The 57062-nt window shown below is 60.0% G+C and carries 53 protein-coding genes and 2 pseudogenes (2 of these 55 only partly in view); 39 read left to right on the forward strand and 16 right to left on the reverse strand.

The features are described 5' to 3' along the window. Together CFU_RS02460 and uvrA are read right to left on the reverse strand one after the other, a co-directional pair. Window positions 1–655: the 5' portion of a phytanoyl-CoA dioxygenase family protein gene (locus CFU_RS02460; RefSeq protein WP_041741113.1), read on the reverse strand. Its footprint begins 125 nt before the window's first position; only the first 655 of its 780 coding nucleotides appear in the window; the start codon lies at window positions 653–655; its stop codon lies beyond the left edge, outside the window. Between the two features lie 51 nt (window positions 656–706). Further along, window positions 707–3568, reverse strand: a complete 2862-nt coding sequence (uvrA, locus tag CFU_RS02465; RefSeq protein WP_014004464.1) for an excinuclease ABC subunit UvrA — start codon at window positions 3566–3568, stop codon at window positions 707–709. Between the two features lie 199 nt (window positions 3569–3767). Between uvrA and CFU_RS02470 the strand changes: the two genes are divergently transcribed. From CFU_RS02470 to CFU_RS25085, 3 genes and pseudogenes are all read left to right on the forward strand, one after another. After that, complete coding sequence (locus tag CFU_RS02470) at window positions 3768–5021, forward strand: MFS transporter (RefSeq protein ID WP_425304683.1); 1254 nt, start codon at window positions 3768–3770, stop codon at window positions 5019–5021. Between the two features lie 46 nt (window positions 5022–5067). Continuing rightward, on the forward strand, window positions 5068–5562 hold the full coding sequence (gene ssb, locus CFU_RS02475) for a single-stranded DNA-binding protein (protein WP_041741114.1): 495 nt from the start codon (window positions 5068–5070) through the stop codon (window positions 5560–5562). Between the two features lie 194 nt (window positions 5563–5756). Further along, window positions 5757–6006 (forward strand): annotated as a pseudogene (locus CFU_RS25085) (tyrosine-type recombinase/integrase); the annotation flags it as partial. Here CFU_RS25085 and CFU_RS02480 read toward each other — a convergent pair. Together CFU_RS02480 and CFU_RS23615 are read right to left on the reverse strand one after the other, a co-directional pair. Continuing rightward, on the reverse strand, window positions 5999–7036 hold the full coding sequence (locus CFU_RS02480) for a hypothetical protein (RefSeq protein ID WP_041742941.1): 1038 nt from the start codon (window positions 7034–7036) through the stop codon (window positions 5999–6001). The pseudogene CFU_RS25085 and the gene CFU_RS02480 overlap by 8 nt on opposite strands. 439 nt (window positions 7037–7475) lie before the next feature. Then, window positions 7476–7616: pseudogene (locus CFU_RS23615) on the reverse strand (helix-turn-helix domain-containing protein); the annotation flags it as partial. 458 nt (window positions 7617–8074) lie between these two features. On the opposite strand from CFU_RS23615, the gene CFU_RS25480 reads away from it, so the two are divergent. From CFU_RS25480 to CFU_RS25020, 3 genes are all read left to right on the forward strand, one after another. Continuing rightward, window positions 8075–8563 (forward strand): YopT-type cysteine protease domain-containing protein, encoded by a 489-nt coding sequence (locus CFU_RS25480; RefSeq protein ID WP_238531389.1) that lies wholly within the window; start codon window positions 8075–8077, stop codon window positions 8561–8563. 401 nt (window positions 8564–8964) lie between these two features. Then, on the forward strand, window positions 8965–11979 hold the full coding sequence (locus CFU_RS02485; protein ID WP_238531390.1) for a sensor histidine kinase: 3015 nt from the start codon (window positions 8965–8967) through the stop codon (window positions 11977–11979). Between the two features lie 165 nt (window positions 11980–12144). After that, complete coding sequence (locus CFU_RS25020; protein WP_014004472.1) at window positions 12145–12303, forward strand: glycosyl hydrolase; 159 nt, start codon at window positions 12145–12147, stop codon at window positions 12301–12303. Window positions 12304–12338: 35 nt separating this feature from the next. Here CFU_RS25020 and CFU_RS02490 read toward each other — a convergent pair whose 3' ends face one another. From CFU_RS02490 to CFU_RS02515, 7 genes are all read right to left on the reverse strand, one after another. Further along, a complete protein-coding gene (locus CFU_RS02490) occupies window positions 12339–12878 on the reverse strand; it encodes a VTT domain-containing protein (RefSeq protein WP_238531391.1) in 540 nt (179 codons plus the stop codon). A 52-nt stretch (window positions 12879–12930) separates the two neighbouring features. Then, window positions 12931–13383, reverse strand: a complete 453-nt coding sequence (locus tag CFU_RS02495) for a lysozyme inhibitor LprI family protein (protein WP_148264741.1) — start codon at window positions 13381–13383, stop codon at window positions 12931–12933. A gap of 63 nt (window positions 13384–13446) precedes the next feature. Beyond that, window positions 13447–14307 carry a hypothetical protein gene (locus CFU_RS02500; protein ID WP_148264742.1) on the reverse strand — a complete coding sequence of 287 codons (861 nt, stop codon included), beginning with the start codon at window positions 14305–14307 and terminating at the stop codon, window positions 13447–13449. 264 nt (window positions 14308–14571) lie between these two features. Next, window positions 14572–14712, reverse strand: a complete 141-nt coding sequence (locus CFU_RS24780; RefSeq protein ID WP_190275219.1) for a hypothetical protein — start codon at window positions 14710–14712, stop codon at window positions 14572–14574. A 203-nt stretch (window positions 14713–14915) separates the two neighbouring features. Next, complete coding sequence (locus CFU_RS02505; RefSeq protein ID WP_050808455.1) at window positions 14916–15965, reverse strand: porin; 1050 nt, start codon at window positions 15963–15965, stop codon at window positions 14916–14918. A 144-nt stretch (window positions 15966–16109) separates the two neighbouring features. Then, on the reverse strand, window positions 16110–17453 hold the full coding sequence (locus tag CFU_RS02510; RefSeq protein WP_041741118.1) for an MFS transporter: 1344 nt from the start codon (window positions 17451–17453) through the stop codon (window positions 16110–16112). A gap of 324 nt (window positions 17454–17777) precedes the next feature. Beyond that, window positions 17778–18947 (reverse strand): 4-hydroxybenzoate 3-monooxygenase, encoded by a 1170-nt coding sequence (locus CFU_RS02515; RefSeq protein WP_014004479.1) that lies wholly within the window; start codon window positions 18945–18947, stop codon window positions 17778–17780. A gap of 141 nt (window positions 18948–19088) precedes the next feature. On the opposite strand from CFU_RS02515, the gene CFU_RS02520 reads away from it, so the two are divergent. Both CFU_RS02520 and CFU_RS02525 read left to right on the forward strand, forming a co-directional pair. Then, a complete protein-coding gene (locus tag CFU_RS02520; protein WP_041741119.1) occupies window positions 19089–20018 on the forward strand; it encodes a helix-turn-helix domain-containing protein in 930 nt (309 codons plus the stop codon). Between the two features lie 93 nt (window positions 20019–20111). After that, window positions 20112–21302 carry an acetyl-CoA C-acyltransferase family protein gene (locus CFU_RS02525; protein ID WP_041741120.1) on the forward strand — a complete coding sequence of 397 codons (1191 nt, stop codon included), beginning with the start codon at window positions 20112–20114 and terminating at the stop codon, window positions 21300–21302. 46 nt (window positions 21303–21348) lie between these two features. Here CFU_RS02525 and CFU_RS02530 read toward each other — a convergent pair whose 3' ends face one another. The 3 genes from CFU_RS02530 to CFU_RS02540 all read right to left on the reverse strand — a co-directional run bounded on the left by CFU_RS02530 (window position 21349) and on the right by CFU_RS02540 (window position 23552). After that, entirely contained in the window at window positions 21349–22002 is a 654-nt protein-coding gene (locus tag CFU_RS02530; RefSeq protein WP_014004482.1) for a YcbK family protein, read from the reverse strand. Window positions 22003–22099: 97 nt separating this feature from the next. Then, window positions 22100–22804 (reverse strand): glutathione S-transferase N-terminal domain-containing protein, encoded by a 705-nt coding sequence (locus CFU_RS02535; protein ID WP_014004483.1) that lies wholly within the window; start codon window positions 22802–22804, stop codon window positions 22100–22102. A gap of 124 nt (window positions 22805–22928) precedes the next feature. Further along, entirely contained in the window at window positions 22929–23552 is a 624-nt protein-coding gene (locus CFU_RS02540) for a trimeric intracellular cation channel family protein (RefSeq protein ID WP_014004484.1), read from the reverse strand. A 208-nt stretch (window positions 23553–23760) separates the two neighbouring features. Between CFU_RS02540 and CFU_RS02545 the strand changes: the two genes are divergently transcribed. From CFU_RS02545 to CFU_RS02565, 5 genes are all read left to right on the forward strand, one after another. Beyond that, the gene (locus tag CFU_RS02545) at window positions 23761–26484 is read left to right on the forward strand and encodes a TonB-dependent receptor plug domain-containing protein (RefSeq protein ID WP_041741121.1); all 2724 of its coding nucleotides are present in this window, start codon (window positions 23761–23763) and stop codon (window positions 26482–26484) included. 79 nt (window positions 26485–26563) lie between these two features. Then, window positions 26564–28138: a thioredoxin family protein gene (locus tag CFU_RS02550; protein WP_014004486.1), complete on the forward strand. Its 1575-nt coding sequence runs from the start codon at window positions 26564–26566 to the stop codon at window positions 28136–28138. 91 nt (window positions 28139–28229) lie between these two features. Beyond that, a complete protein-coding gene (locus CFU_RS02555) occupies window positions 28230–28901 on the forward strand; it encodes a glutathione S-transferase (protein ID WP_041741122.1) in 672 nt (223 codons plus the stop codon). 82 nt (window positions 28902–28983) lie between these two features. Then, window positions 28984–30522, forward strand: coding sequence for an AMP nucleosidase (locus CFU_RS02560; RefSeq protein WP_014004488.1), 1539 nt, complete (start codon window positions 28984–28986; stop codon window positions 30520–30522). Between the two features lie 17 nt (window positions 30523–30539). Further along, complete coding sequence (locus CFU_RS02565; RefSeq protein ID WP_014004489.1) at window positions 30540–30770, forward strand: hypothetical protein; 231 nt, start codon at window positions 30540–30542, stop codon at window positions 30768–30770. A 3-nt stretch (window positions 30771–30773) separates the two neighbouring features. Here the strand turns inward: CFU_RS02565 and CFU_RS02570 are convergent, their stop codons facing one another. Both CFU_RS02570 and CFU_RS02575 read right to left on the reverse strand, forming a co-directional pair. After that, complete coding sequence (locus tag CFU_RS02570) at window positions 30774–31982, reverse strand: YbfB/YjiJ family MFS transporter (RefSeq protein WP_014004490.1); 1209 nt, start codon at window positions 31980–31982, stop codon at window positions 30774–30776. Further along, window positions 31979–33073, reverse strand: coding sequence for an NAD(P)H-dependent flavin oxidoreductase (locus CFU_RS02575; RefSeq protein ID WP_050808456.1), 1095 nt, complete (start codon window positions 33071–33073; stop codon window positions 31979–31981). Before CFU_RS02575 ends, CFU_RS02570 begins: the two co-directional genes overlap by 4 nt. A 118-nt stretch (window positions 33074–33191) precedes the next feature. Between CFU_RS02575 and CFU_RS02580 the strand changes: the two genes are divergently transcribed. The 26 genes from CFU_RS02580 to tatB all read left to right on the forward strand — a co-directional run. Beyond that, window positions 33192–34067: a LysR substrate-binding domain-containing protein gene (locus CFU_RS02580; RefSeq protein WP_014004492.1), complete on the forward strand. Its 876-nt coding sequence runs from the start codon at window positions 33192–33194 to the stop codon at window positions 34065–34067. Window positions 34068–34159: 92 nt separating this feature from the next. After that, window positions 34160–34873, forward strand: coding sequence for a transposase (locus CFU_RS02585; RefSeq protein WP_014004493.1), 714 nt, complete (start codon window positions 34160–34162; stop codon window positions 34871–34873). 179 nt (window positions 34874–35052) lie between these two features. Beyond that, on the forward strand, window positions 35053–39741 hold the full coding sequence (locus CFU_RS02590; protein ID WP_014004494.1) for a glutamate synthase-related protein: 4689 nt from the start codon (window positions 35053–35055) through the stop codon (window positions 39739–39741). Window positions 39742–39841: 100 nt separating this feature from the next. Further along, window positions 39842–41305, forward strand: a complete 1464-nt coding sequence (locus CFU_RS02595; protein ID WP_014004495.1) for a glutamate synthase subunit beta — start codon at window positions 39842–39844, stop codon at window positions 41303–41305. Between the two features lie 216 nt (window positions 41306–41521). Further along, complete coding sequence (locus tag CFU_RS02600; RefSeq protein ID WP_081466544.1) at window positions 41522–42337, forward strand: ABC transporter ATP-binding protein; 816 nt, start codon at window positions 41522–41524, stop codon at window positions 42335–42337. Further along, window positions 42337–43137 carry a lipid asymmetry maintenance ABC transporter permease subunit MlaE gene (gene mlaE / locus CFU_RS02605; RefSeq protein ID WP_014004497.1) on the forward strand — a complete coding sequence of 267 codons (801 nt, stop codon included), beginning with the start codon at window positions 42337–42339 and terminating at the stop codon, window positions 43135–43137. The genes CFU_RS02600 and mlaE overlap by 1 nt, the downstream gene beginning before the upstream one ends. 130 nt (window positions 43138–43267) lie before the next feature. Further along, on the forward strand, window positions 43268–43741 hold the full coding sequence (gene mlaD, locus CFU_RS02610; protein WP_014004498.1) for an outer membrane lipid asymmetry maintenance protein MlaD: 474 nt from the start codon (window positions 43268–43270) through the stop codon (window positions 43739–43741). Continuing rightward, window positions 43738–44466: an MlaA family lipoprotein gene (locus CFU_RS02615; RefSeq protein WP_014004499.1), complete on the forward strand. Its 729-nt coding sequence runs from the start codon at window positions 43738–43740 to the stop codon at window positions 44464–44466. The genes mlaD and CFU_RS02615 overlap by 4 nt, the downstream gene beginning before the upstream one ends. 105 nt (window positions 44467–44571) lie before the next feature. Beyond that, window positions 44572–45204, forward strand: a complete 633-nt coding sequence (locus CFU_RS02620) for an MlaC/ttg2D family ABC transporter substrate-binding protein (protein ID WP_041741125.1) — start codon at window positions 44572–44574, stop codon at window positions 45202–45204. Between the two features lie 21 nt (window positions 45205–45225). Further along, complete coding sequence (locus CFU_RS02625) at window positions 45226–45519, forward strand: STAS domain-containing protein (RefSeq protein ID WP_014004501.1); 294 nt, start codon at window positions 45226–45228, stop codon at window positions 45517–45519. A gap of 168 nt (window positions 45520–45687) precedes the next feature. Continuing rightward, window positions 45688–46641, forward strand: coding sequence for an ABC transporter ATP-binding protein (locus CFU_RS02630; RefSeq protein ID WP_014004502.1), 954 nt, complete (start codon window positions 45688–45690; stop codon window positions 46639–46641). Further along, window positions 46641–47396, forward strand: coding sequence for an ABC transporter permease (locus CFU_RS02635; RefSeq protein ID WP_041742945.1), 756 nt, complete (start codon window positions 46641–46643; stop codon window positions 47394–47396). Before CFU_RS02630 ends, CFU_RS02635 begins: the two co-directional genes overlap by 1 nt. Before the next feature lie 47 nt (window positions 47397–47443). Next, window positions 47444–47686, forward strand: coding sequence for a BolA family protein (locus CFU_RS02640; RefSeq protein WP_014004504.1), 243 nt, complete (start codon window positions 47444–47446; stop codon window positions 47684–47686). 68 nt (window positions 47687–47754) lie between these two features. Then, window positions 47755–49005, forward strand: a complete 1251-nt coding sequence (gene murA / locus CFU_RS02645; protein WP_041741126.1) for a UDP-N-acetylglucosamine 1-carboxyvinyltransferase — start codon at window positions 47755–47757, stop codon at window positions 49003–49005. Then, window positions 49002–49649 carry an ATP phosphoribosyltransferase gene (hisG, locus tag CFU_RS02650; protein WP_014004506.1) on the forward strand — a complete coding sequence of 216 codons (648 nt, stop codon included), beginning with the start codon at window positions 49002–49004 and terminating at the stop codon, window positions 49647–49649. The genes murA and hisG overlap by 4 nt, the downstream gene beginning before the upstream one ends. Before the next feature lie 22 nt (window positions 49650–49671). Continuing rightward, window positions 49672–50994: a histidinol dehydrogenase gene (gene hisD / locus CFU_RS02655; RefSeq protein WP_041741127.1), complete on the forward strand. Its 1323-nt coding sequence runs from the start codon at window positions 49672–49674 to the stop codon at window positions 50992–50994. Between the two features lie 40 nt (window positions 50995–51034). Continuing rightward, window positions 51035–51835 carry a DNA-methyltransferase gene (locus tag CFU_RS02660; RefSeq protein ID WP_041741128.1) on the forward strand — a complete coding sequence of 267 codons (801 nt, stop codon included), beginning with the start codon at window positions 51035–51037 and terminating at the stop codon, window positions 51833–51835. A gap of 242 nt (window positions 51836–52077) precedes the next feature. Further along, entirely contained in the window at window positions 52078–52674 is a 597-nt protein-coding gene (hisB, locus tag CFU_RS02665; protein WP_014004509.1) for an imidazoleglycerol-phosphate dehydratase HisB, read from the forward strand. Window positions 52675–52731: 57 nt separating this feature from the next. Beyond that, window positions 52732–53370, forward strand: coding sequence for an imidazole glycerol phosphate synthase subunit HisH (gene hisH, locus CFU_RS02670; protein ID WP_014004510.1), 639 nt, complete (start codon window positions 52732–52734; stop codon window positions 53368–53370). Window positions 53371–53449: 79 nt separating this feature from the next. Further along, window positions 53450–54265, forward strand: a complete 816-nt coding sequence (gene hisA, locus CFU_RS02675) for a 1-(5-phosphoribosyl)-5-[(5-phosphoribosylamino)methylideneamino]imidazole-4-carboxamide isomerase (protein WP_014004511.1) — start codon at window positions 53450–53452, stop codon at window positions 54263–54265. Next, a complete protein-coding gene (gene hisF, locus CFU_RS02680) occupies window positions 54262–55026 on the forward strand; it encodes an imidazole glycerol phosphate synthase subunit HisF (RefSeq protein WP_014004512.1) in 765 nt (254 codons plus the stop codon). The genes hisA and hisF overlap by 4 nt, the downstream gene beginning before the upstream one ends. Next, entirely contained in the window at window positions 55023–55418 is a 396-nt protein-coding gene (gene hisI / locus CFU_RS02685) for a phosphoribosyl-AMP cyclohydrolase (RefSeq protein ID WP_014004513.1), read from the forward strand. The genes hisF and hisI overlap by 4 nt, the downstream gene beginning before the upstream one ends. 17 nt (window positions 55419–55435) lie before the next feature. Continuing rightward, complete coding sequence (locus tag CFU_RS02690) at window positions 55436–55813, forward strand: phosphoribosyl-ATP diphosphatase (RefSeq protein WP_014004514.1); 378 nt, start codon at window positions 55436–55438, stop codon at window positions 55811–55813. A gap of 23 nt (window positions 55814–55836) precedes the next feature. Continuing rightward, window positions 55837–56208, forward strand: a complete 372-nt coding sequence (locus CFU_RS02695; protein WP_041741129.1) for a histidine triad nucleotide-binding protein — start codon at window positions 55837–55839, stop codon at window positions 56206–56208. A gap of 95 nt (window positions 56209–56303) precedes the next feature. After that, a complete protein-coding gene (tatA, locus tag CFU_RS02700) occupies window positions 56304–56513 on the forward strand; it encodes a Sec-independent protein translocase subunit TatA (RefSeq protein WP_041741130.1) in 210 nt (69 codons plus the stop codon). 61 nt (window positions 56514–56574) lie between these two features. After that, on the forward strand, window positions 56575–57062 hold the 5' portion of the coding sequence (gene tatB, locus CFU_RS02705) for a Sec-independent protein translocase protein TatB (protein ID WP_041741131.1). 13 nt of this gene lie beyond the right edge of the window; 488 of the gene's 501 nt are visible here — the first part of the coding sequence; the start codon lies at window positions 56575–56577; its stop codon lies beyond the right edge, outside the window.

Below are 57062 nucleotides of genomic sequence, written 5' to 3' on the forward strand. Positions count from 1 at the left end.
CATGGAACAGGCCGCTATGGAAAAACACCACGTCGCCCTGTTGCAGTTCGACCGATTTCCCTTGCGCAAACAGGGCCTGGTTGGCCGCCACTTCCGGGCGCAGGAAATCCAGCTCGTCCATCTGCTCGGGTTTGATGTCGAAGCGGTGCGAGCCTGGAATGAAGCGCAGGCCGCCGTTGTTGGCGTTTTCGCTGTCCAGCGCCAGCCAGACCGAAATCAGTTCGTTGCGCGGGAACGACCAGTAGCGGATATCGCGATGCCAGCCGGTCGCGGTGCCGAAGTGCGGATGCTTGGTCATTACGCAGTTATGGTGCGACAAGGTCAGGCAGACCGCTTCGCCCAGCAGCAGTTCCAGCATCGCCACCAGCTGCGGATTTGTGGCCCAGGCGCGATAACTGCCGTCGCGCTGGTAGGCATTGCGCAGCCGCCGTGCGGTGCGGCCGCCGGCGCTGTCGAGCGACTTCGGCGCGCCGGCATAACCGACTTCGGATTCGTATTCCAGCGGCGCCACTGCCTGCGCCAGGTGGGCGTTGGCGGTGGCCGCCATCAGCTCGCAGTCGGCGGCCGGCACCAGGTGCGGCAAGACCAGATAACCATCTTTTTCGAAAGCGTCAATCTGCGCTGCAGACAGCGCCGGGGAGGTGTTGGTAGACATCGTTATCTCGCTATTGCATGTCCCGGCCGCGCTGGCCGGGGGCATGCCTGTTTATTTTTTCTTCGGTTTTTCCAGCAAGGGTCCCAGGTACTTGCCGGTAACGCTGGCCGGGTTCGCCGCCACCTGCTCCGGCGTGCCGGTAGCGATGATGCGGCCGCCGCCGGCGCCGCCTTCCGGACCGAGATCGATCAGCCAGTCGGCGGTCTTGATGACATCCAGGTTGTGCTCGATGATGACCACGGTATTACCCTGGTTGCGCAGGCGGTGGATCACTTTCAATAGTAGGTCGATGTCGTGGAAGTGCAAGCCGGTAGTCGGCTCATCCAGGATATACAGGGTGCGGCCGGTATCGCGCTTGGACAGTTCCAGCGACAGCTTGACGCGCTGCGCCTCGCCGCCGGACAGCGTGGTGGCGCTCTGGCCGAGGCGGATATAACCGAGGCCGACATCCAGCAGCGTATGCAGCTTGCGCGCGATCACCGGCACCGGCTTGAAGAACTCATAGGCTTCTTCCACCGTCATGCCCAGCACTTCGGTGATGCTCTTGCCCTTGTAGTGCACTTCAAGCGTTTCGCGGTTGTAGCGCTTGCCGTGGCAGACGTCGCACGGCACGTAGACATCCGGCAGGAAGTGCATTTCGACCTTGATCACGCCGTCGCCCTGGCAGGCTTCGCAGCGGCCGCCCTTGACATTGAACGAGAAACGGCCGGCGTTGTAGCCGCGTTCCTTGGCCATCGGCACGGTCGAAAACAGGTCGCGGATCGGCGTGAACAAGCCGGTATAGGTGGCCGGATTGGAGCGCGGCGTACGGCCGATAGGGGCCTGGTCGACCGAGATCACTTTGTCGAAATGCTCCAGTCCGCCTATCGATTCATGCGCCGCCGGTTCCGCCTGCGAACCATACAGATGGCGCGCCGCGGCATGGTACAAGGTGTCGTTGACCAGCGTCGACTTGCCCGAACCGGAAACCCCGGTGACGCAGGTCAGCAAGCCGACCGGCAGGTTCATGGTGACGTTCTTCAGGTTGTTGCCGGTGGCGCCGGTAATGATGAACTGGCGGTCCGGATCGGCCGGTATGCGTTTCTCCGGCACGGCGATTTTCAAGGTGCCGTTGAGGTACTTCGCGGTCAGCGATTTCTTGCTTTTGAGGATCTGTTCCAGGGTGCCTTCGGCGATCACTTCGCCGCCATGCACGCCGGCGCCCAGGCCCATGTCGACCACATAGTCGGCGGTGCGGATCGCATCTTCGTCATGCTCCACCACCAGCACGCTGTTGCCGATGTCGCGCAGATGGCGCAGGGTTTCGATCAGGCGGTCGTTATCGCGCTGGTGCAAGCCGATCGACGGCTCGTCCAGCACATACATGACGCCGGTCAGGCCGGAACCGATTTGCGACGCCAGGCGGATGCGCTGTGCTTCGCCGCCGGACAAGGTGTCGGCGCTGCGTTCCAGCGACAGGTAATCGAGGCCGACATTGTTGAGAAAGGTCAGGCGCGAGACGATTTCCTTGATGATGCGGTCGGCGATTTCCTTCTTGGCGCCGGTCAGCTTCAGTTTTTCAAAGAAGGTCAGCGTTTCGCGCAAGGGCGTCGCCGCGACTTCGTAAATGGCGCGTTCCTGTTTGCCGTTGCCGACCTTGACGAAGCGCGCTTCCACGCGCAGCCGCGCGCCATGGCAGGACGGGCATTCTTTTTCATTGATGAACTTGGCCAGCTCTTCCTTGACCGCCATCGAATCGGTTTCGCGATAACGGCGCTGCAGGTTGTTGACCACGCCTTCAAATGTGTGTTCCTTGATCACAGTGCGGCCGCGTTCGTTGACATAGCTGAACGGTATGGTTTCCTTGCCGGAGCCATACAGGACTGCCTGCTGTGCTTTCTCCGGAAGTTTTTCAAACGGCACGTCGATATCGAAAGCGTAGTGCGCCGCGATGCTGGTCAGCATCTGGAAATAGAACTGGTTGCGCCGGTCCCAGCCCTTGACCGCGCCGCTGGCCAGCGACAGGTTAGGGAAGGCGACGATGCGCTTGGGATCGAAAAACTCGATATGGCCCAGGCCGTCGCATTCCGGGCAGGCGCCCATCGGATTGTTGAACGAAAACAGGCGCGGCTCCAGCTCCTGCAGCGAATAACCGCAGATCGGGCAGGCGAACTTGTTGGAATACATGTGTTCGGTGCCGCTATCCATCTCCAGCGCAATCGCACGGCCCTCGGCCAGGCGCAATGCGGTTTCGAAACTCTCCGCCAGGCGCTGCTTGGTGTCGGCCTTGACTTTCAGGCGATCGATCACGACGTCGATGGTGTGCTTCTCGGTCTTCTTCAGCTTGGGCAGGTCGTCGACTTCATAGATCTTGGCGGCGCCGGTGCCGCTCTGGATGCGGAAGCGCACAAACCCCTGGGCCTGCATCTGTTCGAACAGGTCGACATGCTCGCCCTTGCGGTTGGCCACCACCGGCGCCAGGATCATCAGCTTGGTATCGTCCGGCATCGCCAGCACCGCATCGACCATCTGCGACACCGACTGCGCCGCCAGCGGCTTCTCCGGATGATCCGGGCAGTAAGGCGTGCCGACCCGCGCATATAGCAGGCGCAGGTAATCGTGGATCTCGGTCACCGTGCCGACGGTGGAGCGCGGATTGTGCGAGGTGGCTTTCTGTTCGATCGAAATCGCCGGCGACAGGCCTTCGATCAGGTCGACATCCGGCTTTTCCATCAGCTGCAGGAATTGCCTGGCGTAGGACGACAGCGATTCGACATAACGCCGCTGGCCTTCCGCATACAGCGTGTCAAACGCCAGCGACGACTTGCCGGAGCCGGACAAACCGGTGATCACGATCAGTTTGTTGCGGGGTAAATCCAGATTGATGTTCTTGAGGTTATGCGTGCGCGCACCCCGGATGCGGATCTCTTCCATTTACAGCTTTCAGCGTAAGTTTAAGGCCGTGTTGGCTTGTTGGAATTGCAATTCACGTCTGCAAGGCTTGCCGCAGCCCCTGGCGGGAATCGCTGCCGGGCGCGGCCATGCCATATCAAACGGATCAACCTGATACTATAACGGGTTTCGATCTTCGTCGTTGTGCAGCCGTGACAGGCGCCATTCGCCAATACCCAATATGAATAATTCGTCTTCCTCTTTCGACAGCGAAATGAGCAGTGAAATCAGCAGCGGCATGAGCCGCGCCGAAGTCAAGGCGAGCGCCTCCCTGGCGTCGATATTTGCGTTGCGCATGCTGGGCCTGTTCCTGATCTTGCCGGTGTTTGCGGTGCACGCCAAAACCTTGCCCGGCGGCGACAGCGCGGCCCTGGTCGGCCTTGCCATGGGAATCTACGGCCTGGCGCAATCGTTCGGGCAAATCCCGTTCGGCGTCGCCTCCGACAAATACGGCCGCAAGAAGATCATCGTGATCGGCCTGATCCTGTTTGCGCTGGGCTCCTTCATCGCCGCCGCTGCCGGCAATATCTACTGGGTCATCATCGGCCGTGCGATCCAGGGCGCCGGCGCGATTTCGGCGGCGGTGACCGCTTTCATCGCCGATTCCACCCGGGAAGAACATCGTACCAAGGCCATGGCCATGGTTGGCGGCTCCATCGGGCTGACCTTTGCCTTGTCGCTGATCGTTTCGCCGCTGCTGTACCAATGGGTAGGCATGGGCGGCATCTTCGCCCTGACCGGCATCCTGTCGCTGGCCGCGATCGTGGTGGTGGTGTGGCTGGTGCCGTCGGCGCCGCTGGTCAAGGCCAGGCGCGTGGCGTGGTCGGAGATCTTGCGCAACGGTGAGCTGATGCGGCTCAACTACGGGGTGTTTGCCCTGCACATGACGCAGATGGCGATGTTCGTGGTGATGCCGGCGGCGCTGGTCAAATACGCTGGCCTGCCGCTGGAGTCGCACTGGAAAATCTACCTGCCGGTGGTGCTGGCGTCTTTTGTGCTGATGCTGCCGCCGGTGTTTGTCGGCGAGAAGCAGGGCAAGATGAAGCAAGTGATGCTGGCGGCCGTGGCCTTGTTGTTTGTCGTGCAACTCGGCCTGTTGGCGACATTCTCGATGGCAACTATCCACTGGCAGTGGCTGGTCGTGCTGCTGCTGGGGTTTTTCATCGCCTTCAACGTGCTGGAAGCGAGCCAGCCGTCGCTGGTGTCGCGCATCGCGCCGCCGGCCGCCAAGGGCGCTGCGCTGGGCGTGTACAACACCATGCAGGCCCTGGGTTTGTTCTGCGGCGGCGCCCTAGGCGGATTGCTTAAACAGCATGCCGGAGCCCCCTCAGTATTCATTTTAGGAGGGGCGGCGACCCTGTGCTGGCTTATAATCGCATCCAGCATGAAAAATTTGCCGCGCCGTGGCCGCACAGCCACCACCGCGGCAGCATGATTTCCAAGGCATTTTTTCAAGATATTCGTATTTAGGAGAGCATCACATGGCATCGGTCAATAAAGTCATCATCGTCGGCAATCTCGGCCGCGACCCGGAAACACGCTACATGCCGAACGGCGAAGCCGTCACCAACATTGCCGTCGCCACCACGGAGAGCTGGAAAGACAAGAACAGCGGTGAGAAAAAAGAATTAACCGAGTGGCACCGCATCACCTTCTATCGCAAGCTGGCGGAGATCGCCGGCCAGTACCTGAAAAAAGGTTCGCAGATCTACATCGAAGGCCGCCTGCAGACGCGCAAGTGGCAAGACAAGGATGGCGCCGAGCGCTACACCACCGAAATCATCGCCGACACCATGCAGATGCTGGGCAGCCGCCAGGGTGCGGGCGGCAGTGCGCCTATGGATGGTGGCGACTACAACAGCGCGCCGCCGGCACGCCAGCAAAACACCAGCGCCCCGGCTGCTCCGGCCCGCCAGGCGCCAGCTTCCCGGCCAGCACCGAATTTCTCGGATATGGATGACGATATTCCGTTCTAGGATATACGTTTTTATATTTGTAAATAAAATGAGCGCAGCCCCTGAAAAGGCTGCGTTTTTTCTTGTCTAGACTTTTTTGAGGTCGTTTTTTCTTGTCTAGACTTTTTTGAGGTCGTTATTTCATCCATTAAGGTATGCCTAAAAAAATGTAAACAATGACTTCACGTTACACCGTGCGCACCATGCGCTCGACGGCAAAACGGTTGCGGACCCGGGGGCTGAGTTTGAGGCGGCAGCGGCGCATATTGAGCAGGCATCTACGCATTGGTTGCGGCATACGGCGGGCTCGCATTTGAGCGAGCCCGCCGACCTGAAATTGTGCGCGACAACCTTGGGCATGCAAACTTGAGCACAACCAGCATTGATCTTCATACCGAAGACGACGCCCGGCACGACGCCACGGACCCCAGACTATGCGACAGCACGCAGGGACAGGCTATTTGAGCGGCGTGCCCCCTGCATTGCGATAGGCGGCCGTCTTCGCGAACAGGTTGCCGCCGTCGGTTTCAGCCGTGGTCGACAGGTCCGATCCTTGGCCGAACATCAGAGCCGCGACATGGGCGCTCGCAACCTGGTCCATGTGCGAGAACAGCCAGTCCACCTTGTCGTCCTGGTAGTGGTAGTCGGTGTTGTTCTGTGCCATGTTGCCGATCGGGATCTGCCAGACGACGATCGGGTGGCCGACCGCCTCGGCCATCTGTTTCCAATAGGCGAGTTGCGCGGCCCACTTCTGGTCGCTCCAGAATGAGTTGCCATTCCCCAGCTTGGCGTTGAGTCCGGCGTCCGTGGATTCAACCTCCCCGACGAGGAAGTCTGCACCCTTTCCTCCGAGGGTCACATAATCTTTGGCACATTTATCCACGTTGCCCGGCCAGTCCCAGCAGGTGAGGTGCAGGCCGACGGCCGTGTTGGGAGCGTACTTCCGGGCCATTGCGATCAGGCAGTGAGCCAGACCCGCCACAGTGTTCGCCTGGTCTGCGCAGTCGGTCGGATTCGCAGCCGTCACCTGCGCCGGGACTTGGTCCAGAGGGCCGTACCCTCGCGCGAAACCAAAAAAATCGGGTTCGAGATCGATCATGTCGTGCGAGGCGCCGATCTTCTGGAGGAAGAAACGGTAGTCGTTCAGGTATCTGGTGAGGAGGTCGACCTGGTTGACCGCCGTCACCTCGTCCTGCCACTTGTTCACGGGCGCCAGGAGGCCGAGTTCAAACCATGTCCACATCACTGTCTGCGGATACGATTTACCCAAGTAGGTGGCCTGCGCAGCGCGGGCTTGGACGCCGGGGATGAGCCCCCCGATGCTACCGCCCGCGCATCCCCACCAGTTTGTCCCATTCGGGCAGGACGTCGCCGTGTACAGGGCGCTCGACGGTGCCGGCGGACTGACGACGTATTGGTACTGAGCGTCGAATGGTGCGGCAACCGAAAGAGCATCAATCGACGTTCTTCCGATCAACACCGTGCTCTTGCCCATGAAAGTGACATTTGGCGTAGAGCCCGTGCCGGTTGGCGTAGACCCGGTGCCGGTTGGCGTGGATCCTGTGCCGGTTGGCGTAGACCCCGTGCCGGTTGACGTGGACCCTGTGCCGGCTGGAGTGGCTCCCGTGCCGGTTGAGGAAGAGCCTGTTCCGGCATCACTCATGCCGCCACCACACGCGCTGAGTATCACGCAGGCAGAGATCGTTATAAAGAATTGTTTTTTAAAAAGAAATGTCATATTTTTTGTATGCGATAGTTGTCATATGGAAACTTCATAGCACTATCCGTGCCACATCGAATATCGAACACGCAGTAGGAATTCAGGCAAAAAGGCCGAAGGTGATTCGACCTTGTGCCACCAGGATATGGACAGAAAATTGACCGAAAAACAAAAAAACTAACAAATTTTGTTAGCGCTAACACCGACTGGGTAGCGATGGCGATTGGCGCTCAGCATAGGCAGGCTCAGTCGTTTCCGAGCGCAGGTAGCGTCGGACCGTGTTGCGCGAGATGCCCAACCGCTTGGCAATCTCCCTCAGTGGTACCTGGTCCCGAAGGTTGCCGGCAGATGTTATGGTCTTGAATACGTTTTACGGTCAAAAATTTCGCACGAGGGCGAGGTGGATTTTTGTCCATGAGATGATGCTGATTAGATAACTCAATTCGGTAAAATATGGAAAACTTTCGCATTACGGGCCAATATCATCCATCGATCGAGCCAACCTCGTCACAGAGGAATCCCGAGAATATTGAAGCATTAGAGAAAAAGGGCCCGTCGACTTATCAAAAATCAATATTGGATAGCCTGCCAAAGCGGACATCTACCAATCGTCCCGACTCTATTTCGTCCTTTAGAAAAATAGCAGTTTTAAATGGCATATGTTCGTCGCAGCCACGAGTTAACGAACACTCGTATTTGGAAGGTTCGTCAAGCTGGGCTGTACATAGAACCGCGCCGTTTGTTCAAGGTGATATATTGGAACATGAGGCGCCCGGACATGCAGGGGCGTGTGTCATATACAGCTTTCTTTGGATGAATAAAATTGCCAAGCAGTCTGGCAATGCCTCTTCCAGAATGAATTCTCTAAGTCAATCAACTACTGAAGTACTTCAGTTGCACCGGGAATACGAAAACAGGGTTTTCCAATGCAACAATGATCCTGATAATCAAGAGGATCCACTTATTCAGACGGCACGAGCTTTAGGGGTTAGTCCAGCTGGAAATACGATTGCTATCGATATTCTTACAGATGAAGAAGCCGCAATGACCTCACTTTCGGAAATTCTGAATAGGCCGGGCACCTCCAACATAATATGGTTGGGAAATGTAGACCCCAACTCAGCCAGCAATCACGTAATTGCTTCCCACGCAACTGGCGGCCGCGTTGTTTTGTTTGATCCCAATATAGGCGAGTTTCGCCTAAAATTATCAGAAGTACCTGTCGTCATGCGTGAAATTGTTGCCAGAAGCTCAATGCACTTTGCTGTTCCTGAGCTTTGCATTCTGCCAATGAGAGCTTAATAATCCATTTTCATTGATTTCTCTGGCTGGCACCGGCTGTTAGCTTACGGTGTTTCTACGGTTGGACCCAGCGGCTGGACAGGCAGCTCAGAATCATTTGCTGCCCGTCACGGCACGCGTCGGTCAGTCATGAGCTGTGAGTCCAGCGCTATCAGGATCGGTTAGCGAAACGTTCCCTTAAAGGAGGAGCAACCTGGCCACCACAGCTTTGGCCTGATCCAGATCACTGATGTTGCCCGCATTTATTTGCAGCGCGGTTAATACTTGTTCTGAAACGTGCAGGCGATATCGATTGCCATCGCCGATATCGATGTAAATTACGCCGGAACGATACTAGGGAATCGTATATGCGAGGGCTTGGGAGACTGGTCAGTTTTGCGATAACGGAGCCCGTCTTTTTTATGGCGATAAAATCTGGAATGGTAGCTGCATTGCGTCCGTATCGCCAATTGATCGTATCGCTCTGGCTGATATGGATGTCGTCGTGGGTACTTTGCCAGGAATTGCCGTTGCGTTACTACAATCAACGCGATGGCTTAGGAAATATGGCCGTCACCGCCATGGCGCAAGAGCCGGGTGGCTATCTCTGGATAGGCACACAAAGCGGTTTGTTTCGATACGACGGCGCACGCTTTCAGCATTTCGGACAAAGTGATGGATTCATCGATTCGTATATCCGAGCCTTGCATGCGGATGTCGATGGTAATCTTTGGGTAGGCACTAGCGATGGTTTATACCGGTGGCAGGGTCAGCGCTTTGTACCGATAAAATTTCAAAATGCCAAACTGGTGTTCGGTTATGGTCAGAATTTGACAAGCCTTGGATCGCATCGTCTGCTAGCGATCAGCCATGATCGTTTGTGGCTGGTGACGTCGGTAGATCAAGGGTCAACGTGGCAGGCGCGGGAATTTTTCGGCGCAGAGCAATTGTTGCGTAATCCGGAGATACGCAAGCTTCACAGCGTTCACATTGGTCCGCAGGGAGACTTGTGGATGGGGTGCGAGCAAGCACTGTGTCATTACGATAAAGGAAAACTGGTCGTCATAGGAAAAGAGAGCGGTCTGCCCACGGAAAGTTGGGTTGCCATTTTCCACGACCGGCAGGCAACGCTGTGGATACGTAGCCAGCGTCATGTGTTTGCATTGCCGGCCGGCGGTCATGTTTTCCTGGATCGGTCTCCTCCCCAGAATAAGCAAAAAAAAGCAGGGGGAAATCCATTCCTGGCGGAAGATGCCGCCGGCCGGGTTTTTAGCAGGCAGGACGAAGGCATTATTCGATGGAACGGCACGCGCTGGGAATCCTTTGACGAATCGAACGGACTGACGATTGGCGGAGGAGTCAATTCCTTCCTGGTTGACCGGGACGGCGGTATCTGGATTGGATCGCTGGGACATGGCCTGATCCATTGGCTGGGTTATCCGAATTGGGAAAACTGGACATCCAGGCAAGGCTTGCCCAGCAATGTCGTACTATCGTTCTTGCGTGACCGGGAAAACGTGTTTCATGTCGGCACGCGTTCTGGATCGGCGATATTGCAGAAGACAGGGCAATTCTCCGTTTCTCCGGGAACCTATGGCGGCACATCCTACCAGTGGAGCAATATGGTTGAGGATGTCAAAGGCAATATCTGGGCAAGCTCGTATTCGGGATTTCTGGTGCGCCGCGACCAGAGTACAAAACTGGAGAGAATGATCGCCAGACTTCCAGCGATCAGCGGTTTGTTTTTCGATAGGTCAGGGCAAGCGTGGCTCAGCACACAGCGCGGCATCTACAATGCCAGGTATCCCGAATCCAATCCGATCCCGTTAGAGGTGACAGAGTATTCGTCGCTCAAAGATATCAAAGTCATTCAAGGATGCCAAGGTCGTTCCGGCGCAATCTGGTTTATCACAGGAAAAGAAGTATTGCGATTTGACGGTGAACGTTGGAGCAAACCCCGGCTCCAGCCGACGCCGCCGTCCGTCCGATTGGATACCCTCGCTTGTGCGAGCGACGGCGGACTATGGCTGGGAGATGAGGCCGGGAGAATTTGGCGCGCTATGGAGCAAGACGACGCCCTGGAAATACACGACGCTACTCCACCGTTGTTGCTGGATCAGGCGGTGGTAGCGTCGCTTGTAGATAGCCGCGGTTGGCTGTGGGTAACTACCGGGGCTGGAATCGCTGTATGGAATCGTGCGCAGTGGCGGTTTTTTAATCAGGAAAGCGGCTTGGTCTGGAACGACAGCAACCAGAATGCATTGTATGAGGATAGCGACGGTTCGATGTGGGTGGGAACCAGCAACGGCGCTTCCCATATCTTACGACCAGAATCGCTGTTCGCGCCATCGCAGCTGGAGGTGCTGGTGGAGAGCGTCAGCCGCGACGGTGAAGCGCTTCCCCGCGACAAGCCGATTCGTTTGCCGTGGACCTCCGGTCCGCTCAATTTTAAGCTGGCCGCGCTGACATACCAGAATCGCGAAGCTCTCAATTTTCGTTATCGGATGCGAGGACTGGAACCGGAATGGTCGATGACCAACATTCCGGAGGTGCGCTATGCGGCCTTGCCTCCCGGCCGTTATCACTTCCAGGTCGCCGTCGACAACCCATCCATTCAAGCCTTTTCCTCGACAGTGGAAGTCGAGGTCGTGATTTTGCCGCCATGGTGGAGAACCAAGACCTTCTATACGGCCTGCGGCTTGTTGCTGGTCCTTGCACTGTTTTTGATGTATCACTATCGCATCCGCTGGTTGATCATCCGACAGCGGAGGAAGGAGCAACTGGCGCGCGAGCGTGCATACGATCTCGAAGTATCGCGAGAGGAAGAGCGCAAACACCTGACGCGTGAAATTCACGACGAGCTGGGACAACATTTATCGGCGGCGCGCATGAGGGTGTCAATGCTAGGAATGGAATTTGCAGGAAGCAATTCAGCGTTGCAGGGAAAAATCGACTGCATCATAACCCTGATGGATACCACCATTAAGGTAGTGCGCAATGTTGTTTCATCGCTGCGCCCGTCGGCGCTTGATATGGGAGTGGTGTCGGCGCTGGAATGGCTGGCCGATGAATTTACGGGAAATACAGGGATTCCATGCAGCTTGGAGGTTAGCGAAGAGAACATTGCGCTGGATGATAAGCGGGCGACCACCATTTTCCGTATCGCGCAGGAATCATTGACCAATATCAGCCGTCACGCGGCAGCGAGCCAAGTGGAAATAAGCCTGAAGCGAATGGAAAAACATTACGTTCTGGAGGTGCGCGATAACGGCAGGGGATTTGATACCAGTCTGCGTAAAAAGAAATCATTCGGCCTGGTCGGTATCCGAGAACGGACGTTGATGCTCGGGGGAGAAGTTGCGATCTTCAGTGTGTCCGGCGTCGGTACGACAATCAAAGTGTCGATTCCCCTCACCGATCACGAACCGGGTCAATAAGCGAAAGGAGTGCTGCTGCCGGCAACGCTTCCGCGGCGAGAAATCCGGTACGCAGCTCGACCGCCTCGTCAAATACGGCAAACCGTTCTGGGTCTCCGAATTCGCCAACTGGCATGCGCAAACTGACGCGCGCAAATCGATACGCTTGCCAAGCAGAAGGCCCAGATGATCGACATGGTGGCTGTCTGCGAGGCGCGCGCCGACGTATTCCGTTATGCATGGTTTACCGGCCGCTGGAACAACGACAGCCATTTCACCAGCTTGCTGGGTGCTCCCGGGCAGCTAACGGACCTGGGCCGGCTGTATCTGTCGCTTCCGCATTGACAGAAGCGACAGGATGAACCGGACCGCCATGCGCTTTAATGCAGGTGCAGCGCCTTGCCGATATAGTCAAAGAATAGGCAATACAGCATGATCGGCAACGGCAAACCGAGCAGGGTGCCGATCAGGTATTTGTAAAATTTCACGCCGGACAAGGCCAGCGCGTAATTCAGGGCTGGAACGGTCTGGAACAGTATCCTTAACAACGCGATGCTTGCAATCGGGTGCGCATCGAGGCCGCGGAGTATCTTCAACGCATAACGGTTCTTCAATTCCCGGAATGCATCGCCGCCGATGAAGCGGATTGTCAGGAAAGTAAACACGCAGGAAATCACCGCCGCGACATAGGTTGCAAGACCGCCCCAGGTCTTGCCCAGGGCCAGCACCGCTGCCGCGAGAAATATCCAGCCGGGTATCTGGATCAGGTTGCCGAGGCAAAACAATAAAATAAAGATCAGCAAGCCGCTGACTTTATTGTCAACGATCTGTTGGCGAAGAAACGCCAGATTGAAATGTTCCCGCAGGCCGGAAAATTGAAACAGGGCGAGCAGCAGCAACAGAAAAAGAACAACGATCAACAGCCGTTTGTAGGGGCGCAAGGAGGAATCTCACAAAGTTAAGGTGACCGGGTCACGGACCGTCGGTATCGAACACACGATTGTAGGATTCCAGTCTCAACGCACGCTCTTGCGTTAAGGCCAATCCTTCATATTCTTGCATCGGTACGTAGATTGTCCCATGCCGGGTTTCAAACAGGGCGGACTGCGCCTGCAGCTCCGCATCCCGGAAAACGATCCACGCCCGCTGGGACGCGCGCAGGTTCTGCGCGGCCGGCGCCGGCAAGGTCCGCATCAGTTTCCGGTAGGCGGCATTCAGCCGGTTATCGTAGGTTTTGAGCGCTGTCGCATAACAGTCTGTCTGGTCGGCCGTGGATACCGTTTTCTCGCTTGACAGGCAGGCGTCTAGCGCATCGGCGGTTTTATCCCTGTCTTGTGCTGGAGCGGCGGCGAACGCCGGCGCCCCTCCCATCACGCAGAGAGCAAGGAGCAGGCAACCAGGCCTATGGCTATAGTTCGATTTCAATGGGGATCCAGGATTGGATAGGACTCGCGTCAAAGTAACACGTCTGCTGCGAAAAACATTCAGTCACGGCGAGTCTTTATCGCTGCCGCCACGGTTGCGCCATTTCAGCGACAGCCAGACTGCAAGCGCCGTCGTTCCTGCAAACGCCAGCACTGCCAGAAAAATCGAGCGGCTGGAGAAGTAGACATAGGCGGTGACAAGCCCCACAAACAAGGGCGTCAGCCATTCTTCCGCCTTGGATGGCTTGCGCTGGCCAGAGCGGTCCCTGGTTGTTGCTTGCGGCTGGCCTGGATCGGCATCCCCCGCAGCCAGCCGCGTGCGCCTTCCCTTCTCGGGAAACGTTGCGCTTAGCGCCGCACCGGGCCAGATATCTGGCGGACCGGAGCCGCCGAGCATCCACACCGGATTGCCGCCGTTTTTCCATCGCAGGAAATCTGCCGCCATGCCGGCAAAGTGGCCGCCGGGCTCCGGCGGAAGATTGTTGTCCAGGCGGTCCATGCTCTCAGCACTCGCCCGCATCCATTGTTCGCCATCCGAGATATCCGGCAAGCCGGCGGTGCGAAGCAGGAGGAATCCTTCAAAATGCGTGGCGACCAGTTGCTCAAACGCCTCGTAGATGGAGCGATATTGTTCGCCGATGGCTGCGACCACTTTTTCCTTGCGCAGCGCCAGCCGTTCCAGCGCCTGTTTCTTGCCGGTGACGAAGTAGGGATAGAGGGCCTCCGGGTGCTCCGTGTCGGCCTGGAATGCCGCGCGTTCTCCTTCCGCATCGTCGACATCAAAGTCATCGATCATCCTGGCGAATTTCAGGTCAGCTTCGCCATAGATGCACCACCATAAGAGCGGGGGACCGTTTTTCGCTTCCAGTTCAATCCCTGGATCGTCCCAGAATGTACGCCATTCATTGCGTTCGCCGCTGGGCATTGCCGGCTGCCTGCAATCGTTCAGAAACACCGGATGAGACATTGCAACTCCTTCCGCAAAAAACTGGGTGGCAGCATGTCCTGTGCAATCGCACCAGACGGAGTCTTGTGAATCGGGTTCGGGCGAAGTTTTTGTAAACCGCCATATTAACGAAAAAAGGACATTTCGTTTATTCCAGCGGCACATTAAGCTGCGCCAGGTGCAGCCGATCAACCTGGTCTAGGACATCCAAATTGCCGAACACTCAGTCATGCAATCGCTGAATCAAAGCGGGTCGGGATCAGGAATCGGTTCCTCGACCGGTATCGGTACATTGCCAGGGATCGGATCCTCGACCGGCGGCGGAGTGCCGGGGACAGGCTTGCCAGGAGGCGCTTCTCCAGGCGGTTCTTGTGGGGTATGCATGCGTTTTCCTTCCGCGATCTGGTCTGGAAAATAAAACTGCGGCCGACTGCATGGTGCTGATGGACGGGCTCATGTATTTGACAACGACGCTGGCAAAAGCATTCCCGCTGCCAGCGTCCCGTCATGACAAAGTTACACGTGCTTTGCCGTCAGCTCCGTGCGTTAGCGCGCATAGCGCCTATCGCGGCGTTGCGTTGTCCGGTTCAGAATTTATGGCGTATGCCGAATATGAGGGCGCGCGGGTCGGCGCCCGCATTGGCTGCGGCGACTTCGCTGCCGTTCGCCGATCCGACGCCAAAACTCGCTCCGGCATCGTTATGGAGGCGCGAGTAGCCGGTGTACAAGGTAGTCCGTTTCGACAGGTCGTAGTCGTACACTACGCCGTAGCTGCGGGAATTGGCATTCGCCGCGCTTTTGTTTTTCAGGCTGCCGTAGCTGAAATTCAGGCGGCCGCCGCCAAGCGGGACATCCATTGCCAGCGACCAGAAATCGTAATCCGGAACGGCCGCGCTGCTGGCATCGTTGCGCACCGTTTCAGCCACCAGGTAAGGTTTCAAAAAGATGAAGTCATAAGACACGGCCGCAGCCAGGTACTTGGTGATGTTGTCCGGTGCGGCAGGGGTCTTTTTCTTGGAAGCGTAACTCACCGCCGCGGACAGGGGGCCGTTGTCGTAATTGGCCTGGATGTTGAGCAGGTTGCCGTACGACTTGCTGTCGGTCGCCACCGTGGTGTTTTCTCCCAGGGCATAGAACAGCGTCAGCGTCACGCCGGCAAACACTGGCGAAACATACTTGATCGAATTGTCGAGGCGTACATCTTCGATGGCCGGCACGTAGGCTGCCGAGGCGTCGCCGAAACCGACCGCGTGCGTGCTGAATTTGACGTGCATCGAATGCAGCGGTTCATATTGGCGCCCCAGCGTGACGGCGCCGGCATTTGATCCCAGGCCGACAAAAGCCTGACGGCCGAACAGCAGGCCGGTCTGGGCAAATGAACCGTTGTCGACATTGAAGCCGTTTTCCAGCGTGAACAGCGCCCGCAATCCGCCGCCCAGGTCTTCCGTCCCGGTGAAACCTATGCGGCTCTGGCTGAGGCTGCCGCTTTGCACTCGGTTCAGGCTGTCCTTGCCGTTATTGGCAAACTCGATGCCGCTGTCGATGATGCCGTAGATGGTGACGTTGGTGCTTTGCGCGTGCGCCGCGCCGGCAACTGCGGTTAATCCAACAAATGCTGCAAGAAGCGTTTTTTTCATGATTTTGTCTCCGGATTTGGTCGGGTGCTGCTGCAAGAAGGCGATACGAGGCCTGGACGAAGCGTGAGCTTCGCCGCCAGTTGTGCGTGGTGGTAAGGGAAACCGGCTTATCTCATCGCAGTCGAGGAGCGCGGTTCCGTAAAATCAGCTGCTCATGCTTAGCTGCCCGTGCGATCTCAAATGAAGGTGCTTGAACAGCAGCGCCGCGGCGGCGACGAAAGCCGGCAGCGCCAGCAGGCTGAAGATGGCGCTCAGGCCCCAGCCGAACTGCAGCAGCTGGCCGCCGATTGCTGCGCCCAGAATGCCGCCGAGGCGGCCGATGCCAAGCATCCAGGCGACGCCGGTGGCGCGGCCCTGGGTCGGATAGAAACCGGCGGCCAGCGCCGGCATCGACGACTGCGCGCCGTTCATGCACAGTCCGGCGACGAACATCAGCACGCCCAGCAGCACCGCGTCGCCGGTGCCGTGGCCGATGGCGTAGACAAAAATCCCGGTCAGCACGTAGGTGATCGCAATCGCCTTGTGTGCGCTCATGCGGTCCATCAGCCAGCCGACCGCCAGGGTACCTATCACTCCACCCAAGGGAAACAGCGCCGTGATGTTGCTGGCCTGGGAGATGGAAAACCCGGCGTTCTTGATCAGTGTCGGCATCCAGCTGGTCAGCAGATAGAAAATCAGCAGGCCCATGAAATAAGTCAGCCACAGCATCAGCGTGCCGAACCGGTAGCGTGCCGAGAAAATCACCGCCAGCGCGGTTTTCCCGGCCAGCGCGACCAGCTCCGGCACGGTAAATTGCGCTTCCGAGGTAATCGATCCGGGCGCAATGCGGTTCAGCACATCGGCGATCTTTTTATCCGGCCAGCGCCGCACCACCATGAAACGCGGCGATTCCGGCAACTGCAGCAGCAACACCGCCAGCAGCAGCGGCAGGCAGCCGCCGACGATGAACATGCTGTGCCAGCCGTAATGCGGGATCATCCAGGCAGCCACAAAACCGCCCAGCGCCGAACCCAGGGTGAAACCGCAGAACATGGTGTTGACGATCATCGAGCGCTTGCGCTGCGGCGCATATTCCGACATCAAGGTGACTGCATTCGGCATCGCCGCACCCAGTCCCAGGCCGGTCAGGAAGCGCAGCACCGTGAGTATCTGGATCGAGCCGGCGAACGCCGACATCAGCGTCCAGAAGCCGAACAGCAGGACCGACGCCAGCAGCACTTTCTTGCGGCCGATGCGGTCGGCCAGCGGCCCGGCCAGCAGTGCGCCCACCGCCAGCCCTACCAGCGCGGCGCTCAGCACCGGCACCAGCGCCGCCTTTTCAACATGCCATTCCTGGCTCAAGGCAGGCGCCAGGAAGCCGATGATGGCGGTGTCGAAACCGTCAATCGCAATGATCAGGAAACACAGTCCGAGGATCAGCCACTGGTAGAGGGAAAACGGTTTGTCGTCGATGAACTGCTGGACATCGATGGTCTGCCTGGCCGTCATGTCGCGCTCCCGATGCGCGGCTGGAAAAGCGCGGCGCTGCGGACGGCATGGACGGTAGGGGCGGCAAACGGTTGCCGCGGGCTGGTGCGCATAGCTTTGTCTCCTGAATTTTATGTTTTTATCTTTTGTCGCCAAAGCGCAAGCAGCCGCCCTGCCGTATTGCTTATTGCCGGTATTGTGCAAGTCTTTGCTTGTTTCCGGTTTGCTGAATACTAGGGTTTGTCCTATTCCACATCAAGACGGCGATGTCGTGCAGTAAGCGTATATCGCACATATTGTGCGATATACGCCCAAACTAACTATTGTTTCTAGCGCAGCCGCCGTTTAAAACTGCATGCCGACGTAGTTTTCGGCCAGCGCCGTGGCCGCGGCGCGCGACGCGACCACATAATCCAGTTCGGCCCGCTGCAACTGCTGCTGGAACGGCGACGCATCGGCGAAATTGTGCAGCATGCTGGTCATCCACCAGGAGAAATGCTCGGCGCGCCAGACGCGCTTGAGCGCGGCCTCCGTATATCCGGCCAGCAGGTCTTGCCGGCCGTCCCGGTAGAACTGTTCGAATCCGCTTGCCAGCAGACGTACATCCGAGACGGCAAGATTAAGGCCCTTGGCGCCGGTGGGCGGCACGATATGGGCGGCGTCGCCAGCCAGGAACAGCCGGCCGTATTGCATAGGGGTAGAGACAAAGCTACGCATGCCGATGATGTTCTTCTGGAATATGCGGCCTTCTTTCAACGCCCAGCCGTCCGAGCAAGCCAGCCGCGTGTTCAGTTCCGACCAGATGCGGTCGTCGGACCAATTGTCTACGTCATCCTTGGGATCGCATTGAAAGTACAGGCGCTGCACCGTAGGCGAGCGGGTGCTGACCAGGACGAAGCCGCGCTGATGCTGGGCATAGATCAGTTCGTCCGAAGACGGCGGCGCCTCGACCAGGATGCCGAACCAGCCGAACGGGTAGCTGCGCTGGAAATCCTGGCGTGGATTCTCCGGAATGGCGGGGCGCGAGACACCGTGAAAGCCATCGCAGCCGATCACGAAATCGGCTTGCAGCACGGCGGGTTCTCCCAGTTGCGTATAGCGCACCGAAGGGGTCTTGCCCTGGAGATCGTGCAGGCTGACGTCGCTCACTTCGAACAGGATTTTTCCGTCAACGGCAAGGCGTGCGGCCACCAGGTCCTTGATCACTTCATTCTGTGCATAGACAGTGATCGAGCGTCCGGTAAGCTCGGTCAGGTCGATGCGGTGGCGGCGGCCGCCGAAGGCCAGTTCGATGCCATGATGCACCACGCCCTCGCGCTGCATGCGGGCGCCGACCCCGCTTTGATTGAGGATATCCATCGTGCCCTGTTCCAGCACGCCGGCGCGGATGGTGGCCTCGATCTCGGCCCGGCTGCGGCTTTCCAGTACTACCGATTCGATGCCGTTCAGGTGCAGCAGGTGCGACAGCAGCAGGCCGGCCGGGCCGGCGCCGATAATGGCTACTTGCGTTTGCATTGGTCTTCTCCATTTTTTTTGACGATTTTTTTGTACATCCCGCTAGCTATAAATCCTAGTCCAGCAAGCGCCGGTAAAAAATGGATGAAACGAGAAAAAACTTGTACTATTTTGACAGTCGCCTCTTTCAGGAAGCAGGACATGGACGCTCGGCATGCAGTCAAAAAAACCGTCAACGGAGACATCCCGCAATTCACCCTGTATGGCGAAAACGCGGCGGCCGAGAATGCCGAATTCGTCCATATCGAGCTGATAGAAACGCGCAGCCGGCTGCACGACTGGCATATCCAGAGCCATACCCACCGCGGCCTGTTCCAGATCCTGTTTTTGTTCGGCGGCCATGTGCGCGCCGAGATCGATGCCGGGCTGTGGGAATGCGAAGGGCCGGTGGCGATCACCATCCATCCGTCGGTAGTGCACGGTTTCGATTTTTCCAGGGAAGCGCAGGGATTTGTCCTGACGGTCGACCAGAACCTGCTGTTTGCCGACAAGCTGGGCGTGCATGCGACCTTGTTTTCGACGATTTTCGTGGAGCCGCTGGCGATCGCCCTGAGCGCGGTCGACGACAGCCGGCAGCGCATCGAAACCTTGCTGAAACAGCTGATGACGGAATCATCCTGGCCGCGCGCCGGCCATACCCTGATGCTGGAATGGCTGGCGCGCAGCGTATTGCTGCTGCTGGTGCGGCTGCATTCCGACCACCGTTCGGCAGACCGCAGCGGGCGCCAGGATTTCGAATTGTTCAGCCGGTTCCGGGGGCTGGTGGAAGAGCATTACAAAGAGCAGTGGCAGGTGAGCCGTGTTGCCGGACGGCTGCGCGTCACGGAAAGCCGCCTGAACCGCCTGTGCCTCAGGCTCGCCGGAAAATCGGCGTTCGACCTGATGCAGCAGCGCCTGATGCTGGAAGCCAGGCGCAAGCTGACTTACGTGCCGTCCGGGGTGGCCAGCATCGCCTATGAGCTGGGTTTCCAGGATCCCGCCTACTTCAGCCGCGCCTTCAAGCGGCATACGGGCATGACACCCAAGCAATTCCGGCAACAGGCTTCGGCTGACGGAGCGGATGCCTGCTAGAGTAGCGTTGTAGGCTTGGTCTGCCGCTTGACGTAAACGTTGGCAAGGCAGCAAGCATTGCCGTCGCATCGTCAAACCAACAAGGAGATAAACATGGCTAATACAAGAGAAGTTGTCATCGTCGGCGCTGCCCGTACCGCTATCGGCGCATATGGCGGCGCGTTGAAGGACCTGGCGCCGGGCGAGCTCGGCGCGGTGGCGGTGAAGGAAGCCTTTGCGCGCGCCGGCGTCGATCCGCTGCAAGCCGGCCAGATCATATTCGGCAACGTCATCCACACCGAGGCGCGCGACATGTATGTATCGCGCGTGGTGGGCCTGAATGCCGGCATGGGCAAGGAATCCACGGCGCTGACCCTGAACCGGCTATGCGGCTCGGGTCTGCAAGCGATCATCACGGCTGCCAACGCCATCCAGCTGGACGAGACCGATGTCGCGGTCGGCGGCGGCGTCGAAAGCATGAGCCGCTCGCTGTATGGATCACAAGCCGCGCGCTGGGGCGCGCGCATGGGCGACATCAAGATGGTCGACATGATGATCGGCGCGCTGTCCGATCCTTTCGGCGGCGGCCATATGGGGATCACTGCTGAAAACGTGGCGGAGAAATACAGCATTTCGCGTGAAGAGCAGGATGCCTTCGCGCTGGAAAGCCAGAAACGCGCCACCGCGGCCATCGCTGCCGGCTACTTCAAGTCGCAGATCGTGCCGGTTGAAATCAAGACACGCAAAGGCGTTGTATCGTTCGATACCGATGAATATCCGAAAGCTGACGCCACCCTGGAGTCGCTGGCCAAGCTGAAGCCGGCGTTCAAGAAAGAAGGCGGCACGGTCACTGCCGGCAATGCTTCCGGCATCAACGACGGCGCCGCGGCTTGCGTCCTGATGGAAGCAGGGGCTGCAGTCCGCGCCGGGCGCACGCCGCTGGCGCGCCTGGTTTCCTATGGGGTGGCGGGGGTCGATCCGTCGATCATGGGCACCGGTCCGATCCCGGCAGTCCAGCTGGCCTTGAAGCGCGCCGGCCTGAGCCTGCAGGACATGGCGGTGATTGAATCGAACGAAGCGTTCGCTGCGCAGTCGCTGGGCGTATGCAAAGGGCTGGGCCTGGATCCCAAGCTGACCAATGTCAATGGCGGCGCAATCGCGCTGGGCCATCCGTTGGGCGCGAGCGGGACGATCATTGCGGTCAAGTGCCTGTACGAACTGATTCGTACTAACAAGCGCTATGGCTTGATCACCATGTGCATTGGCGGCGGCCAAGGCATTGCGCTGATCATCGAGCGCATCTGAAGCAATTCTTTTTACGGAAGAACAATAGCTGCGGGGCTGCGGGCAATCATCCTTTCCAGGTGCGCTGCAGTCCCGTATCGGCATGGATCCAGCCGCCGTTTTTCCCGGGCCGGTAATAGAAGCCGACGCCGCCCTGGCGGAAGCTGCGTATCAGGCCGCCCAGCACGTCCGCATCCAGTTGCGTGAGGCGGATGTCGGCTGCGCGGCCTTCCAGGTGCAGCGACTTGCGCGCCGCCGGCACGCCGGTTTCGATCAGGTGCTTGTTGGTGGCTGCGGTGCGGAATCCCGACAGGATTTCCAGCGGCTGGCTGATGCCGTAGCGGGCGATAAAAGCCTGGGTGCCCCACAAGGTTTCGAGCAGCTTGGGATCTATCGGCGCTACCTGCTTGCCCTGGACATCGCGCAGCAGGTGGCACAGCTGCTGGTAGGCCGATTCCTGGATTTCACCATCTTTCCAGTACAGCAGCTTGGCGCGTTCGCCGCTGGCCGGGCGTGTCACTTCCAGCACCCGCGGCTTGAGCCAGAACTCCATGTCTACCAGTTGTGCGTCAAAGATATCCGGCGGCGGGTCCATCGGCGGCACATCGGCCGCAGCCTCTTTTGCGAAAGCCGCCGGTGCGGTCAATGGCAGCTGGCTGGCAAAAAGTCCGGAGGCAGTCAGGAACAAGCTCTTTTGCAGGAATTTTCGGCGCGATGGCATGGCGGTCCAGGTGTTGATGGGATGACCAATTTTATCGCACCATCCCCGCTTTGAGTAGCCGCCAGGTTCTGCCGGGCTGCGATCTGCCGGGTTGGGCTCAGCCGCGCTGCGGAATCGTCAGGCCTTTTGCCACCGCCGGCCGCGCCACGAATGCCTGGAGCGCCCGCGTGACATGCGGGAAATCCGCGATGCCCACCAGGTCGCCTGCCTCGTAGAATCCGATCAGGTTGCGCACCCAGGGGAAGGTGGCGATGTCAGTGATGGTGTAAGCATCGCCCATGATCCAGCTGCGCTCGGCCAGGCGCTGGTTGAGCACCGCCAGCAGGCGCTTCGATTCCGCCACGTAACGGTCGCGTGGACGCTTGTCTTCGTAATCCTTGCCGGCGAATTTATTGAAAAAGCCCAGCTGCCCGAACATCGGCCCGATGCCGCCCATCTGGAACATCAGCCACTGGATTGTCTCGTAGCGTCCGGCCAGGTCTTGCGGGATGAACTGGCCGCTCTTGTCGGCCAGGTAAATCAGGATCGCGCCGGATTCGAACAGCGGCAGCGGCTTGCCGTCAGGGCCGTCGGGATCGAGGATGGCAGGGATCTTGTTGTTCGGATTGAGCGACAGGAATTCCGGCGAGGTCTGGTCATTGCTGTCGAAGCTCACCAGGTGCGGCTCGTAAGGCAGGCCGGTTTCCTCCAGCATGATCGAGACCTTGACGCCATTGGGCGTCGGCAGGGAGTACAGCTGGATCCGCTCAGGATGCTGGGCGGGCCATTTTTTGGTGATGGGGAAGGAAGAAAGGTCGGTCATGAAAGCTCCTGGTTTTGATCTGTTTGGAATTTACCGGCGCTGGGCACGGAAAACAGCCAGTCTAATGCAAGCCGGACAAAGCCGCTCTCAAGGCGGCCGGCGTTTGCCGGGGGCATGCACGCCGCTATTCAAAACCGCGGATGCCGCTGCCGTTAAAGCTGGGCAATTTCCAGTGGAAGCGCAGGGCCAGCAGGCGCACCAGGAAACCTGCGCCGATCGCGATCAGGGGCGCTGCCGACGAATCGACATCCCACCATAACAAGCCGACATAGAGGGCGCCGGTAAACAATGCGATGGTCGCATACAGCTCGCGCTGCAGCACCAGCGGAATCTCGTTGCACAAAACATCGCGCAGCAGGCCGCCGAACACGCCGGTGATCATGCCGGCCAGGATCACGATGCCGGGCGCCATGCCGGCGGCGCGGGCGACATCGCAGCCGATCACGCTGAACGCCACCAGGCCGAGGCCGTCCACCACCAGAAACACGCTGCGCAGATGGTGCAGGAAACGCGCCACCAGGGCGGTGACGACGGCGGCGCCGATGGTGAACAGCAGGTATTCGGGATGGGCGATCCAGCCCAGCGGATAATTTCCCAGCAAGATGTCGCGCATGCTGCCGCCGCCCAGCGCGGTGATGGTGCCGACCACGCAGATGCCGAACAGGTCCATGTCGCGCCGCATGCCCATGATGGCGCCGGACATGGCTTCCGCCACGATCGCTATCAGGTAGATGGTATGTAGCAGCATGGGCCTGGCCTCCGGAAGAAAACAATTTCAGAATCGGTCCGCACGTTTGCGCGCGCCGAGGAAGGGATACATCTTGCAGCATGCATCGAGCGCATATGGATATGTAAAACCATCAGTTTGTATTGCCGACCGTCTACTATATTCTCGTCTCCCATTAAAGAACGCAACAGTTCTTTACAAAAGAATACATGGGAAGGAATGGCACTACATGCACAGATTCAAAAACCTGCCGGCGCACACCGCGCTGTCTCTGCTGATCGCTTACGCAATACCGAGTTTCTGTCAAACAGCTTATGCCCAGGCCGCGGATGAGAGCGCGGCAGCCAGCGATACCAAAGCGGTGCTGGTCACCGGCTCGCGCATTCCGCGCGCCAGCAAGGAAGGCCCGACCAGCGTCACGGTGATTACCGGTGAAGACATCGAAAAGCAAGGCTACCGCAATGTGTTCGACGCCCTCAGTTCGCAGACCCAGAATACCGGCATGACCCAGGGCGCCGACTTCGGCAATACTTTCACGCCGGCAGCCAACACCATCAGCCTGCGCGGGCTGGGGCCGAACCATACGCTGATCCTGCTCAACGGCAGGCGCATCGCCGACTACCCGGTGGCCTATGACGGTTCGGTCAACTTCGTCAACCTGGCCAACATCCCGTCGGCGCTGGTGGACCGCATCGAAATCCTGAACAGCGGCGCCTCCGCCGTCTATGGTTCGGACGCGATTGCCGGCGTGGTCAACATCATTACCAAGAAACAGGTCAGCGGCATCGATTTCAACATCAAGGCCGGCGGCACCCAGCACGGCGGCGGTTCCAACCAGCGGATCCAGCTTACCGGCGGCGGCAGCAGCGGCAACCTGAGCGGCGTGTTCGGCGTCGAACTGAGCCGCACCCAGCCGGTCTGGAGCCGCCAGCGCGATTTCATGTCGTCGACCTCGTCCGACGGCACCGCGCCGACGCGCATATTGTCGCGGCAGAACGTCGACAGCGGCAAGTACGTCGATCCGGGCGCGACCTGCAGCCAGCTCGGCAACCTGTTCTACGACAGCGTAGTCAGGGTGCAGTCGAAATCTGGCGCGTATTGCGGCAGCGGCAAGGCGCAGCCCGCGTTCTGGACCACCATGACCCAGAACGAAAGCGAAAACCTGTTCGGCAGCCTGAGTTACCAGCTAGGCGCCAAGACCGAAGTGTTCAGCGACCTGATGCTGGGATTTAACGCCACGCAAAACAATACGCGCGGCCCTAGCTGGACCTCGGAAGCAGTCGGCAACAGTTATTTTTTCAACCAGAACAGCGGCGCCAACGAAAGCTGGTCACGCCGCATCTCGCCGGAAGAAATCGGCGCGGCGACACGCTATAACCGCAAATGGAACGACGTCGCGGCCAACCTGACGGTGGGCATACGCGGCGATATCCCGTCGACCAGCAGCTGGAACTATGAAGCGGCTTACAACATTTCCGCTTACACCAGCCGCAAAACCACGCCTTTGCTGCTCAACAGCGTCGACAGCTTTTTCCTCGGCCCGCGCCTTGGCTACGATGCCGACGGCGTCGCCATCTATGCGCCCGATCCGAGCCGGCTGTCCCAGCCTTTGACCCCGGCCCAGTTCAACTCGATCACCGGCGAAGCCATCAGCCGCGACAAATCCTGGACCCAGACCCTGAGCCTGAGCGCCAACGGTGAGTTGTTCAACTTGCCGGCCGGACCGGTGCGGCTGGCGGCGGTGACCGAATTCGGCAGCCAGGGTTTCAGCAACACACCCGATCCGCAGATCAACCAAGGCGTGTTCTACAACCAGGCGGCCGCCAACGGCGCCAGCGGCTCACGCCAGCGCTATGCCTTGGGAACGGAACTGAACATCCCTATCCTCAAGCAGCTGGTAGCCACTGTCGCCGGACGCTACGACGAATACAGCTTCGCCGGCCGCAACGACGGCAAGTTCACCTATAACACCGGACTCGAATTCCGTCCTGCCAAGACCCTGCTGTTCCGCGGTAACTATGCGACCAGTTTCCGCGCACCCGACATGAATTACATCTACTCGTCGACTACCCGCGGCTATTATTCGTCGACTACCGACTATTACCGCTGCCAGCAGGCAGGTCAGCCTTTGGCCGGCTGCGACTACAACAATTATTCGCCGGGCGCGAACTACATCCAGACCGGCAGCAAGGACCTGAAATCCGAGAACGGCAAATCGTGGAGTTATGGCGCGGTATGGTCGCCAAGCTCGAACTTCGACATATCGGCCGATTTCTGGCGCATCCAGATCGACAACCTGGTGACCAACCTGGATCCGGACACCATCCTGCACAACGAAGCCAACTGCCGCAACGGCGAGCTGGACCCCAATTCGCCGACCTGCGTCGACGCGCTACGGCGGGTGCAGCGCAATCCGGCCAATGCGATCTTCAATCCGAACGCGATCCAGAACATCCTGGTCAATCCGATCAATGCGGCGCAGGAGCGCACCAGCGGCCTGGATATCAGCGGCAAATGGCGCATCAAGGCGGGCGGCGCCGGCGATTTCCTGCTGAAGGCCAACTACACCAAGGTGCTCAGCCACCACTACAAGCAGTTTTCCGACGATCCTGATACGGATGAGCTGAATTCGCTGACCAATGCCGACTGGGGCTCCAAGGTCAATGCCAGCGTCACCTGGCTGCGCGACAAATGGACCAGCACCGTGCAGGTCACGCGCTACGGCAGCTTGCCCAACGCCGACCAGACCGCACGCGTTTCTCCGTTCGCGCTGGTCAACTTGAGCGCCAGCTACCAGATCAGCCCGCAGGCGTCGATATCGCTGATCGTCAACAATGTGTTCAATTCGGTGAAGCAAGACAACAGCGCCGGTTGGCCGTATTATCCTGTAGGTAACTACAACCCCTATGGCCGCCAGGGCTGGGTGGAGTTCAATTACCACTTTGGTTCGTAGCAGATATTTTCATGACCGCAGCCGGCTAAGGGTCTGTCCCTAAACCGGTTGCGGCCTCAACTGTTTATATGAGTACAAGATGAAGACTTTGTCGGCTACCGCGGTTATGTTTGTCACACTGCTGTGCGCTGCCGCGCCGGGCATGGCGCTGGGCGCCGCCCAGTCCAAGCCGGGAACTGCCGCAGCGGCCGCCGCGGCGGACGGCATCGGCTGGTACGATGGCGACGTCGATGCCGCCTTCGCCTTTGCCAAGGCGCATAACAAGCCGCTGTTCCTGTACTGGGGCGCGACCTGGTGCCCGCCCTGCAACCAGGTCAAGGCGACGATTTTCAATCGCCAGGGATTCATCGAGCGCTCGCGTTTTTTTGTGCCTGTGCATATCGACGGCGACAGCGCCGGCGCCCAGAAACTCGGCGAGCGCTTCAAGGTGCGCGGTTATCCGACCATGATCCTGTTCAAGCCGGACGGCACGGAAATCACTCGCCTGCCGGGCGAAGTCGACGCCGACCGTTATCTGCAGACGCTGACGCTCGGCATCAGCGCCAACCGCCCGGTCAAGCAAACCTTGCAGGCCGCGCTCAGCGGCGGCAAGCTGAGCGCGGACGAGTGGCGCTTGCTGGCTTACTACTCCTGGGATACCGATGAACAGCAGCTGGTCGGCGGCAAGGAACTGGCGCCTGCGCTGAACAAGCTGGCGGCAGCCTGCCCGCCGGGCGACAGCGCCAATCGGCTGGCCCTGAGCGCACTGGTGGCGGCCGCCACCAAGGGAGGCGATGCCGCTGCAGGCGTCGACAAAACGGCGGCGGCAGCGCGGTTGACCAAGGCGGTGAGCGATGTCCATACCGCGCGCGAGAACATGGATATCCTGACCAACTACCCGGCTGAGCTAGTGCAGCTGGCGACCGTGCCGAAATCGCCGTCCCGCACCAAGCTGATCGCAGCCTGGAACAGCGCCGTGCAGCGTTTGTCCGGCGACAGCACCTTGTCCAAGACCGATCGCCTGGGCGCGCTGGCGGCGCAAGTGTCGCTGGCCCGCATCGATACGCCGGACGGTGCGCTGGCGCCGGCCTTGCTGAAAGACGTGCGGCAGCGGGTGGCGCAGGCCGATAGCGCCACTACCGATGCCTATGAGCGGCAATCGGTGATCAATGCCGGTGCCCATGCCTTGAGCGATGCCGGTTTGCTGGACGATTCCGACAGCTTGCTGAAAGCCGAGCTGAAACGCTCGCATGCGCCTTACTATTTCATGCTGAGCCTGGCGTCCAATGCCAAGAAACGCGGCGACAAGAGCGGCGCCGTCAACTGGTATGAGCAGGCTTACCAGGCCGCGCAAGGACCGGCGACACGCCTGCAATGGGGCGTGGCGTATCTGTCGGGCCTGCTGGAACTGGCGCCGCAAGACGAAGGACGCATCGAAAAGGTCGCGCATGGCGTGCTGCAGGAACTGGGCGGCACCCAGAATGCGTTCTACGAGCGCAACCGTTCGGTGCTGGAGCGTCTCGGGCAAAAGCTCAACGCCTGGAACGGCGACGGCAAGCACCAGGCCGTGCTGGCACGGCTGCGGCAGCAGCTCGATACGGTGTGCGGCAAGCTGCCGGCGGCCGATGCGCAGCGCGCGACTTGCCAGGGTTTGCTGAGTCCGACGCGGGTTTAGGGAGCGTCAGCAAAAGCGGGCTCATTGGCGGCAAATCGGTTACGCTAGCGGGATTGCAGTTCTTCCCTCCACCTGACCGGGCTTGCCGACCATGATCATCGTTCACCATCTCAACAATTCCCGTTCGCAGCGCGTGCTGTGGCTGCTCGAAGAGCTGGGGCTGGATTATGAAATCAAGCCCTATCAGCGCGATCCCAAAACCATGCTGGCGCCGCCGTCGCTGAAGGCGGTCCATCCCTTGGGAAAATCGCCGGTCATCACCGACGGTGACAATACGATTGCCGAATCCGGTGCAATCATCGAATACCTGGTGCAGCAATATGGCGATGGCCGCTTTGTCCCGGCTGCGGGCAGCAAGGAGCGCCTGCGCTACACCTATTGGCTGCACTATGCCGAAGGTTCAGCCATGCCGCCTTTGCTGATGAAGCTGATCTTCGGCCGCCTGGGCCGGCCGCCGATGCCGGCCCTGCTACGGCCGTTGGCCCGCTCGATCGCCAACGGCGTGCAGCGCAATTACATCGATCCGCAACTCAAGGCGCACCTGGATTTCCTGGAAAGCGAGCTCGGCAAATCGACCTGGTTCGCCGGCGAAGAATTCAGCGCCGCCGACATCCAGATGAGCTTTCCGCTGGAAGCATCGCAATCACGCGGCGGCCTGGATGCCAGCCGTCCCAGGCTGTTTGCTTTCCTGCAGCGCATCCATGCGCGGCCGGCTTACCAGCGCGCGATCGAAAAGGGCGGAAAATACGATTTGCTCAAGTAAGGCTTGGTTCCCGCTTAGTTCCCATTCCCACGCCAATCCCAGTAGAATTGAACTGTAAGGTCCGGATAAATATGTCCGGACCATGACGCCGGCCAGCCCGGCGTACAGATATCGCTACGGAGATTCAATGTTCCCGACTGAGCAATTTACCGACCCTCATGCCGCCGTCGCCCGCGTGCATGAAATCTACGAGCATCACACCGCCTTGCTGCGCGAGGCTTTCAAGCGCTTTGCCAACGGCGAAGTGATGACCGAGCGGGTACGCGCCTGCTACCCGTTTGTGCGGGTCACAACCGAATTCAATACCCGCGCCGACACCCGCCACTCCTTCGGTTTTGTGTCCGGTCCCGGTGTCTTTGAGACTACGCTGACGCGGCCGTCGCTGTACACCAACTACCTGGTCAGCCAGTTCAAGCTGCTGCGCGATAACCATGACGTACCACTGGAAATCGGCGTCAGCGACATGCCGATCCCGGTCCATTTTGCTTTCCCGGAAGGCATCCATGTCGAGGGCAATCTCGATCCCGACCATCTGCGCACCTTGCCGGATGTATTCGACCTGCCGAACCTGGCGACCATGGACGACCGCATCGTCAACGGCACCCTTGAAGAACTGCCGGGCGATCCGCATCCGCTGGCCTTGTTCACCGCGCCGCGCATCGATTATTCGCTGCACCGGCTGAAGCACTATACGGCGACCTCGCCCGACCGTTTCCAGCGCTACGTGCTGTTCACCAACTACGCGTTCTACGTCGATGAATTCATCCGCATGGGACGCGAGCTGATGCAAGCCACCAACGATCCGGAGCAGCGCGCCTATCGCCAGCAATACACGGCCTTCGTCGAGCCGGGCGACCTGACCACCTGGAACGCCAATCTCGACGACCTGCCTGCCGACCGCGCGCTCACCGGCGTCGCGCCGGCGCGGCAGCCGCAGATGCCGGCCTACCATCTGCAACGCGCCGATGGTTCCGGCATCACGCTGATCAACATCGGCGTCGGTCCGTCGAACGCCAAGACCATCACCGATCACGTCGCGGTACTGCGTCCGCATGGCTGGATCATGCTGGGCCACTGCGCCGGCCTGTCGACTTCGCAGCGCATGGGTGACTACGTCCTGGCGCATGCTTATGTGCGCGACGACCATGTGCTGGACGACGACCTGCCGCTGTGGGTGCCGGTGCCGGCGCTGGCCGAGGTGCAGCTGGCCTTGCAGGATGCGGTGGCTACGATTACCCAGCTGGAAGGCTACGAGCTGAAACGCATCATGCGCACCGGTACGGTGGCGTCGATCGACGACCGCAACTGGGAGCTGCGCGACCATCGCAAGCCTTTGCTGCGTTTCAATCAAAGCCGGGCGATTGCGCTGGACATGGAAAGCGCGACAGTGGCCGCCAACGGTTTCCGTTTCCGCGTTCCTTACGGTACGTTGCTATGCGTCTCGGACAAGCCGTTGCACGGCGAAATCAAGTTGCCGGGCATGGCCAACCGCTTCTATGAACAGCGCGTCAACCAGCATCTGAAGATCGGCATCAAGGCGCTGGAGCTGCTGCGCAACCAGGGCGTCGAGCAGCTGCACAGCCGCAAGCTGCGCAGCTTCAGCGAGCCGGCGTTCCGCTGATTTTCGCTGATTAATTAATGGCTACCTTCATCAAGCACCGGAAAATAAAAATCGTGACCCTGGCCGCAGATGAGGCAATCGCCGATCACTGCAGCGCAGGCGACATCGCCCTGGTGCAGGATGAGGCCGGCTGGTGGACCCACTTTGTCGGCGAGAACGGCGCCATCGACAGCTACGATGCGCCGTTCGCCAGTTACAACAAGGCGCTGTGGACGGCCAAGGCGGCTGCCGAATTTTCCTCGGAATAGAAATCAGGCAGTCGCTTTGCGGCTGTATCGGTACATGGCGCCCAGCAAGGCGGCGCCGGCCAGCAGCGCCAGCGCCGCCACGCTCAGCGATGAGCTGAAGTTGCCGCTGCCTTGCACCAGGCGGGTCGCCAGCGGCGGTCCGATGATCTGCCCCACGCCATAAGTTGCAGTCAGCAATCCCATCAGGCTGCGCGCATGATCGCCGCGCAGGCGGCGGGCGTCGCGCATTGCAAACAGGGTAATCGCCGTGAACGGCAGGCCGAGCAGGATGCTGCCGAGCGCGAAGCCGGCCACGCTGGGAGAGACCAGGCCGACGATGATGCCGCCTGCCTGCAGCAGGTAGCAGGCGGCCAGCAACAGGCGGTTGTCCCAGTGCGTCGGCAGCCGGGTCGCCAGCAGCGCGCCGATCGAGACGCAGATGCCGAACAGGGGCCAGAACAGATCCGGCCAGTTCGAGCCTGGCAGCGCCTGGCGCGCGATCACCGGCAGGAAAGTTGCGGTGATGATGTAGCCGAAGCCGGCCAGCGCATAGGCGATGGTCAGGCCGCGGGTCTGGCGCGCGGCCTGGGCCGGTTCAAGCCCATGCGCTGCCGGTGACGGCGTGCCCGCCGCGGCTGCCGATCCCGAGAAGGTCGACCATACCAGCGCCGTCAATATCAAGGCCAGCAATCCGTACAGCAGCCAGCCGTGCTCGGCTCGCCAGTGCTGGCCGATCATGGCGCTGGTCGCCAGTCCGGTGATCAGGATGCCGAGGCCGGGGCCGCAATAAATGATGCCGCCCAGGGCCGGCGCCTGCAGCTGCGCCAGGCGCTGCAGGCACCAGCCGGAAGCGAAGACGAAAGTGCAGGCGCTGCTGACGCCTGCCAGGGTGCGCAGCAGCAGCCAGAGTGCGGGAGAGTGCAGCCATCCCATGCCCAGCGTCAGCAGCACTGTGCTGACCAGTCCAAGCTTGATGGCGCGAGTGGCGTCGGTCCGCAATACCATGCACAACAGGGCGCCGATCAGGTAGCCGATATAGTTGGCGGTAGCCAGCCAGCCGCCTGCAGCCAAGTCGATGGCGCCATCGTGCAGCATCATCGGCAACAGCGGCGTGAAGGCGAAGCGGCCGATCCCCATTGCAACCGCCAGCGCCAGCGCTCCGGCCAGCGCCACGCGCCAGGCCGCGCGGCCCTGGCCTGTCTCCAGCGCTGTGGCTTGCAGGTTTTTACTCAAGCTGTTTCTTCCCGAGGCTGGTGGCTGGCGGCCGCTTGCAATTCAGCCGCCAGCGTCGCCACCAGTTGCGCGGCAGGCATGGGGCGCGTCATCGCCACTCCCTGGCCGGCCCACAGCGACATGAATTCGGGACGCCCCTGCCTGGCCGCGGCCTGGCGGATCTCGCCGCTCAGCGCATTCTGGACCGGATAGGGCGGCAGCGTGTTTTCATGCGGCCGCATCTGTTCCATGAAGGCATTGACGATGCCGCGTGCGTACCGGCCCGAGAAACTGCGGGTCATGCGCGTGCTGTCATCCTTGGCGCTGGCCAGCTGCTCGCGCCAGGCCGGCGCTATGCCCGATTCGGGAGTCGCCAGGAAGGCGGTGCCCAGCTGCGCCGCCTGCGCGCCGAGCAGCTGGGCGGCGGCGATGCCGCGGCCGTCCATGATGCCGCCGGCGGCGATCAGCGGCAGCTTGACTGCCGCCGCCACTTGCGGGATCAGGGTCAGCAGGCCGATGCAGGATTGCTCGATATCGCCCAGGAAAGTGGCGCGGTGGCCGCCGGCTTCGCCGCCCTGGATGCAGATGAAATCGGCGCCGGCCTGTTCCCATGCCAGCGCTTCGGCAACGCTGGTGACGGTGCCGATGACCTTGCATCCTTTGCGCTGGAATTGCGCCACGGTAGCGGCGTCGAGTATGCCGAAAGTGAAGCTGACCACCGGCGGCGCCGCTTCCAGCAGGGCGGCCAGCTGGTCCTTGAAGTTTTCGCTGAATTTCTGCGGCGTGACCGCCGGCCCCAGGCCGAGCTCGGTGCGGAACGGCAGCAGCAAGGCTTGCGCCGCTGCGATTTCGGCGACGCTCGGTTGCACCTGTTCCAGGATGAACAAATTGACGTTGAACGGCTGCGAGGTCAGGGTGCGGATTTTTTTCACCGCTTCAATGATCGCCGCCGGCGCCAGCAGGGCAGCGGCGAACGAGCCCAGGCCGCCGGCATTGCTGACGGCTGTCGCCAGCTCAATCGGCGAGGCGCCGTTCATGGGACCTTGCACGATCGGATAGCGGATGCCGAGCGCGCTTGTGAAGGTTTCCCGGCTGTTGCGGATGTTGGACATGTGGATATTCCTGAAAAGTATCGGATTGCTTGCGACGAGCATAGTCCATGCTACCTTGACACGGTCATCCTGAAAAATGAATAATAAAAATGTTATCCATCTTTATATGAGATGAATTATGGATTTGTTATCTCTTGAAATTTTCCGCACCGTGGTCCGCGAGGGCGGCATTACCCGTGCCGCCGAGCAACTGCACCGGGTGCAATCGAACGTGACGACCCGCATACGCCAGCTGGAAACATCGCTGGGCGTGTCTCTGTTTTCCCGCAATAACAAGCGGCTGGTGCTGACGCCGGCCGGCGAGACCTTGCTCGGCTATGCCGAGCGCCTGCTGAACCTGGCCGGCGAAGCGCGCGAGGCGGTGCAGCCGGCGGTGCCGCAAGGGCGCTTGCGCATCGGTTCGATGGAAAGCACCGCCGCCAGCCGCTTGCCGCTGCCCTTGGCGCGTTTCCACCAGGAGTGGCCGGCGGTGCAGCTGGAACTCAGCACCGGCGCCACCCAGCAACTGATAGACCGGGTCCGCGCATTTACGCTGGACGCCGCCCTGGTCGCCGGTCCGCTGGATGATCCCCTGTTTGAAATGCTGCCCCTGTATGCCGAAGAACTGGTAGTGCTGGCCGCCCGCAACCATCCGCCGATCAGCGGCCCCGACGATGTGCAAAGCCGCACCCTAGTCGCCTTCGAACACGGCTGCGCCTACCGCCGCCACGCCGAAAACTGGCTGGCCTCAGGCAGCGTCCCCGGCCGCCGTCCCGACCGCATCCTCGAGCTAGGCTCCTACCACGCCATGCTAGCCTGCGTCGCCGCCGGCGCCGGCATCGCCCTGGCGCCAAGGTCCGTACTGGAACTGCACAACAACACCCAAAGCCTGGCCACCTACCCCATAGGCCCCGCAGGCCAGGTAACCACCTACCTGATCCGCCGCCACGACTACAGCTCCCCAGCCTTCGACGCCCTAAGCCAGATCCTGCAAGCAGAAGCCACCAATAATTAGGGTCAGAGTCAAATTGTTTAAGGAAAATCAAATAGGGTCAGAGTCAAATTATTCGATAAAATGCAGGCATCATCAGATCACTTCCTTTCGCCATGGCCCGCCAGCCCAGACTTGTCATCCCCAATCAGCCGCACCACCTGATCCAGCGTGGCGTCGATCGCCAGGCCATCTTCCGCGAGACGGAAGATTATGTGAATTTCCTTGCCCGCCTGCGCGAAGGAGCCAGGCAATACAAGGTGGCTATCCATGCTTATGTGCTGATGAGCAACCATGTGCACCTGCTGGCGACACCGTCCGATGCCCAGGGCCTGGCCAAGATGATGCAGTGGGTAGGGCGCTTCTACGTGCCTTATTTCAACCAGAAATATGAGCGGGTAGGGACTTTGTGGCAGGGACGCTACAGGGCCACGGTGATAGATTCCGAACCTTATTTCATGTTGTGCAGTTGCTACATCGACCAGAATCCGGTGCGCGCCGGCATCACGGCAACGGCTGGCGAGTATCCCTGGTCGAGCTATTTGCACCACGTCGGGATCAAGGCCGACCCTCTCGTGGTGGATCACGCCCTGTATTGGGCATTAGGCAATACTCCCTTCGATCGCGAGGCTGCTTATAAACAAATGGCAGAGCAAGCGCTCACCTCCCTCCAGGCGAAGCAGCTGATGGACGCCACCAACAAGGGCTGGCCGCTGGGCACGGAAAAATTCAAATCAAGCCTCGAGAAGCAGGGCGGTCTGAGAGTACGTCCTGGCAAGCGTGGGCGCCCCTTTAAAACCCCGGCAGACCCGCAGGCTGGAGACAAATAAAAAAATGACTCGCAGGGCAATAAACCCACCAAATGCACTGAATTGACTCTGTCCCCATTTAATTTTGGTGCAAAAATCAGTCCAATTAATTTGACTCTGACCCTATTTATTGTGATTGAAGTCTGAGGGCGTCTGCACTATTCTTAATATCCTTACTCTCAAAGTGGTGGAGCAACGTTATGCATGCGCAAGGTTTATACGATCCGGCCAATGAACATGATGCCTGTGGCGTCGGGTTTATTGCTCACATCAAAGGCAAGAAGAGCCACTCGGTCATTGAGCAGGGTTTGCTGATCCTGAAGAATCTCGATCATCGGGGTGCGGTCGGTGCGGATAAGTTGATGGGTGACGGCGCCGGGATCCTGATCCAGGTGCCGGATCAGTTCTATCGCGAAGAGATGGCGAAGCTGGGCGTGATCTTGCCGCCGCCGGGCGAATTCGGCGTGGGCATGGTGTTCTTGCCAAAAGAGAATGCTTCGCGCATCGCCTGCGAACAGGAAATCGAACGTGCGGTGCTGGCTGAAGGCCAGGTCGTGCTGGGCTGGCGCGATGTGCCGGTGGATATCGAGATGCCGATGTCGCCGACCGTGCGCGACAAGGAACCGGTGATCCGCCAGATCTTCATCGGCCGCGGCCCGGACATCATGGTGACCGATGCGCTCGAACGCAAACTGTATGTAATCCGCAAATCCTCCGGCCACGCGATCCAGGCCCTGAACCTGTTGCACGGCAAGGAATTTTTCGTACCGTCGATGTCGGCCCGCACCGTGGTCTACAAGGGCTTGCTGCTGGCCGACCAGGTCGGCGTCTATTACAAGGACCTGCAGGATCCGCGCTGCCTGTCGGCGCTGGCGCTGGTGCATCAACGCTTCTCTACCAATACTTTCCCGGAATGGCCGCTGGCCCACCCGTACCGCCTGCTGGCGCACAACGGCGAGATCAACACCGTCAAGGGCAACTTCAACTGGATGCGCGCGCGTGAAGGCGTGATGAAATCGCACGTGCTGGGCGATGACCTGCAGAAGCTGTTTCCGCTGATCTATGAAGGCCAGTCCGACACCGCCTGTTTCGACAATGCGCTGGAACTGCTGCTGATGGCGGGTTACCCGATTGCGCAAGCGATGATGATGATGATCCCGGAAGCATGGGAAAACCACGCCACCATGGACGACAACCGCCGCGCCTTCTATGAATACCACGCCGCGATGATGGAACCATGGGACGGCCCGGCCGCGATGGCGTTTACCGACGGCCGCCATATCGGCGGCACGCTGGACCGCAACGGCCTGCGTCCGGCGCGCTACATCGTCACCGACGACGACTTCGTGGTGATGGCGTCCGAATCCGGCGTCTTGCCGATCCCGGAATCGAAGATCATCCAGAAATGGCGCCTGCAGCCAGGCAAGATGTTCCTGATCGACCTCGACGCCGGCCGCATCATCGACGACAAGGAGCTGAAAGACACGTTTGCCAACGCCAAGCCATACAAGCAGTGGATTGAATCGGTGCGCGTCAAGCTCGACGAGCTGAAATCTGAGCCGTCCGAATCCGGTTCGACCATCCCGCTGCTGGACCGCCAGCAGCTGTTCGGCTACACCCAGGAAGACATCAAGTTCCTGATGTCGCCGATGGCGGCCGCTGCCGAAGAAGCGATCGGCTCCATGGGCAACGACTCGCCGCTGGCGGTCATGTCCAACAAGAACAAGACCCTGTATCACTACTTCAAGCAGTTGTTCGCGCAAGTCACCAACCCGCCTATCGATCCGATCCGCGAAGCGATGGTGATGTCGCTGGTGTCCTTCATCGGACCTAAGCCGAACATGCTGGACACCAACAACATCAACCCGCCGATGCGGCTGGAAGTCACGCAGCCGATCCTGAACTACGACGACATCGCCAAGCTGCGCAATATCGGCGCGCACACCGGCGGCAAGTTCAAGTCCTACGAGCTGAACATCTGCTATCCGGTAGCCTGGGGCAAGGAAGGCATCGAAGCGCGCCTGGCCTCGCTGTGCGCCAAGGCGGTCGACGCCGTCAAGTCGGGCCACAACATCCTGATCGTCTCCGACCGCAAGGTCGACGCCGAGCAAGTGGCGATCCCGGCGCTGCTGGCTACTTCGGCAATCCACCAGCATCTGGTGAGCAAGGGCCTGCGCACCTCGACCGGCCTGGTGGTCGAAACCGGTTCGGCGCGCGAGACGCATCACTTCGCACTGCTGGCAGGTTATGGCGCGGAAGCTATCCATCCCTACCTGGCGATGGATACGCTGACCGAACTGGCGCACGGCTTGCCGGGCGCGCTGTCGCCGGAAAAGGCGATCTACAACTTCCAGAAGGCGATCGGCAAGGGGCTGCTGAAAGTCATGTCGAAGATGGGTATTTCGACCTACATGTCGTATTGCGGCGCGCAGATTTTCGAAGCGATCGGCCTCAACAAGAGCATGACCCAGAAGTACTTCAAGGGCACCGCGTCGAATGTCGAAGGCATCGGCGTGTTTGAAGTGGCGGAAGAAGCCTTGCGCCTGCACCGCGCGGCGTTCAGCGACGATCCGGTGCTGGCCAACGCACTCGACGCCGGCGGCGAATACGCATTCCGCATCCGCGGCGAAGAGCACATGTGGACGCCGGATGCGATCGCCAAGCTGCAGCACTCGACCCGCGCCAACAACTTCAACAGCTATAAAGAATATGCGCAGCTGATCAACGACCAGTCCAAGCGCCACATGACCCTGCGCGGCCTGTTCGAATTCAAGGTCGATCCAAGCAAGGCGATCCCGCTGGACGAGGTCGAGCCGGCCAAGGAAATCGTCAAGCGCTTTGCTACCGGCGCGATGTCGCTCGGCTCGATCTCGACCGAAGCGCACGCCACGCTGGCGGTGGCGATGAACCGCATCGGCGGCAAGTCGAATACCGGCGAAGGCGGCGAGGACGAGAACCGCTATCGCCAGGAACTGAAAGGCATCCCGATCAAGCAAGGGGAAACCCTGGCGTCGGTGATCGGCAAGGACCGCATCGAAGTCGATATCCCGTTGCAGGCCGGCGATTCGCTGCGTTCGCGCATCAAGCAGGTGGCGTCCGGCCGTTTCGGCGTCACTGCCGAATACCTGATTTCCGCCGACCAGATCCAGATCAAGATGGCGCAGGGCGCGAAGCCGGGCGAGGGCGGCCAGCTGCCTGGCCACAAGGTGTCCGAGTACATCGCCAAGCTGCGTTTCTCGGTGCCGGGCGTCGGCCTGATTTCACCGCCGCCGCACCATGACATCTATTCGATCGAAGACCTGGCGCAGCTGATCCATGACTTGAAAAACGTTAATCCGCGCGCTTCGATTTCGGTCAAGCTGGTATCTGAAGTGGGTGTCGGCACCGTGGCTGCGGGTGTCGCCAAGGCCAAGTCGGATCACGTGGTGATCGCCGGCCATGACGGCGGCACCGGCGCTTCGCCTTTGTCGTCGATCAAGCATGCCGGCTCGCCTTGGGAACTGGGCCTGGCGGAAACCCAGCAGACGCTGGTGCTGAACGGCTTGCGCAACCGCATCCGGGTCCAGGCCGACGGCCAGATGAAGACCGGCCGCGACGTCGTGATCGGTGCTTTGCTCGGTGCGGATGAATTCGGTTTCGCCACCGCGCCGCTGGTGGTCGAAGGCTGCATCATGATGCGCAAATGCCACCTGAACACCTGCCCGGTCGGCGTTGCCACGCAAGACCCGGTGCTGCGCGCCAAGTTCTCCGGCAAGCCGGAGCATGTGGTCAACTTCTTCTTCTTCATCGCCGAAGAAGTGCGCCAGATCATGGCGTCGCTGGGCATCCGCAGTTTCAATGAACTGATCGGCCGCGCCGACCTGTTGGACAAATCGCGGGCGATCACGCACTGGAAGGCGCAGGGCCTGGATTTCAGCCGCATTTTCTACCAGCCCGTATTGCCTGAAGGCGGCGTGTATTACCACACCGAAGAACAGGACCACGGCCTCGACCGCGCGCTCGATCACAAGCTGATTGCGCAAGCCAAGGCGGCGCTGGACAAGGGCGAGCGGGTCTCGTTCATCTCGCCGATCAAGAACCTGAACCGCACCGTCGGCGCCATGCTGTCGGGCGAGGTCGCGAAAAAATACGGCCACGAAGGCTTGCCCGACGACACCATCCACATCCAGCTGCAAGGCACCGCAGGCCAGTCGGCAGGCGCGTTCCTGGCGCATGGCGTGACGCTGGACCTGGTTGGCGAGGGCAACGACTATGTCGGCAAGGGCTTGTCGGGCGGCCGCATCATCGTGCGTCCGAACACCGAGTTCCGCGGCCGCGCGGTCGATAACATCATCGCCGGCAACACAGTGCTGTACGGCGCGATTGCCGGCGAGGCTTTCCTCAACGGCGTCGCCGGCGAACGCTTCGCGGTGCGCAACTCAGGCGCGATTGCAGTGGTGGAAGGCACCGGCGACCATGGCTGCGAATACATGACCGGCGGTACGGTGGTGGTGCTGGGTGAAACCGGCCGTAACTTCGGCGCCGGCATGTCTGGCGGCCTGGCTTACGTCTACGATCCGGACGGCACGTTTGCGGCGCAATGCAATATGTCGATGGTGACGCTGGAGCAGGTGCTAAGCCAGGGCGAGCAGGAAGCCACGATCGACAAGGCGATCTGGCACAGCACCGTGCGCGGCGGCGAAGTGCAGGCCGACGAGGCGATCCTGAAGGGGCTGATCGAACGCCACTTCAAGTACACCGGCAGCACCCGCGCCCGCAACCTGCTGGACAACTGGGTTGCTTCGCGCAGCAAATTCGTCAAGGTGTTCCCGACCGAGTACAAGCGGGCGCTAGGCGAGTTGAATGCGGTGCGCAGCACTACGCCAGCCAAGGAAAAAGTCGCCGCGTAATCGACAGATTGCGTAACCGTCAGCCAAGTAACGATAAGGATCGCCGCCGGTCTGGAATGCCAGATCGCGGTGGATCCTGTAGCTAAAATGTGAGTGAAAAATGGGAAAAGTAACAGGATTCATGGAGTACCAAAGGGTCGGCGAGACGTATGAAGCGCCGGTGGCGCGCAAGAAGCATTACAAGGAATTCATCCTCAGCCTGAGCAACGACGAAGCCAAGACCCAGGGCGCGCGCTGCATGGATTGCGGCATTCCGTTCTGCAACAACGGCTGCCCGGTCAACAACATCATCCCCGACTGGAACGACCTGGTGTATCGCGGCGCGTATCACGAAGCGCTGGAGACCCTGCATTCGACCAACAACTTCCCGGAATTTACCGGCCGCATCTGCCCGGCGCCATGCGAAAGCGCCTGCACGCTGGGCATCAACAGCGACCCGGTCGGCATCAAGTCGATCGAGCATTTCATCGTCGACAAGGGCTGGGAAAACGGCTGGATCGTGCCGCAGCCGCCGCTGGTCAAGACCGGCAAGAAAGTCGCCGTGGTCGGTTCCGGTCCTGCCGGGCTGGCGGCGGCGCAGCAGCTGGCGCGCATCGGCCATGAGGTCACCGTGTTTGAAAAGAGCGACCGGGTCGGCGGCCTGCTGCGCTACGGCATCCCCGATTTCAAAATGGAAAAATCCCATATCGACCGCCGCGTCGAGCAGATGGAAGCCGAAGGCGTGACCTTCCGCACCGGCGTGCTGGTCGGCAAGGATTTCCCGGCCAATGTAAATAACTGGGCCAAGAAGACGGTTTCGCCGGAAGAATTGAAAGCCGAGTTCGACGCCGTGGTGATTGCCGGCGGCGCCGAACAGCCGCGCGATTTGCCGGTGCCGGGACGCGAACTGAAGGGCGTGCATTTCGCCATGGATTTCCTGCCGCAGCAAAACAAGGTCAATGCCGGCGACAAGGTCAAGGAGCAGATCCTGGCTGGCGGCAAGCATGTGGTGGTGATCGGCGGCGGCGATACCGGTTCCGACTGCGTCGGCACTTCCAACCGCCAGGGCGCGGTATCGATCCAGCAGTTCGAGCTGATGCCGCAACCGCCGGAACTGGAAAACAAGCCGCTGGTGTGGCCTTACTGGCCGACCAAGCTGCGCACTTCGTCGTCGCACGAAGAAGGCTGCGACCGCGACTGGGCGGTAGCCACCAAGCGGCTGGAAGGCAAGAACGGCAAGGTCGAGAAACTGATCGCTGCCCGCGTCGAATGGAAAGACGGCAAGATGCAGGAAGTGCCGGATTCGGAATTCGAAATGAAGGCCGACCTGGTGTTCCTGGCGATGGGTTTCGTCTCGCCGGTGGCGCAAGTGCTGGAGGCATTCGGCGTCGACAAGGATGCGCGCGGCAACGCCAAGGCCACTACCGACGGCGATGCCTGCTACAAGACTTCGGCCGACAAGGTGTTCGCCGCCGGCGACATGCGGCGCGGCCAGTCGCTGGTGGTGTGGGCTATCCGCGAAGGCCGCCAGTGCGCACGGGCAGTCGATGAATTCCTGATGGGAGCGTCGGTTTTGCCACGGTAATATTGTTTGAGTTTTTTGCTGTAACTAAAGAGAAGAGCATGTCAGTGGCAACACCGGCGTGCTCTTTTTTCTGCAGTGCATGTTTTTGTTCATGCATCCAGGCAATAGTCAAACTGTTGTAATACAGGCACATATCAGTCTGTCTACTATTGCCGAGCTCTGAACGATTGTCGCATTTGCACTACAATAGCCCCTTTGATTTATTCGGTGGATGGTGTGGCAAATATCGTCGAAATTCGTGATCTGCAGTTTGGCTATGGTGAGAGGTCGATTTTATCGGGTCTCAACATGGACTTCGCACGCGGCAAGGTGATCGCCGTCATGGGCGGCTCCGGCTCCGGCAAGACCACCATATTGCGGCTGATCGGCGGCCAGCTGAAGCCCCAGGCCGGCAGCGTCAAGGTCGACGGCGAAACGGTGCACACATTGTCGACTTCGGGCTTGTATGCCTTGCGGCGCAAGATGGGCATGCTGTTCCAGAGCGGCGCCTTGTTTACCGACCTGACCGCATTTGAAAACGTCGCCTTCCCGCTGCGCGAACACACCAACCTGTCGCCGGAACTGTTGAACAACCTGGTGCTGCTGAAGCTGAATGCGGTCGGCCTGCGCAACGCCGCGCAACTGAAGCCGTCCGAGATTTCCGGCGGCATGGCGCGGCGCGTGGCGCTGGCGCGCGCGATTGCCCTGGATCCGTCGCTGATCATGTATGACGAACCGTTCGCCGGGCTGGATCCGATTTCGATGGGCGTGACCGCCAACCTGATCCGCAAGCTCAACGATGCGCTGGGTTCGACCAGCATCCTGGTGTCGCATGACGTCAATGAGTCGTTCAGCATCGCCGACTACGTGTATTTCCTGTCGCAAGGGCAGATCGTGGCGCAGGGCACGCCGGCAGAGATGCTGGCGTCCACCCATCCGTACGTGAAGCAGTTCGTCAATGCCGAGCCTGACGGTCCGGTGCCGTTCCACTATCCTGGCAAGTCGCTGGCCGAGGACCTGGGCCTGAGTCTGAACCTGAAAGGGCGCGGCTGATGCTGAATGCTGTAACCAAGTTTGTAAGCAATTGTCTTGCCGCAGTGGGACGCACGGTACGCGAATCGATTGCCGGCCTGGGCCTCGCCGCGCGCATGTTCTTTGCGATCCTGCGCGCCTCGCTCGGCCTCTGGCGGCGTCCGCGGCTGATTACCGACCAGATCCATTTCATCGGCAACTACTCGCTGGTCATCATTGGCGTCTCGGGCCTGTTTGTCGGTTTTGTACTGGGTTTGCAGGGTTATTACACGCTCAACAAATATGGCTCCGAGCAGGCGCTGGGCTTGCTGGTGGCGCTGTCGCTGGTGCGTGAGCTGGGACCGGTGGTGACTGCGCTGCTGTTCGCCGGCCGCGCCGGCACTTCCCTGACGGCGGAAATCGGCTTGATGAAAGCCGGCGAGCAGTTGTCGGCGATGGAAATGATGGCGGTCGATCCCATGCAACGGGTAGTGGCGCCGCGTTTCTGGGCCGGCGTGGTGGCGATGCCGATGCTGGCAGCCTTGTTCAGCGCCCTCGGTATTTTTGGCGGCTATCTGGTCGGCGTCAAGCTGATCGGCGTCGACGACGGCGCGTTTTGGTCGCAGATGCAAGGCGGTATAGATATCTGGCAAGATATCGCTAACGGTGTCCTGAAAAGCATCGTATTTGGCGTCGCCGCGACGTTTGTCGCGGTATGGCAGGGTTATGAGGCGAAACCGACGCCGGAAGGCGTTTCCAGGGCAACCACGCGCACCGTGGTGATCTCGTCGCTGGCGGTGTTGGCGCTGGACTTCCTGCTGACCGCTTTAATGTTTAACTGATTTTTGCGCGACTCCGGCGCTTATTGGGTGCTCAGGCAGCCGGGGCCAAGCCGTAGCGGCGCGTTTTACTTCTCGTTACTATTTCCTCCTCGGGAATTTGTTCGCGGTGGTATTTTTAAGGTGATGAATCATGCAACAGAAAACTGTAGACGTATGGGTAGGCATATTTGTGCTGATCGGCGTGCTGGCCCTGGGGTTCCTGGCGCTGAGAGCCGGTAACCTGAGCAGCGCGACTTTCAACAAGACCTATCCGGTAATTACCAAGTTCGACAATATCGGCGGCCTGAAAGTGCGCGCATCGGTCAGGAGCGCCGGAGTGGTGGTGGGGCGTGTCGCTTCGATCAATTTCGACGACAAGAACTTCCAGGCGATAGTGACCTTGAACATGGACCAGCGTTACCAGTTCCCGGAAGACAGTTCGGCTAAGATACTCACTTCAGGTTTGTTGGGCGAGCAATACATCGGTATCGAAGCGGGCGGCGCGACCAAGAACCTGGTTGCCGGCGACCGTATTAAATTAACGCAATCCGCGATTGTGCTGGAAAACCTGATCAGTCAGTTTCTGTATAGTAAAGCTGCGGATGTAAAGGACACAGAACAATGAAAACCATGACCCGCCTGGGCTCGCTCGCTCTGGTTGCCGCGCTGGCCGGCTGCGCCACCACCAGCAATCCGCAAGACCCGCTGGAAGGCTTCAACCGCGCCATGTTCAGCTTCAACGACACGCTCGACAAGGTCGCCCTGAAGCCGGTCGCCACTGCTTACCGCAACTGGCTGCCAAGTTTTGTCCAGACCGGCGTCAACAACTTCTTCGGCAACCTGGGCGATGTCTGGAGCTCGGTCAACGGTTTCTTGCAAGGCAATGTCGCGGACGGCACCTCGGACGTGATGCGGGTTGCGGTCAACTCCACGCTCGGCCTGGGCGGTTTGCTGGATATCGGCTCGGAAGCCGGTTTGCAGAAACATAACAAGGATTTCGGCCAGACCTTGGGCAAGTGGGGCGTAGGCTCCGGTCCTTACCTGGTGCTGCCGCTGTTCGGGCCGTCGAATATCCGCGACACGGCGGCATTGCCGGTCGACATGTACGGCGATATCTGGTCCTACAAATACCCGGTGCGCTGGCGCAATACCGGCTCGGTGGTGCGCCTGATCGACAAGCGCGCCAACCTGCTGGATGCAGGCGGCCTGCTGGACGATGCCGCCCTCGACAAGTATGAATTCGTGCGCGACGCCTACACCCAGCGCCGCCAGAGCCAGATCAGCGGCAACAGCGACGATAGCGACGACAAGGCGGACAAACCTGTCAACAGCAAGCCCGCCGAGCAGTGATTATCGGCGCCGGCCGGAACCGGCGCTTGAAATTGCCGTCTTAGGACGCATCTACCCCGCGTCTGAGACGTCTTCTAACAACCATTAAGATTGTTAAAAAAACATATGAAAATCCTGAAAAAAATCCTGACGCTGTCGCTGACTGTCGGCAGCCTGTTGTTCACAGCGGCAGCCCAGGCGCAAGAAGCGCCTGACACGCTGATCAAGCGCATCAGCCAGGACGTGCTGGATACCGCCAAATCGGATAAAAACATCCAGGGCGGCAACCAGCAGCGCATCCTGGCGCTGGTTGAAGAAAAGATCATCCCGTATGTCGACTTCGAGCGCATGACCAGCATGGCCATGGGCCCTAAATGGCGCGACGCAACCGATGACCAAAAGAAACAGTTGATCACCCAGTTCCGCAGCCTGCTGGTCTATACCTATTCCGGCGCGCTGTCGCAAGTGCGCGACCAGCAAATCGATTTCAAGCCGCTGCGCGCCGATCCGGCCGATACCGACGTCATCGTCCGCTCGCAGGTGATCCAGCCGCGCGGCGAGCCGATCCAGCTCAATTATCGCGTGGAAAAAGCAGGCACGAGCTGGAAGATCTATGATGTCAACGTACTGGGCGCCTGGCTCGTTGATTCATACAAGGGCACCTTCACTTCCGAAATCAACCGTTCCGGCATCGACGGCCTGATCAAGGTGTTGTCGGACAAGAACAAGGAACGCGCTGCCCGCGGCCTTAAGAAATAATCAGTTGATTGACTAACTAACATGTTTAGACCATCTCACTCGCTTACTGTCGGCAACGCCAAAGTCACTCTGGAAGAGGGCTTGCGCGCGATCGCCGGGGGCGAGACCGAGATCGACCTGGGCGACGTGGTGGCGGTCGATTCGGCCGCCGTCGCTACCTTGCTGGCTTGGCAATGTGCAGCCCTGAACCAGGGGCTGAACCTGCATTTCTCCAGTTTGCCCGCCAACCTGGAAAGCCTGATCGATTTATACGGCGTGGCAGAGTTGCTGGCGCCTGCCGGCGTGACTGTTGCCGCCAGTACACTGCATCATTGAGCTTTACCTTCCCCTTTCCTCGCAGCATCCCGGGTTTGTCGTTGTCGCCCGGCCCTCGCAGCAAAAATCCAATATAATCAAGGGTTCCGCCGCCGGCCAGCATGGCTAGACCGGCAAATCGGCAGCATTGCTGCGGCGTTCCTATTAAAGAATATTTAGCAAGGCACTATGGCGGCCATCCAGATCACCAATGTCAAGAAGCGTTACCAGTCCCTACAGGCGCTGGATGGCGTTTCCTTGACCATCGAAGAAGGCGAATTCTTCGGTTTGCTGGGCCCTAACGGCGCCGGCAAGACCACCTTGATTTCGATCATCGCCGGCCTCAACCGGCCCGATTCAGGCAACGTCACGATCCACGGCCACGATGTCGTCAGCGATTACCGCGCCGCGCGCCGCAATCTCGGCGTGGTGCCGCAAGAACTGGTGTTCGATCCGTTTTTCACGGTGCGCGAAACCTTGCGCATCCAGTCCGGCTATTACGGCTTGAAGAACAACGACAAGTGGATCGACGAGGTGATGGAAAACCTCGACCTGACCAACAAGGCCGACACCAACATGCGCGCGCTGTCGGGCGGCATGAAGCGGCGCGTGCTGGTGGCGCAGGCGCTGGTGCACAAGCCGCCGGTGATCGTGCTGGACGAGCCGACCGCCGGCGTCGACGTCGAACTGCGGCAGACCCTGTGGCGCTTCATTTCGCGCCTCAACCGCGAAGGCCACACCGTGGTCCTGACCACGCACTACCTGGAAGAAGCGCAAGAGCAGTGCAACCGCATCGCCATGCTCAAGCTGGGGCAGGTGGTGGCGCTCGATTCCACCTCGGCGCTGATCAAGCGCATCGCCGGTTCGCAATTGCTGGTCAACCTGTCCAGCGGCAGCTTGCCGGCGGCGCTGCAGCCTTTGGTGCTGCATGCCGACGGCAGCAAGTTTGCGTTGCGGGTCAACGAATATGCCGATGTCGAACCGATCCTCGGCGCCTTGCGCCATGCCGGCGCGGTGATCGAGGACATGCAGCTGCAGCAGGCCGACCTGGAAGACGTGTTCCTGCAGATCATGGACAGCAAGGTCAGCGCCAGCGGGTTTAATGTCTTTGCCGACGAATACAGCGCGGGCGGTGTCAAATGATGATCGGTTTCCAGACCCTGTTCTATAAAGAGGTGCTGCGCTTCTGGAAAGTGGCGACGCAAACCATTGGCGCGCCTATCCTGACGGCGATGCTGTACCTGCTGATTTTCGGCCATACCCTGAAAGACCACATCGAGGTCTATCCCGGCGTGCAGTACACCGCGTTCCTGATCCCCGGCCTGGTGATGATGAGCGTGTTGCAAAATGCCTTCGCCAATACCTCGTCATCGTTGACACAGTCGAAAATGACCGGCAATCTGGTGTTCGTCCTGCTGACGCCGCTGTCGCACTGGGAACTGTACGGCGCTTATGTGCTGGCCTCGGTGGTGCGCGGCGTAGCGGTCGGCCTGGGCGTGTTTGTCATCACCGCCTGGTTCGGCAACCTGTCTTTCGTGGCGCCGTGGTGGATCGTGATTTTCGCCTTCCTGGGGGCGGCGCTGCTGGGCACCATGGGTCTGATCGCCGGCGTCTGGGCCGACAAGTTCGACCAGCTGGCGGTGTTCCAGAATTTCCTGATCATGCCGGCGACCTTTCTTGCCGGCGTGTTTTATTCGATCAAATCGTTGCCGCCGTTTTGGCAGGCCGTATCGCATTTGAATCCGTTCTTTTATATGATAGACGGATTCCGCTACGGCTTTTTCGGGCAGTCAGACATCAACCCGCTGATCAGCCTGCTGATCATCTGCATATTCCTGGCGTTGCTGTCGGCGGTAGCGGTGCAGATGCTGAAGCGCGGCTATAAGCTAAGACACTGAGCAAGGCACTGAACGCGTCACCAAGTTGGAAAAACTGAGAAAACATTATGTTCCCTACACCCGATCTCGTTAAAAGTTACATCGCCGCCGGCCTCGACTGTTCGCACCTGGATGTCGAAGGCGACGGCCAGCATTTCAAGGCGGTGATCGTGTCGGCCGCGTTTGCCGGCAAACGTCCGATACAGCGCCACCAGATCGTCTATGCGGCGCTGGGCGACCGCATGCGCGAAGAAATCCATGCCTTGTCGATGAAGACACTGACGCCGGAAGAATTTCAAGAGAACAAATGACCGGCCGGGCGGCTGCCCTGCCAGATACAACGAACACCACTGAACGAACACCACTGCGAGAAGTCACCATGGATAAATTATTGATACAAGGCGGTAACCGCCTTTCCGGCGAGATCACCATTTCCGGCGCAAAAAATGCGGCGCTGCCTATCCTGTGCGCCGGTTTGCTTACCGCCGACCAGCTGCAGCTGAGCAACGTGCCCAACCTGCACGATGTGTCGACCATCCTCAAGCTGCTGCGCCAGATGGGATTGAAAGCGACCCAGGATGGCCATTTCGTGACCTTGCAAGGCGACGCCATCACCAACCTCGAAGCGCCTTATGAAATGGTGAAAACCATGCGCGCATCGATCCTGGTGCTGGGCCCGCTGCTGGCGCGTTTCGGCGAAGCACGGGTATCGCTGCCGGGCGGCTGCGGCATCGGCTCGCGTCCGGTTGACCAGCACATCAAGGGCCTGCAGGCGATGGGCGCCGAGATTTCGATCGAAGCCGGCTACATTCATGCCAAGGCCAAGAAGCTCAAGGGCACACGCGTGGTGACCGACATGATCACCGTCACCGGTACTGAAAACCTGCTGATGGCCGCAACCCTTGCCGACGGCGAAACGGTCCTGGAAAACGCTGCGCGCGAACCGGAAGTCACCGACCTCGCCAACCTGCTGGTGGCGATGGGCGCGAAGATCGACGGCATCGGCACCGACCGCCTGACGATCCAGGGCGTCGACAAGCTGCACGGCGCCGAGCATGCAGTGATCGCCGACCGTATCGAGACCGGCACCTTCCTGTGCGCGGTAGCGGCTACCGGCGGCGACGTCATGCTGAAAAACACCCGCAGCCATATCCTCGACGCCGTGCTGGACAAGCTGCGCGAAGCGGGCGTGATCCTGACTTCCGGCGACGACTGGATCCGCGTGCAGATGGCAGCGCGGCCGAAGGCGGTCAGTTTCCGCACCACCGAATACCCGGGTTTCCCGACCGACATGCAAGCGCAGTTCATGTCCATGAACAGCATTGCCGAGGGCACCAGCCATGTCACCGAAACGATCTTTGAAAACCGTTTCATGCACGTGCAGGAAATGAACCGCCTCGGCGCCGCCATCGATGTGCAGGGCAATACCGCCATCATCAAGGGCGTCGACAAGCTGGTCGGCGCGCCGGTGATGGCGACCGACCTGCGCGCTTCCGCTTCGCTGGTGATTTCCGGCCTGGTGGCGCAAGGCCAGACCCTGATCGAACGCGTCTACCACCTGGACCGCGGCTATGACCAGATGGAGTGCAAGCTGTCGGCAGTCGGCGCCAACATCGAAAGAATCAAATGAGCCAGAAGCTGACCCTGGCGTTGTCGAAAGGCCGCATCTTTGAAGAGACCTTGCCGCTGCTGAAGGCCGCCGGCATCGAGGTCACCGAAGATCCGGAAACCTCGCGCAAGCTGATCCTGGCGACCAACGATCCGCAGGTCAACGTGATCATCGTGCGCGCTTCCGACGTACCGACTTACGTGCAATACGGCGCCGCCGATTTCGGCGTGGCCGGCAAGGATGTGCTGCTGGAACATGGCGGCGAGGGACTGTACCAGCCGATCGACCTGGATATTGCCAAGTGCCGCATGTCAGTGGCGGTCTCGGCCGGCTTCGACTACGCCAGCGCGATCCGCCAGGGCGCGCGTCTGCGGGTCGCCACCAAATACCTGCTGACCGCGCGCGAGCACTTCGCCGCCAAGGGCATGCACGTCGACCTGATCAAGCTGTACGGTTCGATGGAACTGGCGCCGCTGGTCGGGCTGGCGGATGCGATCGTCGACCTGGTCAGCACCGGCGGCACCTTGCGCGCCAACAAGCTGGTTGAAGTCGAACACATCATGGATATCTCATCGCGGCTGGTGGTGAATCAGGCCGCCTTGAAACTGAAGCGCGAACGCTTGCAGCCGATCCTGGAAGCTTTTGAAAAAGCTTCGATTCAATAAGACGCAGCAAACTGGAAGCAACATGATAGCAATCAGAAAACTCGATGCAGGACTGCCGGATTTCCAGGCGCACCTGACTGCGCTGCTGGCTTTCGAGGCCAGCGAAGACGAAGCCATCGACCAGGCTGCCGCGCGCATCCTGGCTGACGTCAAGGCGCGCGGCGACGCCGCCGTGCTGGAATACACCAACCGTTTCGACCGCCTCAGCGCCAACAGCGTCAGCCTGCTCGAAATTGGCCAGCAGGAACTGCAGGCGGCGCTGGCTGAACTGTCTCCCGAACGCCGCGGCGCCTTGCAGACTGCGGCCGACCGCGTGCGCAGCTACCACCAGCGCCAGAAAATCGAATGCGGTTCGGACGGCTTCAGTTACACCGAAGCCGACGGCACCGTGCTGGGGCAGAAAGTCACGCCGCTGGACCGCGTCGGCATCTATGTCCCCGGCGGCAAGGCGGCTTATCCTTCGTCGGTGCTGATGAATGCGATCCCGGCCAAGGTCGCCGGCGTGCAGGAAATCATCATGGTGGTGCCGACTCCGGACGGCGTCAAGAATCCGCTGGTGCTGGCCGCCGCGGCTATCGCCGGCGTCGACCGCGTGTTTACCATCGGCGGCGCGCAAGCGGTGGCGGCGCTGGCCTACGGCACTGCCACCATTCCCCAGGTCGACAAGATTGTCGGTCCCGGCAACGCCTATGTCGCGGCGGCCAAACGGCGCGTGTTCGGCACGGTCGGCATCGACATGATCGCCGGGCCCTCGGAAATCCTGGTGATCTGCGACGGCACTACCGATCCCGACTGGATCGCGATGGATCTGTTTTCGCAAGCCGAGCACGATGAACTGGCGCAATCGATCCTGCTGTGTCCGGACGCGGCGTATATTGCCGCCGTCGAAGCCAGCATCAACCGCCAGCTGCCGCTGATGCCGCGCCAGGAAGTGATCCGCACCTCGTTGGTCAACCGCGGCGCGCTGGTGAAAGTGCGCGACATGGAGCATGCCTGCGAGATCGCCAACCACATTGCCGCCGAGCACCTGGAAATTTCCGCTGAAAATCCGCAGCACTGGGCCGACCGCATCCGCCATGCCGGCGCCATGTTCCTCGGCCGGTTTTCGTCGGAAGCCTTGGGCGATTACTGCGCCGGTCCGAACCACGTGCTGCCGACTTCGCGCACCGCGCGTTTTTCGTCGCCGCTCGGCGTCTACGATTTCCAGAAACGCTCCAGCATCATCAACATCAGCGAGGCCGGCGCCCAGACCCTGGGCCAGGTCGCGGCGGAACTGGCGTACGGCGAAGGCTTGCAGGCGCATGCCCGGTCCGCCGAATACCGCTTGAAAGACAAGCCGCAATGACATCTGTCTTGGCAACGGCGGGCAACGGCGCGTGGCGGCGATGAACAACGACTGGATCGACCGTGTCTTTGGCGAGGACGCCCTGCAAGGCCTGCAGCGCATCCCGGACGGCTCAGTCGACCTGCTGCTGGCCGATCCGCCTTACGGCCTGGGCAAGGATTACGGCAACGATTCCGACAAGCTCGACACCGCGGCTTACTTGCGCTGGACCGAAGAATGGATAGACGCCGCCTTGCCGAAACTGAAACCCAACGGCAGCCTCTACATTTTCCTGACCTGGCGCTTCTCGCCCGAAATTTTTGTCATGCTCAAGCAGCGCATGATCATGAACAACGAAATCATCTGGGACCGGCGGGTGCCTTCGATGGGCGGCGGCACCCGGCGCTTTTCCTCGGTGCACGACACGATAGGCTTCTTTGCCTGTGCCAAGGACTATTACTTCGACCTCGACGCCATCCGCATTCCCTACGACGCCGAAACCAAGAAGGCCCGTTCGCGCTCGATTTTTGTCGGCGCCAAGTGGCTGGAGCTGGGCTATAACCCGAAAGACGTCTGGAGCGTCTCGCGCCTGCACCGCGAACATCGCGAGCGGGCCGACCATCCGACCCAAAAGCCGCTGGAAATCGTGGAACGCATGATCAAGGCGTCCTGCCCGCCGGGCGGGATCGTGCTCGATCCTTTCATGGGCAGCGGCACCACGGCAGTGGCGGCGCGCCGCTGCGGACGCCGCTTTGTCGGCTTTGAGCTCAACCCCGAGTATTGCGCGCTGATCGAGCAGCGGCTGGCGCAGCTCGACGGCCAGACCCCCGGCGAACGGCCGCTGGCTGAGCGTTCGGCTTGAATAGCAACGCTGATAGCGATTATCAGGCCTGCTATTAGCGGGAAAACATGAAAATGTCGGTAAAATGGCGGTGCAGCCCAAAAAGCTGCCTTGGCCAGGCTTCACTAGTGATCAATGGGGAAGCGGGGGAAGCAGAGAAGCTGCAACAATCCCGATCTTAAATCCGATCGTCGAATAATTTAGTACACTTACCTCCACGGCGCCTGTGCGCCACCACCTAGCAAATTGGTCTCAAGCTCAACATGTCTACGCCTCGAACTGCATCGATCACGCGCAATACCAACGAGACGCAAATCCGCGTCTCCATCAATCTGGACGGCAGCGGCCAGCAAAAGCTCAATACCGGCGTGCCGTTCCTCGACCACATGCTGGACCAGATTGCACGGCATGGCCTGATCGACCTCGATATCGAAGCCAATGGCGACCTGCATATCGACGCCCACCACACGGTGGAAGACGTCGGCATTACCTTGGGGCAAGCGTTCGCCAAGGCCATCGGCGACAAGAAGGGCATCCGCCGCTACGGCCATGCCTATGTGCCGCTGGATGAAGCGCTGTCGCGCGTAGTGATCGATTTTTCCGGCCGTCCCGGCCTGGAATTCCATGTACCGTTCAAGCGCGCCATGATCGGCGGCTTCGACGTCGACCTGACCCACGAATTTTTCCAGGGTTTTGTCAATCATGCACTGGTGTCTTTGCATATCGACAACCTGCGCGGCGAAAACGCCCATCATCAATGCGAAACCGTCTTCAAAGCGTTTGGCCGGGCGTTGCGCATGGCCGCAGAACTGGATCCGCGTTCCGCCGGCACCATTCCTTCGACCAAGGGCAGCCTTTAAGGCGAGCTTCGGTTGAGCTTATTTACCCGGACTTTCCTCGGGACTTGAATCTTTATCATGAACAAAATTGTTGTGGTTGACTATGGCATGGGCAACTTGCGCTCGGTGGCGCAAGCCCTGCGCCAGGTGGCGCCGGAAGCCGAGGTCCTGATCTCCGGCACGATTGCCGATATCCAGTCCGCCGACCGCCTGGTCTTGCCAGGGCAGGGCGCAATGCCGGACTGCATGCGCAGCCTGCGCGAATCAGGATTGCAGGAAGTGCTGCTGGAAGCGGCGCGCAACAAGCCGCTGCTGGGTGTCTGCGTCGGCGAACAGATGTTGTTCGACCTGAGCGAAGAGGGCAATACCGCAGGCCTGGGCTTGTTGCCCGGCAAGGTGCTGCGCTTCCGCCTGGACGGCCGGCTGCAGGACGACGGCTCGCGTTTCAAGGTGCCGCAGATGGGCTGGAACCGAGTGCGCCAGGCGCAGTCTCATCCGCTCTGGCACGGTATTGCCGACCAGGATTATTTTTATTTCGTCCATAGTTATTACGCAGCGCCGGCCGATGCCGCGCATACCTTCGGCGAGACTGAGTACGGTGCGGCGTTTAGCTGCGCGGTCGGTCGTGATAATATTTTCGCGACGCAGTTCCATCCGGAGAAAAGCGCCAGCGCCGGCTTGCAGCTGTACAAGAATTTCGTGCAATGGAAACCTTGAATATATTCCGGCATTAACGTTGGTTTATACGGTTTTTTATTCAGATTTTTAACTGACTTCACCTCATACAATTGTAGCCATGCTGCTGATACCTGCCATCGACCTCAAAGACGGTCACTGCGTACGCCTGAAACAGGGCGATATGGACCAAGCCACCGTGTTTTCCGACGATCCGGGCGAAATGGCCCGCCATTGGCTGATGCAAGGCGCGCGCCGCCTGCACCTGGTCGACCTGAACGGCGCGTTCGCCGGCAAGCCGAAGAACGAGCCTGCGGTCAAAGCCATCATCAAGGCGGTGCGCGAATTCGCCATACTCAACGGCGTAGAGGAAATCCCGGTGCAGCTGGGCGGCGGCATCCGTGACCTGGACACCATCGAACGCTACCTGGACGACGGCCTGAGCTACATCATCATCGGCACCGCCGCGGTCAAGAATCCGGGATTCCTGCATGATGCCTGCAGCGCCTTCCCGGGCCAGATCATCGTCGGCCTCGACGCCAAGGACGGCAAGGTCGCCACCGACGGCTGGAGCAAGCTGTCCGGCCACGAAGTGATCGACCTCGCCAAGAAATTCGAAGACTACGGCTGCGCCTCGATCGTGTACACCGACATCGGCCGCGACGGCATGATGGGCGGCGTCAACATCGAAGCCACCGTCAAGCTGGCGCAAAGCATGACCATCCCGGTGATCGCTTCCGGCGGCGTGCACAACGTCAAGGATGTCGAAGCGCTGTGCGCGGTGCAGGACGAAGGCATCGAGGCAGTGATTTGCGGCCGTTCGATCTACGAAGGCACGCTCGACCTGCGTTCGGCGCAGGAGCGCGCTGACGAACTGAGCGACGAATTCATCGAAGACGAAGGCCTGTCCGAGCAGCCCGACGCTGACCAGCCATGACGCTCGCCAAACGCATCATTCCCTGTCTCGACGTGACCAATGGCCGCGTGGTCAAGGGCGTCAATTTCCTCGAGCTGCGCGACGCCGGCGATCCGGTCGAGATTGCCCGCCGCTACGACCAGCAGGGCGCCGATGAAATTACCTTCCTCGACATTACCGCTTCCTCCGACGGCCGCGACCTGATCCTGCCGATCATCGAAGCGGTCGCCTCGCAGGTATTCATTCCGCTGACGGTGGGCGGCGGCGTGCGCGTGGTGGAAGATGTGCGGCGTTTGCTGAACGCGGGCGCCGACAAGGTCGGCATCAATACCTCCGCAGTCACCAATCCGCAGCTGGTGGCGGATGCCGCCGCCAAGTACGGATCGCAATGCATCGTGGTCGCCATCGACGCCAAGCAGGTCGCGCCTGGCAAGTGGGAAGTATTCACCCACGGCGGCCGCAAGGCCACCGGCCTGGATGCAATCGAATGGGCGCAAAAGATGGAGCAGCTGGGTGCGGGCGAAATCCTGCTCACCAGCATGGACCGCGACGGCACCAAGGTCGGTTTCGACTTGGCCTTGACCAGCAGCGTCTCCAACGCCGTGACGATCCCGGTGATTGCCTCCGGCGGCGTCGGCGGTTTGCAGGACCTGGCTGACGGCATCAAGATCGGCCGCGCCGATGCGGTGCTGGCGGCCAGCATTTTCCACTATGGTCAACATACTGTGCAGGAAGCCAAGCAATTCATGGCGGCACAGCAGATTCCGATGAGGCTAGCATGAGCACCGTGAGTTGGTTAAACAAGGTCAGATGGGATGAACACGGCCTGGTGCCGGTGATTGCCCAAGAGCTAGGCTCGAACGATGTCCTGATGTTCGCCTGGATGAACCGCGACGCCCTGGCGAAGACGGTAGCGCTGGGCGAGGCGGTGTACTGGAGCCGCACGCGCAAGAAACTATGGCACAAGGGCGAAGAGTCGGGCCATGTGCAGAAAGTGCACGAAATCCGTCTCGATTGCGACGAAGACGTGGTGCTGCTGAAAGTGACCCAGGCCGGCGACATCGCCTGCCATACCGGCCGCCATTCCTGCTTCTTCCAGAAACTGGAGAGCGACAGCAAGAGCTGGGAAACGGTTGAACCGGTATTGAAAGAGCCGGACGAAATTTACAAGTAACTAAACGGATTGCAATCATGAGTGAAACCCTGAAGCGCTTGGCGGCAGTCATCGAGTCGCGCAAGCCGGCTAACGGCGGCGACCCCGAGACGTCGTACGTGGCCCGCCTGTTCGCCAAGGGCGACGACGCGATCCTGAAAAAAATCGGCGAGGAAGCGACGGAAACCGTGATGGCGGCCAAGGATGCGCGGGTGGACGGCGACGTTTCCCACGTGCTGTACGAATGCGCCGACCTGTGGTTCCACTCGATGATCATGCTGGCCCAGTTCAACCTGACGCCGCAAGACGTGCTGCAGGAACTGGCGCGGCGCGAAGGCCTGTCCGGCATCGAAGAGAAGGCCAGCCGCAAGCTGAGCGCGCGTGAGCAGCAAGAAGCCGATCCACACAAGACCTGAAGCCTTTGCGACCCGGAGATAATTTGGAAAATTGTATTTTTTGCAAAATTGCAGCCAAGCAGATTCCCTCGAAAGCGATCTATGAAGACGACGACCTGATCGCTTTCCACGATATCAATCCGGCCGCGCCCATCCATTTCCTGATCGTGCCCAAGCAGCACATCCCGACTTTGGCCGATTGTACTGAGGCGCACGCCGCTTTGTTAGGTAAAATGGCGTTGCTGGCGCCGCGCCTGGCGCAAGAACAGGGCTGCGGTTACCAGCTGGACGAGCAGGGCCAGGCCAGCGGCGGCTACAAGACGATCTTCAACGTCGGGCCTGACGGCGGCCAAGAGGTGTACCATTTGCATATGCACGTCATCGGCGGACCAAAGCCGTGGCGCGGGCAGCGCTGATTGCAACGGACTGGTGTCCGGCGGCAACGGAGCTGGGATTAACGGTTAATTTGACTTAGCAGGATCGGGCAAGCTTGTCCGACAAGGAGAAAAAAATGGGTTCGTTCAGCATTTGGCACTGGTTGATCGTGCTGGTTATCGTCATGCTGGTGTTTGGCACCAAGAAAATCGGCAACATGGGTTCCGACCTGGGCAAGGCGGTCAAGGGCTTCAAGGATGGCGTCAAGGGCGAGGAAGAAAAGCAGGCCGCCGACAAGGCGACGATTGACGTCGCCGCCAAAGAAAAGGACAAGTCCGGCAACTGAGTCACGGCTGCCGGCGTGCATGCATGACGCCGGCCTGCCTTGAGGCTTGCCGCCACTCCTCATGATCGATATTGGTCTTACTAAACTCGCACTGATCGGCGTCGTTGCACTGGTTGTCATCGGGCCGGAGAAATTGCCGACCGTGGCCCGCATGGCGGGCTCCCTGTTCGGCCGTGCGCAGCGTTACATCAACGAGGTCAAATCCGAAGTCAGCCGCGAGATCGAGCTGGAAGAGCTGCGCAAGATGCAGAAAGACGTGCAGGAAGCAGCCAGCGACTTCGAGCAAAACATCAACAATAGCATCTCGGAGACCAGGGAGTCGCTGCATGCCGCCTGGAACGATAGCGGCACCGATAGCGCCGGCAGCTTTAATGTCGAGCAACTGGCGCAGACGCTCAAGGCCAAGAGTTTTCGCAAGAAAAAACTGGCGCGCACCAGCGGCGTTCCTGCCTGGTACAAACAGCAAAGCGGCCAGAAGGCGCGAGTCCTGTCGGGGGCCGCACGGGTCGCGAAATACCGTCCGGCTGGCCAAAGCAAGGCCTCCGGTTC

Origin of the sequence: Collimonas fungivorans Ter331, assembly GCF_000221045.1 — a bacterium.
In the GTDB taxonomy this organism is placed as follows: Bacteria; Pseudomonadota; Gammaproteobacteria; order Burkholderiales; family Burkholderiaceae_D; genus Collimonas; species Collimonas fungivorans_A.

What these genes read in the sequence shown, in the direction of transcription:
- uvrA (WP_014004464.1), bottom strand. Translation starts at nt 3,568, where the DNA reads ATGGAAGAGATCCGCATCCGGGGTGCGCGCACGCATAACCTCAAGAAC.
- CFU_RS02470 (WP_425304683.1), top strand. Translation starts at nt 3,768, where the DNA reads ATGAATAATTCGTCTTCCTCTTTCGACAGCGAAATGAGCAGTGAAATC.
- ssb (WP_041741114.1), top strand. Translation starts at nt 5,068, where the DNA reads ATGGCATCGGTCAATAAAGTCATCATCGTCGGCAATCTCGGCCGCGAC.
- CFU_RS02480 (WP_041742941.1), bottom strand. Translation starts at nt 7,036, where the DNA reads ATGGGCAAGAGCACGGTGTTGATCGGAAGAACGTCGATTGATGCTCTT.
- CFU_RS25480 (WP_238531389.1), top strand. Translation starts at nt 8,075, where the DNA reads ATGAATAAAATTGCCAAGCAGTCTGGCAATGCCTCTTCCAGAATGAAT.
- CFU_RS02485 (WP_238531390.1), top strand. Translation starts at nt 8,965, where the DNA reads ATGGCGATAAAATCTGGAATGGTAGCTGCATTGCGTCCGTATCGCCAA.
- CFU_RS25020 (WP_014004472.1), top strand. Translation starts at nt 12,145, where the DNA reads ATGATCGACATGGTGGCTGTCTGCGAGGCGCGCGCCGACGTATTCCGT.
- CFU_RS02500 (WP_148264742.1), bottom strand. Translation starts at nt 14,307, where the DNA reads ATGCCCAGCGGCGAACGCAATGAATGGCGTACATTCTGGGACGATCCA.
- CFU_RS24780 (WP_190275219.1), bottom strand. Translation starts at nt 14,712, where the DNA reads ATGCATACCCCACAAGAACCGCCTGGAGAAGCGCCTCCTGGCAAGCCT.
- CFU_RS02505 (WP_050808455.1), bottom strand. Translation starts at nt 15,965, where the DNA reads ATGAAAAAAACGCTTCTTGCAGCATTTGTTGGATTAACCGCAGTTGCC.
- CFU_RS02510 (WP_041741118.1), bottom strand. Translation starts at nt 17,453, where the DNA reads ATGACGGCCAGGCAGACCATCGATGTCCAGCAGTTCATCGACGACAAA.
- CFU_RS02515 (WP_014004479.1), bottom strand. Translation starts at nt 18,947, where the DNA reads ATGCAAACGCAAGTAGCCATTATCGGCGCCGGCCCGGCCGGCCTGCTG.
- CFU_RS02520 (WP_041741119.1), top strand. Translation starts at nt 19,089, where the DNA reads ATGGACGCTCGGCATGCAGTCAAAAAAACCGTCAACGGAGACATCCCG.
- CFU_RS02525 (WP_041741120.1), top strand. Translation starts at nt 20,112, where the DNA reads ATGGCTAATACAAGAGAAGTTGTCATCGTCGGCGCTGCCCGTACCGCT.
- CFU_RS02530 (WP_014004482.1), bottom strand. Translation starts at nt 22,002, where the DNA reads ATGCCATCGCGCCGAAAATTCCTGCAAAAGAGCTTGTTCCTGACTGCC.
- CFU_RS02535 (WP_014004483.1), bottom strand. Translation starts at nt 22,804, where the DNA reads ATGACCGACCTTTCTTCCTTCCCCATCACCAAAAAATGGCCCGCCCAG.
- CFU_RS02540 (WP_014004484.1), bottom strand. Translation starts at nt 23,552, where the DNA reads ATGCTGCTACATACCATCTACCTGATAGCGATCGTGGCGGAAGCCATG.
- CFU_RS02545 (WP_041741121.1), top strand. Translation starts at nt 23,761, where the DNA reads ATGCACAGATTCAAAAACCTGCCGGCGCACACCGCGCTGTCTCTGCTG.
- CFU_RS02550 (WP_014004486.1), top strand. Translation starts at nt 26,564, where the DNA reads ATGAAGACTTTGTCGGCTACCGCGGTTATGTTTGTCACACTGCTGTGC.
- CFU_RS02555 (WP_041741122.1), top strand. Translation starts at nt 28,230, where the DNA reads ATGATCATCGTTCACCATCTCAACAATTCCCGTTCGCAGCGCGTGCTG.
- CFU_RS02560 (WP_014004488.1), top strand. Translation starts at nt 28,984, where the DNA reads ATGACGCCGGCCAGCCCGGCGTACAGATATCGCTACGGAGATTCAATG.
- CFU_RS02565 (WP_014004489.1), top strand. Translation starts at nt 30,540, where the DNA reads ATGGCTACCTTCATCAAGCACCGGAAAATAAAAATCGTGACCCTGGCC.
- CFU_RS02575 (WP_050808456.1), bottom strand. Translation starts at nt 33,073, where the DNA reads ATGTCCAACATCCGCAACAGCCGGGAAACCTTCACAAGCGCGCTCGGC.
- CFU_RS02580 (WP_014004492.1), top strand. Translation starts at nt 33,192, where the DNA reads ATGGATTTGTTATCTCTTGAAATTTTCCGCACCGTGGTCCGCGAGGGC.
- CFU_RS02585 (WP_014004493.1), top strand. Translation starts at nt 34,160, where the DNA reads ATGGCCCGCCAGCCCAGACTTGTCATCCCCAATCAGCCGCACCACCTG.
- CFU_RS02590 (WP_014004494.1), top strand. Translation starts at nt 35,053, where the DNA reads ATGCATGCGCAAGGTTTATACGATCCGGCCAATGAACATGATGCCTGT.
- CFU_RS02595 (WP_014004495.1), top strand. Translation starts at nt 39,842, where the DNA reads ATGGGAAAAGTAACAGGATTCATGGAGTACCAAAGGGTCGGCGAGACG.
- mlaE (WP_014004497.1), top strand. Translation starts at nt 42,337, where the DNA reads ATGCTGAATGCTGTAACCAAGTTTGTAAGCAATTGTCTTGCCGCAGTG.
- mlaD (WP_014004498.1), top strand. Translation starts at nt 43,268, where the DNA reads ATGCAACAGAAAACTGTAGACGTATGGGTAGGCATATTTGTGCTGATC.
- CFU_RS02615 (WP_014004499.1), top strand. Translation starts at nt 43,738, where the DNA reads ATGAAAACCATGACCCGCCTGGGCTCGCTCGCTCTGGTTGCCGCGCTG.
- CFU_RS02620 (WP_041741125.1), top strand. Translation starts at nt 44,572, where the DNA reads ATGAAAATCCTGAAAAAAATCCTGACGCTGTCGCTGACTGTCGGCAGC.
- CFU_RS02625 (WP_014004501.1), top strand. Translation starts at nt 45,226, where the DNA reads ATGTTTAGACCATCTCACTCGCTTACTGTCGGCAACGCCAAAGTCACT.
- CFU_RS02630 (WP_014004502.1), top strand. Translation starts at nt 45,688, where the DNA reads ATGGCGGCCATCCAGATCACCAATGTCAAGAAGCGTTACCAGTCCCTA.
- CFU_RS02635 (WP_041742945.1), top strand. Translation starts at nt 46,641, where the DNA reads ATGATCGGTTTCCAGACCCTGTTCTATAAAGAGGTGCTGCGCTTCTGG.
- CFU_RS02640 (WP_014004504.1), top strand. Translation starts at nt 47,444, where the DNA reads ATGTTCCCTACACCCGATCTCGTTAAAAGTTACATCGCCGCCGGCCTC.
- murA (WP_041741126.1), top strand. Translation starts at nt 47,755, where the DNA reads ATGGATAAATTATTGATACAAGGCGGTAACCGCCTTTCCGGCGAGATC.
- hisG (WP_014004506.1), top strand. Translation starts at nt 49,002, where the DNA reads ATGAGCCAGAAGCTGACCCTGGCGTTGTCGAAAGGCCGCATCTTTGAA.
- hisD (WP_041741127.1), top strand. Translation starts at nt 49,672, where the DNA reads ATGATAGCAATCAGAAAACTCGATGCAGGACTGCCGGATTTCCAGGCG.
- CFU_RS02660 (WP_041741128.1), top strand. Translation starts at nt 51,035, where the DNA reads ATGAACAACGACTGGATCGACCGTGTCTTTGGCGAGGACGCCCTGCAA.
- hisB (WP_014004509.1), top strand. Translation starts at nt 52,078, where the DNA reads ATGTCTACGCCTCGAACTGCATCGATCACGCGCAATACCAACGAGACG.
- hisH (WP_014004510.1), top strand. Translation starts at nt 52,732, where the DNA reads ATGAACAAAATTGTTGTGGTTGACTATGGCATGGGCAACTTGCGCTCG.
- hisA (WP_014004511.1), top strand. Translation starts at nt 53,450, where the DNA reads ATGCTGCTGATACCTGCCATCGACCTCAAAGACGGTCACTGCGTACGC.
- hisF (WP_014004512.1), top strand. Translation starts at nt 54,262, where the DNA reads ATGACGCTCGCCAAACGCATCATTCCCTGTCTCGACGTGACCAATGGC.
- hisI (WP_014004513.1), top strand. Translation starts at nt 55,023, where the DNA reads ATGAGCACCGTGAGTTGGTTAAACAAGGTCAGATGGGATGAACACGGC.
- CFU_RS02690 (WP_014004514.1), top strand. Translation starts at nt 55,436, where the DNA reads ATGAGTGAAACCCTGAAGCGCTTGGCGGCAGTCATCGAGTCGCGCAAG.
- tatA (WP_041741130.1), top strand. Translation starts at nt 56,304, where the DNA reads ATGGGTTCGTTCAGCATTTGGCACTGGTTGATCGTGCTGGTTATCGTC.